The 57449-nt window shown below is 53.5% G+C and carries 57 protein-coding genes (1 of these 57 only partly in view); 41 read left to right on the forward strand and 16 right to left on the reverse strand.

Annotation, left to right across the window (positions count from 1 at the left end; genetic code table 11):
• Positions 1-355, reverse strand: partial view of a dipeptidase gene (locus OEZ10_01230; protein MDH5631596.1) — the start only. It extends 809 nt beyond the left edge of the window; 355 of the gene's 1164 nt are visible here — the first part of the coding sequence; its start codon is at positions 353-355; its stop codon lies off the left edge, out of view.
• Positions 356-554: 199 nt separating this feature from the next.
• Between OEZ10_01230 and OEZ10_01235 the strand changes: the two genes are divergently transcribed.
• The 4 genes from OEZ10_01235 to OEZ10_01250 are packed head-to-tail and all read left to right on the forward strand — an operon-like array spanning position 555 to position 4848.
• Complete coding sequence (locus OEZ10_01235) at positions 555-1034, forward strand: (2Fe-2S)-binding protein (protein ID MDH5631597.1); 480 nt, start codon at positions 555-557, stop codon at positions 1032-1034.
• Positions 1031-3238 carry a molybdopterin-dependent oxidoreductase gene (locus OEZ10_01240; GenBank protein ID MDH5631598.1) on the forward strand — a complete coding sequence of 736 codons (2208 nt, stop codon included), beginning with the start codon at positions 1031-1033 and terminating at the stop codon, positions 3236-3238. Before OEZ10_01235 ends, OEZ10_01240 begins: the two co-directional genes overlap by 4 nt.
• A 30-nt stretch (positions 3239-3268) precedes the next feature.
• Entirely contained in the window at positions 3269-4243 is a 975-nt protein-coding gene (locus OEZ10_01245; GenBank protein MDH5631599.1) for an XdhC family protein, read from the forward strand.
• On the forward strand, positions 4240-4848 hold the full coding sequence (locus tag OEZ10_01250) for a nucleotidyltransferase family protein (protein MDH5631600.1): 609 nt from the start codon (positions 4240-4242) through the stop codon (positions 4846-4848). The genes OEZ10_01245 and OEZ10_01250 overlap by 4 nt, the downstream gene beginning before the upstream one ends.
• On the opposite strand, the gene OEZ10_01255 is transcribed toward OEZ10_01250, so the two are convergent.
• Entirely contained in the window at positions 4830-6875 is a 2046-nt protein-coding gene (locus OEZ10_01255; GenBank protein MDH5631601.1) for a ferrous iron transporter B, read from the reverse strand. The two genes, OEZ10_01250 and OEZ10_01255, sit on opposite strands and share 19 nt — an antisense overlap.
• Before the next feature lie 449 nt (positions 6876-7324).
• On the opposite strand from OEZ10_01255, the gene putA reads away from it, so the two are divergent.
• From putA to OEZ10_01295, 8 genes are all read left to right on the forward strand, one after another.
• Entirely contained in the window at positions 7325-10435 is a 3111-nt protein-coding gene (gene putA / locus OEZ10_01260; protein ID MDH5631602.1) for a bifunctional proline dehydrogenase/L-glutamate gamma-semialdehyde dehydrogenase PutA, read from the forward strand.
• Positions 10436-10491: 56 nt separating this feature from the next.
• Positions 10492-11670, forward strand: coding sequence for a GGDEF domain-containing protein (locus OEZ10_01265; protein ID MDH5631603.1), 1179 nt, complete (start codon positions 10492-10494; stop codon positions 11668-11670).
• Positions 11671-11848: 178 nt separating this feature from the next.
• Positions 11849-13048, forward strand: coding sequence for a GGDEF domain-containing protein (locus OEZ10_01270; GenBank protein MDH5631604.1), 1200 nt, complete (start codon positions 11849-11851; stop codon positions 13046-13048).
• A 136-nt stretch (positions 13049-13184) separates the two neighbouring features.
• Positions 13185-13706 (forward strand): cytochrome P460 family protein, encoded by a 522-nt coding sequence (locus tag OEZ10_01275; protein MDH5631605.1) that lies wholly within the window; start codon positions 13185-13187, stop codon positions 13704-13706.
• Between the two features lie 51 nt (positions 13707-13757).
• Positions 13758-14264, forward strand: coding sequence for a sigma-70 family RNA polymerase sigma factor (locus OEZ10_01280; GenBank protein ID MDH5631606.1), 507 nt, complete (start codon positions 13758-13760; stop codon positions 14262-14264).
• A complete protein-coding gene (locus tag OEZ10_01285) occupies positions 14265-15035 on the forward strand; it encodes an anti-sigma factor (GenBank protein ID MDH5631607.1) in 771 nt (256 codons plus the stop codon). It abuts the gene before it with no gap.
• Positions 15036-15295: 260 nt separating this feature from the next.
• Entirely contained in the window at positions 15296-15637 is a 342-nt protein-coding gene (locus OEZ10_01290) for a hypothetical protein (protein MDH5631608.1), read from the forward strand.
• A gap of 214 nt (positions 15638-15851) precedes the next feature.
• On the forward strand, positions 15852-16400 hold the full coding sequence (locus tag OEZ10_01295) for a 2OG-Fe(II) oxygenase (GenBank protein MDH5631609.1): 549 nt from the start codon (positions 15852-15854) through the stop codon (positions 16398-16400).
• A gap of 13 nt (positions 16401-16413) precedes the next feature.
• Here the strand turns inward: OEZ10_01295 and OEZ10_01300 are convergent, their stop codons facing one another.
• Together OEZ10_01300 and OEZ10_01305 are read right to left on the reverse strand one after the other, a co-directional pair.
• Complete coding sequence (locus tag OEZ10_01300) at positions 16414-16842, reverse strand: hypothetical protein (protein ID MDH5631610.1); 429 nt, start codon at positions 16840-16842, stop codon at positions 16414-16416.
• A gap of 198 nt (positions 16843-17040) precedes the next feature.
• Positions 17041-17388 (reverse strand): hypothetical protein, encoded by a 348-nt coding sequence (locus OEZ10_01305; protein ID MDH5631611.1) that lies wholly within the window; start codon positions 17386-17388, stop codon positions 17041-17043.
• 241 nt (positions 17389-17629) lie between these two features.
• Here OEZ10_01305 and OEZ10_01310 point away from each other — a divergent pair, with 241 nt between their 5' ends.
• The 4 genes from OEZ10_01310 to OEZ10_01325 all read left to right on the forward strand — a co-directional run bounded on the left by OEZ10_01310 (position 17630) and on the right by OEZ10_01325 (position 23148).
• Positions 17630-18907: a diguanylate cyclase gene (locus OEZ10_01310; GenBank protein MDH5631612.1), complete on the forward strand. Its 1278-nt coding sequence runs from the start codon at positions 17630-17632 to the stop codon at positions 18905-18907.
• A 50-nt stretch (positions 18908-18957) separates the two neighbouring features.
• A complete protein-coding gene (locus OEZ10_01315) occupies positions 18958-19827 on the forward strand; it encodes a DMT family transporter (protein ID MDH5631613.1) in 870 nt (289 codons plus the stop codon).
• 277 nt (positions 19828-20104) lie between these two features.
• A complete protein-coding gene (locus OEZ10_01320) occupies positions 20105-22093 on the forward strand; it encodes an SLC13 family permease (protein ID MDH5631614.1) in 1989 nt (662 codons plus the stop codon).
• A 125-nt stretch (positions 22094-22218) separates the two neighbouring features.
• Positions 22219-23148 (forward strand): hypothetical protein, encoded by a 930-nt coding sequence (locus tag OEZ10_01325; GenBank protein ID MDH5631615.1) that lies wholly within the window; start codon positions 22219-22221, stop codon positions 23146-23148.
• A 63-nt stretch (positions 23149-23211) separates the two neighbouring features.
• Here the strand turns inward: OEZ10_01325 and OEZ10_01330 are convergent, their stop codons facing one another.
• Positions 23212-23970, reverse strand: coding sequence for a phosphatase PAP2 family protein (locus OEZ10_01330; GenBank protein ID MDH5631616.1), 759 nt, complete (start codon positions 23968-23970; stop codon positions 23212-23214).
• A gap of 126 nt (positions 23971-24096) precedes the next feature.
• Positions 24097-25137 carry a phage shock protein operon transcriptional activator gene (pspF, locus tag OEZ10_01335; protein MDH5631617.1) on the reverse strand — a complete coding sequence of 347 codons (1041 nt, stop codon included), beginning with the start codon at positions 25135-25137 and terminating at the stop codon, positions 24097-24099.
• A gap of 220 nt (positions 25138-25357) precedes the next feature.
• Between pspF and OEZ10_01340 the strand changes: the two genes are divergently transcribed.
• The 9 genes from OEZ10_01340 (at position 25358) to OEZ10_01380 (ending at position 33833) form a co-directional block, all read left to right on the forward strand.
• A complete protein-coding gene (locus OEZ10_01340; protein ID MDH5631618.1) occupies positions 25358-25657 on the forward strand; it encodes a hypothetical protein in 300 nt (99 codons plus the stop codon).
• A 30-nt stretch (positions 25658-25687) separates the two neighbouring features.
• The gene (gene pspA / locus OEZ10_01345; GenBank protein MDH5631619.1) at positions 25688-26347 is read left to right on the forward strand and encodes a phage shock protein PspA; all 660 of its coding nucleotides are present in this window, start codon (positions 25688-25690) and stop codon (positions 26345-26347) included.
• A 22-nt stretch (positions 26348-26369) separates the two neighbouring features.
• Positions 26370-26612: an envelope stress response membrane protein PspB gene (pspB, locus tag OEZ10_01350; protein ID MDH5631620.1), complete on the forward strand. Its 243-nt coding sequence runs from the start codon at positions 26370-26372 to the stop codon at positions 26610-26612.
• The gene (gene pspC / locus OEZ10_01355) at positions 26599-27003 is read left to right on the forward strand and encodes an envelope stress response membrane protein PspC (GenBank protein ID MDH5631621.1); all 405 of its coding nucleotides are present in this window, start codon (positions 26599-26601) and stop codon (positions 27001-27003) included. The genes pspB and pspC overlap by 14 nt, the downstream gene beginning before the upstream one ends.
• Positions 27004-27078: 75 nt before the next feature.
• The gene (locus OEZ10_01360; GenBank protein MDH5631622.1) at positions 27079-28272 is read left to right on the forward strand and encodes an NAD(P)/FAD-dependent oxidoreductase; all 1194 of its coding nucleotides are present in this window, start codon (positions 27079-27081) and stop codon (positions 28270-28272) included.
• Positions 28273-28407: 135 nt separating this feature from the next.
• The gene (gene pepF / locus OEZ10_01365) at positions 28408-30261 is read left to right on the forward strand and encodes an oligoendopeptidase F (GenBank protein ID MDH5631623.1); all 1854 of its coding nucleotides are present in this window, start codon (positions 28408-28410) and stop codon (positions 30259-30261) included.
• 53 nt (positions 30262-30314) lie between these two features.
• Positions 30315-32015, forward strand: a complete 1701-nt coding sequence (gene ggt, locus OEZ10_01370; protein MDH5631624.1) for a gamma-glutamyltransferase — start codon at positions 30315-30317, stop codon at positions 32013-32015.
• Positions 32016-32053: 38 nt separating this feature from the next.
• Positions 32054-32788, forward strand: coding sequence for a PepSY domain-containing protein (locus tag OEZ10_01375; protein ID MDH5631625.1), 735 nt, complete (start codon positions 32054-32056; stop codon positions 32786-32788).
• Entirely contained in the window at positions 32766-33833 is a 1068-nt protein-coding gene (locus OEZ10_01380; protein MDH5631626.1) for a low specificity L-threonine aldolase, read from the forward strand. The genes OEZ10_01375 and OEZ10_01380 overlap by 23 nt, the downstream gene beginning before the upstream one ends.
• A gap of 13 nt (positions 33834-33846) precedes the next feature.
• On the opposite strand, the gene OEZ10_01385 is transcribed toward OEZ10_01380, so the two are convergent.
• Both OEZ10_01385 and OEZ10_01390 read right to left on the reverse strand, forming a co-directional pair.
• Positions 33847-34164, reverse strand: coding sequence for a DUF3301 domain-containing protein (locus OEZ10_01385; protein MDH5631627.1), 318 nt, complete (start codon positions 34162-34164; stop codon positions 33847-33849).
• An 8-nt stretch (positions 34165-34172) separates the two neighbouring features.
• A complete protein-coding gene (locus OEZ10_01390; GenBank protein MDH5631628.1) occupies positions 34173-35063 on the reverse strand; it encodes an ABC transporter substrate-binding protein in 891 nt (296 codons plus the stop codon).
• A gap of 291 nt (positions 35064-35354) precedes the next feature.
• On the opposite strand from OEZ10_01390, the gene OEZ10_01395 reads away from it, so the two are divergent.
• The 6 genes from OEZ10_01395 to OEZ10_01420 all read left to right on the forward strand — a co-directional run bounded on the left by OEZ10_01395 (position 35355) and on the right by OEZ10_01420 (position 39876).
• Positions 35355-35897, forward strand: a complete 543-nt coding sequence (locus OEZ10_01395) for a DUF302 domain-containing protein (protein MDH5631629.1) — start codon at positions 35355-35357, stop codon at positions 35895-35897.
• A gap of 51 nt (positions 35898-35948) precedes the next feature.
• On the forward strand, positions 35949-37625 hold the full coding sequence (locus OEZ10_01400) for a tetrathionate reductase family octaheme c-type cytochrome (GenBank protein ID MDH5631630.1): 1677 nt from the start codon (positions 35949-35951) through the stop codon (positions 37623-37625).
• The gene (locus tag OEZ10_01405; GenBank protein ID MDH5631631.1) at positions 37625-38224 is read left to right on the forward strand and encodes a cytochrome b/b6 domain-containing protein; all 600 of its coding nucleotides are present in this window, start codon (positions 37625-37627) and stop codon (positions 38222-38224) included. Before OEZ10_01400 ends, OEZ10_01405 begins: the two co-directional genes overlap by 1 nt.
• A gap of 1 nt (position 38225) precedes the next feature.
• Entirely contained in the window at positions 38226-39140 is a 915-nt protein-coding gene (locus OEZ10_01410) for a TlpA family protein disulfide reductase (GenBank protein ID MDH5631632.1), read from the forward strand.
• A gap of 88 nt (positions 39141-39228) precedes the next feature.
• Positions 39229-39372 carry a hypothetical protein gene (locus OEZ10_01415; protein ID MDH5631633.1) on the forward strand — a complete coding sequence of 48 codons (144 nt, stop codon included), beginning with the start codon at positions 39229-39231 and terminating at the stop codon, positions 39370-39372.
• 153 nt (positions 39373-39525) lie between these two features.
• Entirely contained in the window at positions 39526-39876 is a 351-nt protein-coding gene (locus OEZ10_01420; protein MDH5631634.1) for a hypothetical protein, read from the forward strand.
• A 26-nt stretch (positions 39877-39902) separates the two neighbouring features.
• On the opposite strand, the gene sixA is transcribed toward OEZ10_01420, so the two are convergent.
• Together sixA and OEZ10_01430 are read right to left on the reverse strand one after the other, a co-directional pair.
• Positions 39903-40364, reverse strand: coding sequence for a phosphohistidine phosphatase SixA (gene sixA, locus OEZ10_01425; GenBank protein ID MDH5631635.1), 462 nt, complete (start codon positions 40362-40364; stop codon positions 39903-39905).
• On the reverse strand, positions 40361-41008 hold the full coding sequence (locus OEZ10_01430; GenBank protein ID MDH5631636.1) for a hypothetical protein: 648 nt from the start codon (positions 41006-41008) through the stop codon (positions 40361-40363). Before OEZ10_01430 ends, sixA begins: the two co-directional genes overlap by 4 nt.
• A gap of 514 nt (positions 41009-41522) precedes the next feature.
• Here OEZ10_01430 and OEZ10_01435 point away from each other — a divergent pair.
• A complete protein-coding gene (locus tag OEZ10_01435) occupies positions 41523-42410 on the forward strand; it encodes a YihY/virulence factor BrkB family protein (protein MDH5631637.1) in 888 nt (295 codons plus the stop codon).
• A 28-nt stretch (positions 42411-42438) separates the two neighbouring features.
• Here the strand turns inward: OEZ10_01435 and OEZ10_01440 are convergent, their stop codons facing one another.
• Positions 42439-42843 carry a flagellar basal body-associated FliL family protein gene (locus tag OEZ10_01440; GenBank protein ID MDH5631638.1) on the reverse strand — a complete coding sequence of 135 codons (405 nt, stop codon included), beginning with the start codon at positions 42841-42843 and terminating at the stop codon, positions 42439-42441.
• 63 nt (positions 42844-42906) lie between these two features.
• On the reverse strand, positions 42907-43548 hold the full coding sequence (locus OEZ10_01445) for a DUF2621 family protein (protein ID MDH5631639.1): 642 nt from the start codon (positions 43546-43548) through the stop codon (positions 42907-42909).
• A 282-nt stretch (positions 43549-43830) separates the two neighbouring features.
• Here OEZ10_01445 and OEZ10_01450 point away from each other — a divergent pair, with 282 nt between their 5' ends.
• The 8 genes from OEZ10_01450 to OEZ10_01485 all read left to right on the forward strand — a co-directional run bounded on the left by OEZ10_01450 (position 43831) and on the right by OEZ10_01485 (position 54076).
• The gene (locus OEZ10_01450) at positions 43831-44766 is read left to right on the forward strand and encodes a hypothetical protein (protein ID MDH5631640.1); all 936 of its coding nucleotides are present in this window, start codon (positions 43831-43833) and stop codon (positions 44764-44766) included.
• 53 nt (positions 44767-44819) lie between these two features.
• The gene (locus OEZ10_01455) at positions 44820-45914 is read left to right on the forward strand and encodes a cytochrome c3 family protein (GenBank protein MDH5631641.1); all 1095 of its coding nucleotides are present in this window, start codon (positions 44820-44822) and stop codon (positions 45912-45914) included.
• A gap of 25 nt (positions 45915-45939) precedes the next feature.
• A complete protein-coding gene (locus OEZ10_01460; protein ID MDH5631642.1) occupies positions 45940-46875 on the forward strand; it encodes a hypothetical protein in 936 nt (311 codons plus the stop codon).
• Between the two features lie 129 nt (positions 46876-47004).
• Positions 47005-48060 (forward strand): multiheme c-type cytochrome, encoded by a 1056-nt coding sequence (locus OEZ10_01465; protein MDH5631643.1) that lies wholly within the window; start codon positions 47005-47007, stop codon positions 48058-48060.
• Positions 48038-49003, forward strand: coding sequence for an NHL repeat-containing protein (locus tag OEZ10_01470; protein ID MDH5631644.1), 966 nt, complete (start codon positions 48038-48040; stop codon positions 49001-49003). Before OEZ10_01465 ends, OEZ10_01470 begins: the two co-directional genes overlap by 23 nt.
• A 70-nt stretch (positions 49004-49073) precedes the next feature.
• The gene (locus OEZ10_01475; protein MDH5631645.1) at positions 49074-51377 is read left to right on the forward strand and encodes a hypothetical protein; all 2304 of its coding nucleotides are present in this window, start codon (positions 49074-49076) and stop codon (positions 51375-51377) included.
• A 122-nt stretch (positions 51378-51499) separates the two neighbouring features.
• The gene (locus tag OEZ10_01480; GenBank protein MDH5631646.1) at positions 51500-53104 is read left to right on the forward strand and encodes a metallophosphatase family protein; all 1605 of its coding nucleotides are present in this window, start codon (positions 51500-51502) and stop codon (positions 53102-53104) included.
• A 42-nt stretch (positions 53105-53146) separates the two neighbouring features.
• A complete protein-coding gene (locus tag OEZ10_01485) occupies positions 53147-54076 on the forward strand; it encodes a hypothetical protein (GenBank protein ID MDH5631647.1) in 930 nt (309 codons plus the stop codon).
• A gap of 96 nt (positions 54077-54172) precedes the next feature.
• Here OEZ10_01485 and OEZ10_01490 read toward each other — a convergent pair whose 3' ends face one another.
• From OEZ10_01490 to OEZ10_01505, 4 genes are all read right to left on the reverse strand, one after another.
• Complete coding sequence (locus OEZ10_01490; protein MDH5631648.1) at positions 54173-54574, reverse strand: hypothetical protein; 402 nt, start codon at positions 54572-54574, stop codon at positions 54173-54175.
• A gap of 94 nt (positions 54575-54668) precedes the next feature.
• Positions 54669-55226 (reverse strand): ATP/GTP-binding protein, encoded by a 558-nt coding sequence (locus OEZ10_01495; protein ID MDH5631649.1) that lies wholly within the window; start codon positions 55224-55226, stop codon positions 54669-54671.
• Positions 55227-55240: 14 nt separating this feature from the next.
• Positions 55241-55663 (reverse strand): roadblock/LC7 domain-containing protein, encoded by a 423-nt coding sequence (locus OEZ10_01500; protein MDH5631650.1) that lies wholly within the window; start codon positions 55661-55663, stop codon positions 55241-55243.
• A 631-nt stretch (positions 55664-56294) separates the two neighbouring features.
• Positions 56295-56615, reverse strand: coding sequence for a hypothetical protein (locus OEZ10_01505; GenBank protein MDH5631651.1), 321 nt, complete (start codon positions 56613-56615; stop codon positions 56295-56297).
• A 258-nt stretch (positions 56616-56873) separates the two neighbouring features.
• Here OEZ10_01505 and OEZ10_01510 point away from each other — a divergent pair, with 258 nt between their 5' ends.
• Positions 56874-57449 carry a LemA family protein gene (locus OEZ10_01510; GenBank protein MDH5631652.1) on the forward strand — a complete coding sequence of 192 codons (576 nt, stop codon included), beginning with the start codon at positions 56874-56876 and terminating at the stop codon, positions 57447-57449.

Below are 57449 nucleotides of genomic sequence, written 5' to 3' on the forward strand. Positions count from 1 at the left end.
GCGTCAGCAGGCTTATGCTGTCCAATCGGTCTTGATTGTCACGAATGCGGAACGGTAGTGGAGCACCGGTGACAACACCAAACAGCTGCACAGCAATGTTGCCTTGTTGAAGCCGTGGCAGGTCTGCGTGACCACGGTTGTTGCGAACCAGCAGGTCGCGATTCCATAACAATGTATCGGCATGCAGGTCGACAATGCGCAGCGATTGATGGAAGGTCAAGGCGTCATCGTTGGCCTGGTAGGGCGGCGAAACAGTGACCGTGTTTTTCCGGTCATCAATGGCGCCACTGCATCCAGTCAATGCAATGGTCAATACAGCCGCAAGCGTGTGGGCGGGACAGTGGAAACTTCGCATAGGCATCCTGTGTCGGTATCGGTGTAGCCCGGGTGTTCAAATATTAGAATATTGTAATTTGCCACCACGTATTGTGCCGCCAGCATACGAGCTGATACCCGGTCACGGGATTTATGTCTCGAGTATGGCTCACGCCGGTTTTCTTTGAGTTGTCCACGAAGCAGCGCTAGACTGTGATGATAGTTCGGGAGGACAAACCATGGCCACAATAAAAATCAACGGCAAAAAAGTTTCAGTGGATGCGGATGGTGATACGCCACTGCTGTGGGTGTTGCGCGAGCAGCTTGAGCTTACCGGTACCAAGTATGGTTGCGGTATCGGGACGTGTGGCGCTTGCACTGTACATATTAATGGTAAAGCGGTGCGTTCCTGCACCCTGCCTTTGTCATCAGTCAGTGAAGATCAGGATGTCGTCACGATTGAAGGACTTTCCGGTGACAGCAGTCACCCGGTACAGCAAGCCTGGAAAGAACTCGATGTGCCGCAGTGCGGTTATTGCCAGTCGGGCATGATTATGTCGGCGGCGGCGTTATTGAAAAACAAGCCCGATCCCAGTAATGCTGACATCGATGCCAACATCACCAATATCTGTCGTTGTGGCACGTTTAACCGGGTGCGCAAGGGCATACACCTGGCGGCTAAAATCAGCAGGCAGCCCGGCAAGGGCGGGAGGTCATGATGAAAAAGGAAATCATCAACGTATCCCGTCGGGAGTTCATGGTTACCGGCACCCGCCTGGGTACCGGCTTTTCTCTGGGACTTTGCCTGCCACTGGGCGCCGTCGCTTCAGCAGCAGAAACACCATCGGCAGACCAGGCCGTACCGGAGATCAATGCCTGGGTAGTTATCGAGCCTGATGACACCGTTATTATTCGTATCGCCCGGTCAGAAATGGGGCAGGGTACGCTTACCGGCCTGGCGCAAATGGTGGCAGAAGAGCTGGAGTGTGACTGGAGCAGGGTCGTAACCGAGTACCCGACACCCGGCCAGAATCATGCCCGCGACCGCATCTGGGGCAGTTTTTCTACCGGCGGCAGCCAGGGTATTCGTGGCAGTCATCAGTACGTGCGCAAGGGTGGCGCGGTGGCGCGCCACATGTTGATTGATGCCGCCGCCGAGACGTGGGATGTGCCCATGGAGGAATGTCGTGCCGCCAACAGTGTGATCACCCATGTGCCCAGTGGTCGCAGCACAACCTATGGCAAGGTGGCGGCCAAAGCGGCAGACATGATTCCGCCTGGCATGGTGGAGCTGAAAGACCCGAAAGACTGGAAGCTGATCGGCAAGCCGGTCAAGCGTATTGATACGGATGACAAGCTTAACGGCAAGCAGGTTTATGGTACTGACCTGAAGTTACCGGGTATGCTCAATGCCGCTATCAGGCAGTGCCCGGTATTTGGCGGCACGCTCAAGTCTTTTGATGATCGCAAGGTCAAAAAGATGAAAGGTGTGCGCAAGGTTGTGGCCGTTGATAACAATGCCGTGGCCGTGGTGGCGGACACGTGGTGGCATGCCAGGACCGCACTGGATGCCTTGCCTGTCACATGGAACGAAGGTGCCAATGCCAATGTCAGCAGCGCCTCTATTTCAGCGATGCTGGATGAAGGCCTGACGGCAGCTCAAGCTCATGTTGGTAACGAGAATGGCAATGCCGGCGCGGCATTGAAGCGCGCAGCCAGGGTGGTAGAAGCGACCTACAGTTATCCGTTCCAGAACCATGCCACCATGGAGCCCATGAATGCCACGGCCTTGTGGACCAGGGAGCGCTGCGAGGTCTGGTGCCCGACGCAAAATGGCGAGGCCGCGCTCCAGGCCGCGGTGAAAGCATCCGGCTTGCCCATAGAGAAATGTGATGTACACAAGCTTCATCTTGGCGGCGGTTTCGGCAGGCGCGGTGCGTTCCATGATTTTGTCAGCCAGGCGGTAGCTATTGCCAGGCAGTTGCCCGGTACACCGGTGAAGCTGTTATGGAGTCGCGAAGAAGATATGCAGCATGGCCATTATCATCCCATCACCAGGTGCAGGATGCGAGGCGGGCTCGACAGCAAGGGTAACCTGGTTGCCTTGCATGTGCGCATATCAGGGCAATCCATCCTGGCCGCTGTTCGACCCGACGCGTTAAAGAATGGCAGTGACCCGTTTGTATTCCAGGGCATGCTTCCCGGGGGTGATCACAGCATCAGTTATACTGTTCCGGATTTGCTGATTGATCATGCCATGCGCAACCCGCCGGTTCCGCCCGGTTTCTGGCGTGGTGTCAATATCAACCAGAACGCCATCTACATGGAATGTTTTATTGATGAGCTGGCCCATGCTGCCGGCAAGGACCCGCTGGAATTCCGGCGCCGGTTGATGTCAAAACATCCACAAAGTCTCGCCGTGCTCAACGCCGTGGCCAAGAAGGCTGGCTGGGGCAAGCGTACACGCAAGGGCACCGCGCGCGGTCTTGCCGTGTGCAAGGCGTTTGGCAGTTATGTTGCGGCCTGCGCCGAAGTATCCGTTGATGATAATAGTGGTCTCGAGATTCATCGTATTGTCGCTGCCACCGACCCGGGTTACGCGGTGAACCCGCAACAGATTGAAGCGCAGGTGGAAGGTTCGTTTGTCTACGGCCTGTCCGCATTATTGTACGGCGAATGCACAATCAAGGGTGGTGCCGTGGAGCAATCCAATTTCCATGACTATCCGTCCATGATGATCAAGGCCATGCCGAAGGTGGATGTGATCATCATGCCATCCGGCGGTTTCTGGGGCGGCATTGGCGAGCCGACCATTGCTGTGGCGGCACCGGCTGTACTCAATGCCATTTACGCGGCAACCGGCAAGCGTATTCGCGAGTTTCCGCTGAAACATGCCGATCTGCGTCCGGCCCCGAAGGCCTGACCCGGGTATACTATATAATACAGGTTAGTTATGCCCGATTCCGATATTGAAATCCTGGAAACCGCCCGGCAATGGCTGCAACAGGGGCATGAGCTTGCCCTGGTTACCGTGCTGAAGACCTGGGGCTCGTCGCCGAGGCCGCCCGGCTCGCTGCTGGTTATGCGTCGTGATGGCGTGCATTTCGGATCGGTCTCCGGTGGTTGCGTTGAAGAAGATCTGTTGCAGCGCTATCAAAAGCACCAGTTGAGTACGACATTCCCGGTACGGATCGATTACGGCGTCAACCGGGATGACGCGGCGCGCTTTGGCTTGCCCTGCGGTGGACGGCTGGAGTTGTTGGTCGAGACACTCGCTGATGCGGATCATTTGCAGCAGTTTCTGGATGCCATGACGGAACATCGACCGATGTTGCGTCGTGTGAACCTGGTTTCCGGTGAAGTATCGGTAACTGCCGCGTCTGTGGAACAGGAATTTGAATGCAGCGATACGCATGCATCAAGAGTGTTCGGTTCGCAATGGACCATGTTACTCATTGGTGCCGGCCAGCTATCGCTCTATGTTTCGCGCATTGCGCTGATGCTGGGTTACCGTGTTGTTGTCTGTGATCCGCGCGAACAATATACCAGTGATTGGAATGAGCCCGGTACCGAGATTACGCGGCTAATGCCGGATGACGCCGTGCACCAGTTTGCACAACATGCCCGCAGCATCGTGATTGCCCTGACCCATGATCCCAAGCTGGACGATATGGCGCTGGTGGATGCGCTGGCGCTGCCGACATTTTATGTTGGTGCCATTGGCTCGAAACGAAACTGCCAGTTGCGTTACACCCGTCTCAGGCAAATGGGTGTTAATGACCAGCAATTGCAGCGCCTGCATGCACCGGTGGGGCTCGATATCGGTAGTCATACACCGGCCGAAATTGCTGTATCCATACTCGCCGGCATTACCAAACAGCGTAACAGTGTTGTCACGCCCAAATCACACGCCGCGTGTATCCAGTGAACGGGTCGTTGGCTGGCATACTGCTGGCAGCCGGGCAGGGCCGACGGTTTGGCGGCAACAAGCTGTTGCATCGTCTGAATGATTCGGACACCGTGTTATCTGCGGCAGTCAACAACCTGGCGAATGTGTTGCCGGATACGGTAGTGGTTATCAGCCCGGAAATGGTCGGGCAGTCAGCAGGCCTGGAAAGCCTTGGTGCGCGTGTTGTTGTCAATGACCTGGCGTGCCAGGGCATGGCCGGGAGTATTGTTCGTGGCGTACAGGCGAGTGCCGATGCATCCGGATGGCTTGTTGCGCTGGCGGACATGCCCTGGATTCAATCACAGACCATCGCGTTGCTGGTCGACCGGTTCGAATCGGTTGATGATATTGTCGCGCCGGTTTATGAACAGCAGCGGGGACACCCGGTTGTTTTTGGAAGCGGCTATCGTGACGAGTTACTTGTGTTGACCGGTGATGCAGGAGCGAAGCCTGTCCTGGACCGGCATGCGCAGCATCTAAAGCTGGTACCGGTCAATGATCGTGGAGTCTTGCTGGATATTGATTACCGGGAAGATCTTGGTGCGGTTACGGGCGCTGACCGGAATCATCCAGCCAGTGCCTGAAATACCTCCAGCACCAGGCGTACGATGGCGCTGACAGCCAGCGCTGTAGCAACCGATATGCTGACAGAAATCAGTGCCGATCGACGACCAATGGTTTTCAGCATAACCGCGAATGTTGATACGCAGGGAAAATAAAACGTCAGGAAAACCAGGAATACGCTGAGCTGTATCCAGTCCATGTATAGCCCGACATCAAATGTACCCAGCGCCTGGTAGATCATCAGTAGCGACAGCTCCTTGCGCAGGATACCAAACAGGATAGGCACGCCGAGTACAACAGGCAGGCCGAGCCACCAGTGTGTGATGGGCGTGAACACGGTATTGATAACATCATCGGCGCCAATGTGTCCCAGCAGTGCCAGGATCACGCTGCCACCGACAAGCAAAGGCGTGACTATAGTGAGTATGTCACTGGTGCGAGTCCACGTTGTGCGTAGCATGCTGCCGAAGCGCGGCAAGGCGTAGGCCGGGATGTCCTGCACCTGGCCGGGTCCGTGCGCATGACGAAAGTTTCGTTTGAACACCTGGCCCATGATGGCGATGACCAGCAGTGTTACCATGAAGATGGCAAAGATACCAAGACCGCCAAGGTACTTGCCGGCCAGTGCCAGGATAACAGCTGATCGTGCCGAACATGGCATGAACGTAATCAGGATGCTGGCGATCACGCGTTCCCGGCCGGTTGTTGTCACTGCTGCTGCCGACAGTGCCGGCACGTTGCATCCGAGCCCGAGCAGGAATGGTACGGCAACACCACCGTGCAGGCCCAGGTGATGGAACCATCGGTCCACGACAAAGGCGATGCGATGCATGATGCCACTTTCTTCCAGTGCCACCAGCAGCATCACCAGCGGAATCATGTAGGGAATGACGATGCCGATCAGGCCGATGAGACCATCCACTACCGCCCGGCCAATGATGCCCGTGGTAGTGGTTGGCTTCCAGGTATCGGCCATGTCGATGAGTCGTGCGGCAGTGATTGAATCAAGCCAGGCGCTTACCTCGAACACTACGAACAGCACAGCAGCAAAAGTAATCAGGCTGCCAATCAGGCCCCAGCGGGGATGCAGGAACAGTTCGTCCAGCCAGTAACGCCAGCCGCGAACGCCGCGCGGGTCGCCCAGGCGTGAAACCGCTTCGAACAGGGTGGCGGCCCGATGGTGTCGGTCGGCATGAATTTCCTCGGTCAAGCTGCGCGGCAAATACTGCCGTGCCTGTTCCCTGAGCTGCACCATGTCTGCGTATTGATCGGGAAAGTGTTGCTGTAACTCCTCGAGGAAGTAGGTGTCACCGGCGGCCACCTGCATAAGCAGGAACGGTTGAGGAACGCCGAACGCCTGCTGGATGTCCGGTTGTCTGAGCGCAGCGTTTAGCGGTACCAGGGCATCACGAATATGTCCGCTCGCGGGCTGTGGCACCGGGCACAGGCCTTCGCGCACAGCCTTGACCGCAGTGTCGAACAGTTCGGCTATGCCCTGGCCCATGAGCGCTGTTGTTGGCACAACCGGCATGCCCAGCTGACTGGCCAGGTACTTGTGGTTGATGTGCATGCCCTTGTTCTGCGCCTGATCAATCATGTTCAGCGCGATAACCACCGGTCGTCCCAGCTGGCTCAGCTCCAGGCTCAGCTCCAGGTGGCGGTCCAGCGAGGTCGCATCGATCACCTGGATAATGACATCAGGTGGTGAAAACGGCGCCGGTGGGCCACTGGCCTCGTGGGCCGAAATGGGCGCGGGTTGATCACCCCAGAGCAGGTACTTGAGTGTCGCCCGATCGTCGTCAGCCTGTTGCAGTAATGAATGGATGCTGGGTAAATCGATCAGGTCAGCCTGATCCAGGCCGACCTGAACGCGGCATTCACCGTAAAGTTTGTGCGTTCCGGTGAGTTCGCCTTTTTGTACTGCTGTACTGGCAACGGCGTTAAACAGCGTGGATTTGCCACTGTTTGGCATGCCAACAAGGGCGATACGCAGGGTACGTGAACCGCGGAACAGGGAATCAGACACGGGGATAATACTTTCGGTCATGCCCAATCCTACCATGTAAACCGGGAAAATTAGCAGGTTCTATTTCAGAGCCCGGCTATACAGCCGGAATGTTGCTGCCCGCCAGCGCGGAACAATTGCAGAGCGATGCTGCGAAGCTGTACGGACAGGCTCAGGAAGGGTTGCTGGTACAACTTGCCCTTGGCTTGCATGCCTGTACTGACCAATTTTTTTCGGGGCCGGGCACGCAACAGACGGAGCGATTCTTTGTCGGTTATCCGGGTGCCTGTGCCCCAAGTTTATCAATCAACGTCTCCCTGCCGGCCTGATCCTGAAAGAATATCGTTGGCTGGCAGTCGGGAAATTGTCCGGCTGCGGTCCAGGTGACCGGGTAATCGTTATCTCTATTGATATGTTCTTTGTCTTGTAAATTTCAGTCTATACTGTGACCAGGTTCTGTTCCTGAAACAAGCGAGTGGATTCATTCGGTTATGATGTCTGATTCTCAGGTTTTTCGGGATGCCGTTCTCGACGCGTACCTGGCCGACGAGGCCGACTGCGTTAACGCCTTGCTATCTGCCGGCCGTGTTGACGATGCTGAGTTGGACCGTATTGCCGGGCTGGCCAGAAAGCTCATAACCATGACGCGCGAATCTGTCCACGATGTCGGTGGCATTGAAGCGTTCATGCGCGAGTACGACCTGTCTACCTATGAAGGTATCAGCCTTATGTGCCTGGCCGAGGCGTTGTTGCGTATTCCCGATGCCGATACCGCTGATCGGTTAATCAACGAGAGGCTGACTACCGCTGACTGGGAAAAGCACCTGGGTCAAAGCCAGTCATTGTTTGTCAATGCATCAACCTGGGGGTTAATGCTTACCGGCAGGTTGATTGGCATGCGACACAGTGATATTCGAAGTGTTATCAACGGCATGATATCCAGATCAAGTGAACCGGTTATTCGATTGGCAATCCGTGAAGCCATGAAGATTATCGGCAAGCAGTTTGTCATGGGGCAATCCATTGAAGCAGCACTGGAGCGCAGCCAGGAGGCAGGCAACAGGCGCTATTCCTATTCATATGACATGCTGGGTGAATCCGCGCTGACGCGGGATGATGCCGGCCTGTACCAGGCAAGATACATGTCCGCCATTGATGCGCTGGCCGGCCATGTAGACAAGGATAAGGACGATGACCCGGCCTCCAGGCCGGGAATCTCGATAAAGCTATCGGCGTTGCATCCGCGATTTGAATACGCCCGGCATGGCCAGGTAATGCGCGAACTGGTGCCTGCCTGTGTTGAGTTGTTTGACCGGGCCGCGTCCGCAGGGATATCAGTCACTATTGATGCGGAAGAGGCGAATCGCCTGGCTGTCACTCTCGACGTGCTCGAGAACGTGTTGGCCAGTGATGTATCCAGATCATGGCAGGGCGTCGGCATTGCTGTACAAGCCTATCAAAAGCGCGCATTGCCGTTGCTTGACTGGCTGGAACAGCTGGTGCTCAGGCACAAGCGCAGGCTGTATGTCCGCCTGGTCAAGGGCGCGTACTGGGATACGGAAATAAAGCTCGCCCAGCAAATGGGCTATCAGGATTACCCGGTGTTTACCAGGAAGAGTTCAACGGATCTGTCTTACCAGGCCTGTGTCAAAAAGCTGTTCTCCAATGCTGATGCGTTTTACCCGCAGTTTGCCACACACAATGCCTATACGGCGGCGACCATCCTGGAGCTGGCGCCGGCCGGGTACGACTACGAGTTTCAGCGTCTGCACGGTATGGGTCGTTTGCTGTATGACCAGTTGCACAAGATAAACCCTGCAGCCGGGTGCCGGGTGTATGCGCCGGTAGGCAGTCACAAAGATTTGTTGCCGTACCTTGTTCGCCGCCTGCTGGAAAACGGCGCCAATACCTCGTTTGTCAATCGCATGGAAAATGATGCCCTGCCTGTTGATGAGCTGGTGGTGAATCCGCTTGTCAGCACCGCGCAGCTTGAGCTGTTGCGACACCCGGGAATACCAAAACCGGAAGACATGTATCAGCCTGGCTGGCAAAACTCGCGCGGTGTCAATCTTGATGACTGCAGGGTGATCCGGAAAATGGAAGCGGAATTTGCCCGGTACGGTACAACCCCGTGGATTGCCCGACCGTTATTGACAGATATAGATGATGTTGTTGACTTCCGCTTGGCCCATTCACCGGTTGATGACGAGATTATTGGCCAGGTCGCTGAAGCCGGGGTGAGCGATGTGGCGGCAGCACTGGACGGCTGTTATCGATTTGTTGATAGCTGGCGATCGACAGATGTGGCAAGCCGGGCGGATATGCTGGACAAGGCTGCCAAATTATTTGAACAGCACCTGGGTGAGCTGGTGTTCCTGTGTATTCGCGAGGGCGGGCGGTGTTTGCGTGATGCCATCGCCGAGGTACGCGAAGCCATAGACAGTTGTCGCTATTATGCGTACCAGGCGCGCGAAATACTTGCCGCCAGGGCCTTGCCTGGTCCGACGGGTGAATCCAACACCTTGTTGTTGCATGGTCGAGGAGTGGTTGCCTGTATCAGTCCATGGAACTTTCCTTTGGCCATTTTCACAGGCCAGGTAGTGGCGGCACTGGTGGCCGGTAACACCGTTATTGCCAAGCCCGCCAGGCAAACATCATTAACCGCAATGCGTGTTGTGGAACTGCTGTACAAGGCAGGAGTACCGACCGGGGCACTGGCCTTGCTTCCCGGAAGCAGTGCGAATATCGGCAGCCCGTTGCTTGAAGACCGGCGTCTGTCTGGTGTTGTGTTTACCGGGTCTACGCAATCTGCCAGGAAGATCAATCAGCTGTTGGCTCGCCGTCCAGGTGCGATTGTGCCCTTGATTGCTGAAACCGGCGGCATTAACGCCATGATTGTCGACAGCTCGGCATTGCCTGAGCAGGTCGCACGGGACGTGGTTACGTCCGCGTTTAATAGTGCTGGCCAGCGGTGTTCGGCGTTACGCGTGTTGTTTGTCCAGTCGGATATTGCAGACCGTGTCATCAGGATGATAAAGGGCGCCATGGCTGAAATGATTATCGGTGATCCCGCGAGAATTGAAACCGATTCAGGACCAATGATAGACATGCAGCAGGCGGACATGATCCGCCAGTACCTGGCCGATTTGCGAACATCCGGGCTTGACGTGTTTCAGGCGTATGCGTTTCTGGACGGCAACTATGTTGCACCGGCACTGGTTGAGATAACCGGTATGGCACAACTTTCCGGTGAAATATTCGGCCCGGTCCTGCATGTCATTCGCTACTCGTCAGCGGCTCTTGATTCGGTTCTCGGGCAGATTCGCGACAGCGGTTTTGGCCTGACGCTGGGTGTACACAGCAGGATTGACAGGAATATCCAGTATATTGTCGAACGTGCGCGAGTTGGAAATATCTATGTGAACCGGGATATGATAGGCGCAGTGGTAGGTGTTCAACCTTTTGGCGGTGACAATCTTTCGGGAACCGGGCCCAAGGCCGGTGGTCCGAATTATCTTGTGCGACTGGTAAGTGAACAAACTATTACAATGAACACTGCAGCGGTAGGCGGTAACGCAAGCCTGTTGAACCTCGAATCCTGAATAGTGATTGCCTGGCAGGGGCGTTCTGTTCAGGACCACACTTCTGGAATCCGGTGATGGATGTCAAGTCGCTTTATATCATTCTGTTTGTTGTGCTGATGGTCCAGGCACTGGCCCTGTATCAGACCTGGCGTGTGAATCGCGAAGAAGTCGGCATACGCGACTGGTCCAGCGCCGCGGCATTGCTGTGCCTGGCCATGATAATGGCTACGTTGATATATAACCCGGACAGGCCCTATCCGACAGACCCCGCAACTGTTCTGTTTATCAGTCTGGCAAATGCCGCATCGGCTACCGGTTACCTGTTGATCTGGGTTGGAGTACGAAAGTTCTTTCGTCAGCCTGCCCCGGGCTACGTTGGCCTGGTTGGTTGGTACGTATTGTGTTATGTGCTCAGTAACCTGGAATTGATCTTGCCGGTGCCGGAGTACTGGCGCCTGAAGCTGATGCCGCTGATTGTAATAATAATTCTGGCGATGACATTTTGGGAGTTTTTCCGTTCCGGTCGCTACGTGAATCCGACGATCAAGCTGATTCTGGCCGTGCTCTCAGTCATGTTGTTATCCATAAGCGGACGTTGGATTGCTCTTCTCGCGGGATATCAGCTCCAGGAAGGATTCAGCCTGGCAATGAGTGTTGCATTCAGCTATGCCTCCATTATGAGCAGCGTTATTCTGACGCCGGCTATTATCCTGATGACCAACGAACGAATAAACCGAAGGCTCAAGGATATGGCACTAAAGGACCCTCTCACCGGCGCATTGAACAGGAGGGCATTTTTTGAATCGGCTGATGCCATGATTGCCGATCTAAAGCGTCATAATGGTTGCCTGGCGGTCTGCCTGATCGATATTGATCATTTCAAGCGTATTAATGATATCCATGGCCACGCCGTGGGTGATCGTGTATTGAGCCAGTTTGCTGATATCGCCCGTAACGTTATCCGTGAAACCGATGTTTTTGCCCGCTATGGCGGTGAGGAGTTTGTGGTGCTGATGCCAGGCAGTAGTGCGGTGCAGGCGGCCGGCACTATGGATCGGTTAAAACAACAATGTGGAAGACCGGGATTGTTTCCCGGGAATGCCGGTATCAGCTTCAGCGCCGGGGTCGTCGAGGCAGATGATTCAGGCCAATACAGCAGCATGGACAAGTTGCTGGAATCAGCTGACCGGGTGCTGTACCAGGCCAAGCATGAGGGCAGGAACCGGGTGGTTCTGAATGCCAGCCCGGCCTGATTGGGCACATGATTCCGGATTAAACCTAAATATTAATCGACAGTTTCCGGGTATGCACCGGATTCCTTGTTCAGGGGCCGGGCCCAGGCAGTTTTTTCTGGTGCGCCGGGCTGTTGCCATGTAACAATCAGTTTCGTATTGGTATGCAGAAGGCGTCTTTCAATATAGTTAATTTGTCATGGACATCCTGACCTTATACTTGGTGCTGTTCGGTGTATTGTTTGTACAGGCAATTACACTGTACCGTGCTGCCAGTCTGAATCGTGAAGAGACCGGCATCAATGACTGGGCATTGTCGGCACTGATGTTTGGCATCAGCATGGCAATGATTGCATTGATTATTGCGTTGCCACACATCTTTGACCGGAAGATTCTGCGCGACCTGTTTGTCGGCATGAGCAACTCGGTATCCATGGCAGGTTACATACTTTTGTGGACAGGGTTACGCCGTTTTTACAAAAAGACCGTGATCAGCTATTCAGTGCTGTTGCAACTGGCACTGTTGTTCTTTCTGGTCACAAGCATGGCGACAGCCACGCCTTACGCGCCCGACTGGCGTGTCATCAGCTCCACTATCGCGATTGTCATCGTGATTGGCTTGATCGTGTCAGAACTGCTGGGCGGATCGTCTACCGGGAATCCCGCGGTACGCATGATTATCGGGGCGCTGGCAGTCCTGTTTCTCGCTATCCTTTCCAGGCCGTTGCTGATGTATGGCGGATCACTCAATTTTGTTGAAGCCAATACCCTGGCAAGCAAGATTCTGTCAGCTTCTTCGATCCTGGTCTGTATCGTGCTGACACCGTCCATAATTCTCCTGACCAATGAGCGTATCAGCGAGCGTCTTCGCGAACTGGCGATCAAGGATTCTCTGACCGGTATCCTGAATCGCCGGGCGTTTTTCGAGTACGCCGAACGTTATATAGCCGATCTGAATCGTCACGCGGTGACCATGGCCGTGTGTCTTATTGATCTCGACCATTTCAAGCAGGTCAATGACAATCATGGCCACGCAATGGGTGATCAGATATTGAGCCGGTTTGCCGACCTGGCCCGCAGCTTTATCCGCGAAACTGACCTGTTTGGCCGGTATGGTGGCGAGGAGTTTGCATTTATTTTCCGAAATAGCACCAAGGAACAGGCTGCGGAAATAATCGAGCGATTGCGGTTCGCCTGTAACCGGATTCAGCCCGGAGCCGGATCGGGCGGAATAGAATTCAGTGCCGGTTTGTGTGATGTCTCCGGGCCTGATCCGGAAGCCAGGATAGACCGATTGCTCGACCTGGCTGACCAGGCCCTGTACCAGGCAAAGCGCGACGGCCGTAACCGCGTAGTGCTGGCCGAGCCGCTGCCGGTTTCCTCGATGTCGTTAACCTGATGCCGGGCAGGATACCGGCTCCTGCAGCCTGGCCCCGTTTTTTTCTGCCTCGAATTTTTCCGGAATAAACCCGCTTCTGGCTTGTTAACAGGGTGGGCATGTGCCCGATAACTGTTATGTGGAAAAGGGAGTTTTTATGGGAACGAAATCAGGTTTGGCAATGTTGGTTGTAACGACACTTGTGGCGGGGCTGGCCACAGCCGATCATCACAAGGTAAAACCATCGCCGAACGGTATTGCTTTTCCGGCCGGGTACCAGAACTGGCAGGTGATTTCCATGTCGCATCGTACGGATAACAACACGGTGCGCGTGATTTATGGTAATGACAAGGCAATCCGGGCGGCCCGCGGTGGCAAGACCAACCCCTGGCCCGATGGCGCAGTCATTGGCAAGGTGGTCTGGAAACAAAAAGAGGCGGCCGACTGGAAAGCGGCCATTGTTCCGGACAAGTTTGTTCACGCCGAATTCATGTTCAAGGATGCCCGCAAGTACGCATCAACCGGTGGTTGGGGTTGGGCGCGCTGGAAAGGCATGGACCAGGTGCCGCATGGCGCGGACGCCAACGTTGCCCAGGAATGTGTTGCCTGTCATACGCCGGTCAAGAACAAGGACTGGGTATTTACCGAGCCGGCCATGCTGCCGATGGTTGAGAAATGACTGGTGGATCAACCGGTGGCATATGTCACCGGTTGATCGGTTAAGGCGATCATGAAGCCCATTGAGCTCCAGATATCCGACTATATTCCGCATTTGCGTCGCTATGCTCGAGTGTTGTTGCGACGTGATATAGCCGCTGCTGATGATCTTGTGCAGGACTGTGTCGAGCGCGCATTACAGCGCTCGATGTTATGGCAGCGTGGCACCAATCTTCGTGCCTGGCTTTTTACTATTATGCACAACCTTTATGTGAACCAGGTTCGTCGAGGGGTCAATGGCCCCGAGTTTGTGGCGATGGACGAGCATTACAGCGACAGCCGGCAAAGTGCCGAGAGCAGCGCGGTATTGGGCGATATTGAGCGGGCGCTGGACAGGTTGTCAGCTGATCAGCGTGAAATTATTCTGTTTGTATCCATCGAGGGCATGAAGTACCACGAGGTAGCGGGCATTCTCGATATTCCGGAAGGTACGGTTATGTCGAGACTGGCGCGGGCGCGCCAACAGCTGCGCGACAGTCTTGCAATTGACAAACTTCAGACATTGCGTCGGGTGAAATAAATGTCATATGAAACACCGGTTACCGAAGCGGATTTGCACGCCTTTATGGATGGGCAGTTAAGCGAAAGTCGGCGAGCTGTCGTCGCGTCCTGGTTAAAGGAACACCCGGACAAGCTGCGGGAACTGGCAGATTACCAGGTTATTGATCGGGAGCTGCACAAGATGCTTGATCCCATGCTTGATGAGCCGGTGCCTGCCGGTTTGCGCACCGCTCCGGGCCGACGCCTGGTTCGGCGCATTGCTGCGGTCGTGGCTTTCCTGTGTGTCGGCGGTTTTGCCGGCTGGCAGGCAAACAGCGTTTATCACGGCGGTGTCCGCATTGAACAGTTCACCGGGCTTGAGCAGCACCTGATCAAACCGGCGGCGTTTGCCCATGTTGTTTATACTGGCGAGCAGAAACACCCGGTAGAGGTGGGCGCAGACCAGGAACAACATCTTGTAAGCTGGCTGTCGAAACGGTTGCGCGCCCGCATTATGGCGCCGGATCTCAGGCGATATGGCTATGAGCTTGTCGGCGGCCGGTTGTTGCCATCAACCAACCGGATGGCTGCACAGTTTATGTACCAGGAATCCGGTGGCGAGCGTATCACGCTTTATGTGCGACGCCTGACCGGGGCACAGGCCGGAGCCATGTTCCAGTTTTCCAGCAACAATGACATCAATACATTTTACTGGATAGAGGGTGAACTGGGTTATGCGTTAAGTGGCGGACTGCCACGTGATCAGCTGATGACCCTTGCCACTGCAAGCTACCGGCAATTGCAGATGTAGATTGGCACCGGGACTATGTCCGGTCCCGGTATCCCCGCGAGCTTCGTTGAGAATCCTTGTCGGTGCTGTATCGAGCATGGCCAATACCTGGCTCCATTTGCCATGCAGTCGCTGTCCAGGCAAAACAGCATTCATTGCTTGCCAGATGAAAAATCCTGTCTATCTTCAATAGCGGGTACGATAGATATATCCGACACGGCAGCCGGATGCGGCCTGACCGAAAAAATAACCAGAAGACTGACAAGGTTCGAGGATTGGTTGTGGGTAGTACAGCAAAGTTGGCCACGCTTGTTGTCGCGAGCTGCCTGGCTATATCTGTCAATTCAGCAGTTGCCGAGCAAGGCGTAGCCGGTACGCCTTATGAAAAGGCAGACTATGCCTTGATGCGTGGCGAGTTTGATGAGGCGCGCAAGGGATTCGAGGACCTGGCGTCCAGGGGGCATATTGATGCGGCCTACCGCCTGGGCCTGATATACCAGCAGGGCATGGGAGTGCCCCTGAGTTATGAAAAAGCCCGCAACTGGTTTCGGATGGCAGCGGATGGTGGCCACAAAAAGGCGGCAACCCAGTTAAAGGTGACCGAGCGCATGGTGAAGAACTAGAACGGAAAGCTGCGCCGGAGATTGCCTGGGAAACACCCGCAGTTTTTTGTTTTCATGTGACCCGTCCTGGATTATAAACACGGTTTCCCTGCCGTGAGATTCCAGCTTGACTGCTCTCTTTTCTTCCCGGGGTCCTGAAAGTGGCGACATTTTTGACCAGATCGCCAGCGCGCTGCGTCAGGCTGGCTATATTGTCCTGAATAACGTGTTTCCCGTGACCCAACTTCAAACCATGCTGCTGGATATCAAGGCAATGGATTCCGCTGACTTTCACCAGGCAGGGGTTGGTCGGGAACGAGACCACCGGGTAAACCGTTTCGTTCGGCGGGACAGGATATTCTGGTTGCCGCAAGGGCATGGGCCGGCCGTGGCGTATCTTGACTGGATGGAACAGTTACGTCTGCGATTAAACCGGGAGCTGTTCCTGGGATTGTTTGATTACGAATGTCACTACGCCCATTATCCAAAAGGGGCTTTTTACAAGAAGCACTACGATTCGTTTCGTGGCGACTCCAACCGGCGCCTGACCACGATCCTGTATCTGAACCCGGTCTGGAATCATGATGATGGCGGTGAACTGGTAATATACTCGGACAGCGACGATATTATTGAACAACTGTTGCCAACTTTAGGCACTCTGGTGATTTTCCTCAGTGAAGAGTTTCCCCATGAGGTGTTGGTTTCAAATCGGTCCCGCTACAGTCTGACCGGCTGGTTCCGCCTTAATGGCTCGAGCAGCGTAAACCTGGATCCGCCAGCCTGATCCGGAACGGCCGTCAGTTTTCTGCGTACCCGCTTCTGACGAATTCAATGCCCGGCAACAATGCCATGCGCCAGGCAGTGGCCAGTTCTTCATCAAACTCCGGATCGCACTCACTTATGGCGCGCAGCAGGCTGTCCAGCCAGTAGTCATACAGGCGAGGGTGAACATTTAGGTTTTTCTGACCGTGACTGATGCGAATGGATGACAGCACATCACGGGCAACCTCGTCGTCAGGGTTGGCAATATAGCGAAGCATCATGCTCAAGCCATGACTTAATGCCTGGGCCTGCCGGGCAAGATGGGTTTTCTTGAAAAGTACCGGGATTAATTCATGGCGTTCCATGAATATCTTGTAGAACCTCAACAGGAAGCTGGAATTGCGCAGGCAACGATTATAGCTCTCATTAACCAGGTTAACGATATATGGGTCAGCAGGTCTCATCGCGGCTTTTCATGGTTATCGTGTTATTCGGGTTTTGTGAACCCTGATTCTTGATTTTCTGACATCAATTTAGCAGAAAAAACCCAAAAAGCCATTGGCTATCGAGTCAAAAATGCCAGGGAAAGCAAGTCATAACCGACGGAATTGCGCGGTATCGGGCAGAATTCTGAAAAATGCGGTCGGAAACACGGGTTGATTCTATCGGGGCTGGGGAGAATGTTTTTCCAGGGTCGATCGCGCACGGCGATACCATTGGCACACCGAGCAGGAGCAATGGTCAATCTTGTGGTCCCACCTGATAATCGCGGCGTGAATATAGGTATGGGCAAAATCCAGTGCCTTGACTAGGTCGTCGGTCTGGTGTTTGTCCAGCGACGCAAATTCATCATTGCGACACAGCCAGTAACATTCCGGACCTTGTGGGCAGTCAACACAGGTGTGGTCGCGCAAGTCAAAGAACCCGTTGTGCGGACAGTTCTCGACATCCAGTTCGCCATGAACCAGCTTCCGTGGCAGCTCCAGTAATTCAAGCAACTCGGTCTTCATAAAATTTATTCTGCGCCCCAGTTTCCAGGCAGTCAAGAAAGCCCGGTATAGCCAAGTAAATCAGTGGGTTTCCGGCCGGGCCCGAATTTCCCTGACAGGGCCATGATTTTGCAATTCTTTGCATGAAAAACCTGATGCCGAATTCTCTCATATTCTATTATGTTGGAATGTCTTTCGCGCTGGCGGAAATCCTGTGACCTGACGTTGATCTGCGTGACTCGTTATTTGAGATGAAACAGCTATGAGAAAAGTATTGATTGTTGATGATTCGAGAACCATGACCAGCATTCTGGCTGAGTTGATTGGCCTGAAAACTTCGCTGTCACCTGTTTCTGCCGGCAGTTTCGCCGAAGCCAGGGAGATCCTGCAAAACTCAAGGGATTTTGTGGCCGCAGTAGTGGATTATAACCTGCCCGATGCACCGGATGGGGAGTGTATAAACTATATTTCGGAAGTCGGCATTCCGGTGATAGTGCTGACAGGAAAATACGACAAGCAGACGCGTGACAAGGTGATCGCGGGCAGGGTTGTCGATTACATTGTCAAGCGACATGGCGGGAACCTCGGGTACGCGGTCAAGCTGGTGCATCGCCTGCAGATGAATCCAGGTATTAATATCCTGGTGGTAGATGATTCACAGGCATACTTGTCCTATCTGCAGGCATTGCTTGAAAATCATCGGTACCAGGTGACAACGGCCACTTCCGGTGAGGAAGCATTACAGATACTCGACAAAAATCCCGAGATCAAGTTACTGATTACAGATTTCCAGATGCCCGGGATGAATGGAATGCAGTTAATCAGCAAGATTCGCGAAACCCGGGATATGGATTCCCTGATCATTATCGGGTTGTCCGCGGTCGGCGACGGACAGTTGTCGGCGGAACTGTTAAAGAGCGGGGCCAATGATTTCCTGGCCAAGCCATTTCCGGAAGAGGAGTTCTACTGCCGGGTCAGTCAGAATATCGAGCTAATTGAGCACATAGAAAGATTGCGCGACATATCCATCAGGGATCCGCTTACCGGCCTGCATAATCGACGTTATCTCTATAGTGCCGGCGATGCGCTTTACCAGAATGCTGCACGTGGAGCGATTGGCCTGACAGCTGCCATGATTGATATCGATTTCTTCAAGAAGGTGAACGATGTTTACGGTCACCAGGCGGGTGACAAGGTCATATGCGCGGTTGCCGACACGCTGAGTAACTCGGTTCGAAAGTCTGACGTTGTCGTAAGATATGGTGGCGAGGAGTTCTGTGTCTTGTTGAGCAATATGGATCCGGCCAATGTCGGTAAATTCTTCGATTCGATTCGCGAGAGCGTAAACGCCGTGCCAGTAGATTTTGAAGGCCAGGCAATTAATGTGAGCGTGAGTATCGGTGTTTCCACGCTGCTTGGCGAGAACCTGGAGGCCATGCTGGAGCAAGCGGATCAGAATCTTTACCTGGCCAAGAGTTCCGGGCGCAACTGTGTGATGATAGACGAAACCCAGAAGCAGAATTCGGCTGCCGCCATGTGATATGATCCGGGCCACCTGGCAAGCAAGCTCGCCTTCCGGCCCGGAGTTGTGTGACCGATATCGTTAATAACAAAAACAATCTTGCGCTGACCGCATTGTTATCGGGTGCGGTATTGATCGGATTTTCACCAATACTTGTGCGACTGAGCGATACCAGTCCGCTGGCCAGCGCCTTTTTTCGCGTGTTTCTCTCGTTGCCGCTGCTATGGCTGGCAGCTCGTGTCTATGCGCCAACAAAGTCAGCCACGGAGTTCTCGCCGAGACTGTTGTTGCCCGGTATTTTTTTTGCCGGCGACCTGGCCTTGTGGCATATGTCTATCGAGCATACGCTGGTTGCCAACGCCACCCTGCTCGCCAATGCCGCTCCGGTGTTCGTTGTTTTCGGGTCCTGGCTGGTACTCAAGGAAACCATTAACCGGCAGTTCCTGGCGGGTCTTGCCATAGTTGCTACCGGCGTGTTGCTGCTCATGGGGCAGAGCATGAAGCTGGGTGTCGACAACGTGGTGGGCGATTTGCTCGGAATCGGGACAGCAGTTTTTTACGCCGGCTATATTCTGAGCATGCGTTACCTTCGAGCCTGGTACCCGACGGTGACCCTGATGTGGTGGAGCAGCCTGGTGACATCCATCTGCCTGTTTCCCCTGGCGCTTGTCGGCAGTGAGAATTTTGTTCCCGGTGGCTGGCAGGGCTGGGCCGTGCTGCTGGCACTTGCTTGGTTTGCTCATGCAGGCGGGCAGGGGCTGATAACTTTTGCGTTGGCACACCTGCCAGCGGCGTTCTCGTCAGTAACCCTGCTGGTTCAGCCTATTTTTGCCGGTTTGCTGGCATGGGTAATTTTCAGCGAGCAGCTGAACGCGGTGCAGCTGGCGGGAATGGCTATTGCCCTGGTCGGCATTTATTTCTGCAAAAGGGCCGGCTAGGCGGGCTTCTCCTGTCTGCAGCCTGGTCGGCTGGCTCGGGATTTCGTCTGCGGAGTGCGTCACTTTGCTATTGCCCGCATCACCCCCTATAATCGCTCGCCCTGACCGGTGACCTGTAGCGGTCGTCGGTACTTCCAAAACCCCAGAATATCATGGCTCATTGCTTGCAATGGCAGCCTTGGTCATTTTCCGGACATAAGCCTGGAAGCCCGCTGAGCAGCGGCTGATTGTGTGTATCCCGGGGCATCGGCAAAAGCGCTAGACGAAGAGAGAAAACATGACTACACCCGCAGTTGAAGACCAGCCGTCAACCGACACAGGATTTTTGACCAGGAAGCAGATGATCGCCGGGACGATCTTCTTGCTGCTTTCAGTTCTCCTGGCTTACCTGGCACCGACCATCGAAGTTGCCTGGGTCAGCGCCATCCTGATGTTGACTGTCTACCTGTTTGCGTTTGAAGTGCTGACGGTGGACGTGGCCGCGGCGACGGTCATGGTGATGCTGGGCCTGACGTCATTGTTGGCGCCGTGGATGGGTCTGGAGCGAGGACTGGTGGACAACAAGCACCTGTTCGATGGTTTTTCTTCCAATGCCGTGATCTCCATTATCGCGGTTATGATTATCGGTGCCGGGTTGGACAAAACCGGTATCATGACCAGGGTAGCAGCATTTATTCTGAAAATAGGTGGCACTACTGAAGCGCGTATTATACCTGTTATATCCGCGACAGTGGGGTTCATATCATCGTTTATGCAAAACGTGGGTGCTGCGGCGTTATTCCTGCCGGTGGTATCACGTATATCCGCCCGTTCCGGGTTGCCTATGTCGCGGTTATTGATGCCGATGGGTTTTACCGCCATTCTTGGTGGCACCATGACCATGGTCGGTTCAAGTCCGCTGATCCTTCTGAATGATCTGATTATCACTTCAAACAAGGCCCTGCCTGCCGACAGGCAAATGGATACCTGGGGGCTGTTTTCGGTCACACCTATTGGTGTTGCGCTGATACTGACCGGTATTGCCTACTTTGTCCTGGCCGGCCGATTTGTGCTGCCCAGGACAAAAAATGAGAGCAGCATAAGTGGTGCTGATCCCATGCAGTATTTTCATGATGTATACGGTGTCGATTACGCGCTTCACGAAGTAGTCGTCACTGATGACAGCAGCCTGATTGGCAAACGTTTTGACGAGGTAGAAAGTGCCAACAGGATTCGTATTATTGCCACCAAGTTGCCCGGCGAGGAAAACCGGGTAGGCCCGGGTGCACTGGCCCGTGATGTGGACATCCGTGCGGGCATGGTACTGGGTGTAATAGCGGCACCTTATTACCTCGACAGTTTTGTTGAGTCCTATGGCCTGAAAAAGCGCAACGTGTTGCGTACGTTTGTTGATTCATTGTCTCCAACCAAGGCCGGTGTGGCTGAAGTTGTCATTCCTCCGCGCTCACGCCTGATTGGCAAGAGCGCGCGCGATGTGTGGATGCGTAAAACCTATGGCATTGCCATGATCGGTTTGCATCGTGGTGGCGAAACTCTTCGCGAAGGTGATGATATTCGTAACATGCCGCTGCAAGCGGGCGATACCCTGGTCATACATACTCCCTGGAGCGCCCTGGAGCGAATCGAAGGTAACCGTGATTTTGTTGTGATTACGACAGAGTACCCCCACGAAGAAGATTTTCGTCCAAACAAGATCTGGCCGGCTGCCGGCTTTTTTGCCATTGCCTTGTTCATGGTGTTGTTCACTGATATCAGGTTGTCAGTGGCATTATTGACCGGCGCCATGGGCATGATCCTGGCCGGTGTTCTGAGCGCCGAGGAAGCGTATGATGCAGTCAGCTGGAAGACGGTATTCCTGTTGGCTTCGTTGATACCGTTGGGGCTCGCCGTTGAAACTACCGGTACTGCCAAGTGGATTGCCGAGCAAGTCCTGTCCGTTGTTGGCCACATGCCCATATGGGTGATCCAGGCCTCGGTTGCCATGCTGGCGACATTTTTCACCCTGGTAATGTCCAATGTCGGCGCGACTGTTCTGCTGGTACCGCTGGCAGTGAATATCGCCATGGGTGTCGGCGCCAACCCGGCTGTTTTCGCGCTGACAGTGGCTATTGCCACGTCCAATTCCTTCCTGATCCCGACTCACCAGGTGAACGCCCTGATTATGGGGCCGGCGGGCTATCGCGTGCCGGACTTCATCAAGGCTGGAGGTGTTATGACTGTGCTGTTCCTGGTGGTAATGCTAACGGTAATGAATATCATTTTTTGACGATCGTTTCCGTGCGCAGGAACCGGGCGACCTAACTCTTGTCGAGCGCCCGGAGATGCGCTTATTATGGTCAGTCTGAAACGCTGCTTTTTGACTCGATCAGAAAAACAAGGGAAGGAACGATTATGAAAAAATGGTTTGCCGTAGCCGCCGTCGTGGCTGCATCGCTATTGCCTTTTCAGATGATCCAGGCCAGCCTGGTCAAGCCCGTGGAAAAGGTGGAACTTTACGCAGAAGGTGATGGCAAGTTGCCAGCCGCGGATGTCGAGGCCATTGTAGACGCATCATTAAAGCAGGCCAGCGTCGGCAATGTTCTGTGGAAGCGTCTTGGAAGCAATGGCGGCGTAATTGAAATACAGGGAGGCAAGGAAAGCAGTTATGCCATTTTCAATATTGTCCATGACGGCAAAAGCATGATCCTTGAGTACAAGGACAGTCGCGGGCTGAAGTACCGCAAGGATCGAAATGGCAGGACATCAGTGCATCCGGCCTATAACGCGTGGGTCAAGGTTTTTGTCAAGGCATTGACTGATAACGCCAGCTCGCTGAAACAGGTCAAGCTGATTACCGGCAAGCAGAAACATATCAAGGATAGCCGGGCGCAAGGCGCAGCGCTGGTGGTCATCGCCGCCGAAGCCGACCCGGGTCACGAAGGCAACAAGCGCATGAACAATGCACGTTGGTCAACTCTTATTATGGAAAAGACCGCCAGGGCCATCAATGAAGACTATGCCGGCAAGCTCGTTGCCAAGCCGCTGGAATGGAACAAGCAGACCATTCGTATCGCCAGGAAGGGTTACAAGGCAGGCTACAACAAGCTTGCCTGTGACGATGGTGCCGACCGTGTTGTTACCGTAAAGATAGACTTCAACTACGATGATAATACCTGGCAGACATTCCGTGATGCGCGCTATAACTATTACGATTGCAAGTCAGGCAGGCTGTTCAGCAAAATCATGAAGCTGACCCGTAACAGTGACGACAGCTTCCCGTATGAGGGCGCGTTCCATGCAACTGTACTGAAGTTTCTCAAGGACAACGGTGTTTATGATTGATCCCGGGTCAAGGGCATCAAATCAAGGGCGGCTACTGGCCGCCCTTGTCTTTTGAATCTTGTCTTATCTCCAGCTCAGGGAATACTGTATGCCGGTGGGTGTGACTGAAAGTCCGGGTCTGCCGTCTGTTGATAGCGGGTTGCGGTTGTTAACATATATTGCTGTACTGGTGCCGATCGCAGCACCGATAATGGTGTCCGACAACCAGTGTTTCTGGTCGTACATGCGCGCATAGGCGGTAGTGGCCGCCAGTGAATAAAAGAATAACCTGCGGTACCAGGAAGGGTTGCCACCAGCTTCGGCAAACGTGGTAGACAGCACAAATGCGGCAGTCACGTGGCCTGAAGGAAATGACCGACCACCCTGGAAAAAATCATCTGCTGATTCCGTCTGGTTGGGTCGTTTCCGGTCAAAGACACGTTTCAGCAGGGATGTAGTGGTGCACGCCAGAATCAGTGATTCAACGGCATTGTTGCCGGTCTGCACGAGGTCCTTGTTACCGGTGATCCAGCCGACACTGTACACACCGAGGATGGATGCGCCTGACAATCCGATTACTTCACCCCAGGAGTTTCCCAGGTGCGCTGCACGATCACCGCGATCGGACTGCCGCGTATCAAAACGATAGCGAACGGCTTCATCATTATGCTGGGCAATCGCCGCCAGGCCGGCAACGCCGGTAAATAACAACCACTGGTTGCTGTTCCACTCGGTTGGCGACAGGAAGTAGCCGGTTGTGTCATCTATCCAGTCGTCTGCCGGAAGAAATTGTGAATACAAAACCATCGCGGCCATGAGCCAGTATCTGGCTGCACGTCTCATTGGTGTGACTCCTCTATCCGCAGTATCCGGTGTTGGCAGTCCCTGGCCCGGCCCGGTTATATTTTTTGTAAGTGCAAGGTCAGTATAGAGGCCACGTATCCGGATTTCCAATGTTTGCCGTTGCAGTCAGTCCCGGTTATCGGCCGTCAATCGGTTTTGGTATTTACGGAAGTAGGAGCGAAACTGGTTGTAGCTCAATCCGAGAAAGCGCGCAGTATTTCGGTGATGGTAGCGATTGATCTCCAGCGCCTGTCGCAGGCGGGAAATTTCTTCATTTTCAATATACTGCCTGAAGTCGTATGGCGACGTGGTTGGTGACGCCAAGGCAGCAATCTTTTCAGCGGGCTGATGTTTATTCGCCGGGTCGAATCCATCGTGATGTAATCGGTAGGGCGAGTCGAAAGGATTGAAGCTGATGGTTCGAACGACGTCCCCGGGCTCGGTTCGGTAGACAGCACGCTCAACCACGTTTTTCAGCTCACGCACATTGCCGGGCCAGGTGTAGGCCTGTAACTGGATGATGGCCTCATCAGAAAAGCCGGGAAAGTAGTCGCGACGCAATTCCTTGACCATGCCCATGGCAAAGTGTTCTGCCAACAGGGGAATATCATCAATGCGGGCGCGCAGTGGCGGCAGTGTAATAACATCGAATGACAACCGATCCAGCAAGTCTTCACGAAACTGTCCTTTGGCTGCCAGCGATGGCAAGTCGGCATTGGCCGCCCCGATCAGCCTGACGTCAGAATAGATAGCCTGTGTGCCACCGATACGCTCAAACTCACCGTACTCCAGTACCCGAAGCAGTTTTTCCTGCAATCGCATCGACATGCTCGCCAGTTCATCGAGAAACAGGCTGCCACCGTTGGCGCGCTCAAATCGTCCCTTGTGGGTCCTGGTGGCGCCGGTGAATGCCCCGGCTTCGTGCCCAAACAGTTCGGTTTCCAGTAGTGATTCCGGAAGCGCGGCGCAGTTCAGTTTGAGTTGCAGCTGTTGCCAGCGGGACGACAGGTAATGCAGTCGTGAGGCGACGAGCTCCTTGCCGGTACCGCGTTCACCGATGACCAGCACCGGTTTGGACAGCGGCGCAACCCGGGATACATGATCCATGACCTGCTGAAAACTTTCAGACTGACCAATCACCGAGTCGATAGGGCGACGTGATTCCATGTGGTGAATAGTCACTCAGACAGGAGAAAAAATCCACTATTTGGATAAGAAAACATGATTGTATTTGCTTCTCCGCTCTTGTCTCAAAAAAAATAGTTTATAAACAATAGCTTAAAGAAAATATAAAAGTGGCACGGAACCTGCTTTAGTAAAAGCGAAGTGCAATGACAACGGTGTATGAAAACTGACCCGAAGCCAAAGGGCTCAAGGAGAAGAAGAAATGAAACAGGTTATGATTTCAGGTGTGCGTCGCAGTTTAGTCGCCGGAATCGTCATCTTGGCAGGATTGGGCGTTTCCGCGCAGGCCAGTGAACTGCGTACCGGTCCGAATGTATCAGAAATGACCGCAGGAATAGTTGAGCAGGGACAGCAGGCTTTGTCCCGGCTGATCGAGGAGCAGAAACACCAGCAGGCTTGGCAGGCGTGTGAGGTTGCCCGGTCTCTCGGCTTTATCGACGACGGCAGGTGCGAAATTCGCCTGGGCACCAAGCCCAATGATCGCCGCAGTCACAACGGTTAACCAGAATCAGGCAGTATCAGGAGAGATCTAATGGGTATCTTTAACAGGCTTAACGACATTATCAATTCCAATATCAACTCGTTGCTGGATAGCGCCGAGAACCCGGAAAAAATCATTCGCCTGGTGATCCAGGAAATGGAAGACACGCTGATCGAGTTGCGCACCAATGCCGCGCGCACCATAGCCGAGCAGAAGAAATTGAACCGCCGCCTGGGCCAGTTGCAGGAAGAGGCTGCGGACTGGGAAGCCAAGGCCGAGTTGGCGCTGTCCAGGGACAGGGAAGATCTGGCTCGCGCAGCGCTGGCCGAAAAACGTGCGGTAACTGATGCGGTAGCCGGTTTTTCCGCTGATCTCGAAAGTCTCGATGCCCATCTTGCACAGCTGGATGAGGATATGTCGAGACTGCAGACCAAGCTTGATGAAGCCAAGCTAAGGCAGAAGTCCGTTGTTGCCCGTCACGATGCCGTGTCCAGCCGTCTCAAGGCGCGTGTCACCCTGAGCGATGATCGCATCAATGATGCCCTGGCCAAGTTTGAGCATCTTGAAAGAAAGATGGATGATATGGAAGGCAAGGCTGAGTCGTATGATATCGGCAAGTCCAGGACCCTGCGCGATGAGTTTGCCGAGCTTGAAGCCAGCGACAAGGTCGACGAGGATCTGCAGGCGCTGAAGAAAAAAATGAAGAAATAATCTGACTGACAGGTGATTGACTATGGGTATTATGGAAGGAATGACAGCACTTGGAGTGGTCTTCATGGTCGTTGTTTTACCGGTGTGGCTGTTTTTCCATTACCTGGCAAAAATGAAAACCAACCGCGGGCTGACTGCCGAGGACGAAAAGATGCTGGTTGAACTGTGGGAGACAGCCAGGAAGATGGAACAGCGCATTGAATCGCTGGAAACCATTTTGACGGAAAAGGTGCCTGACTGGAGAGAATCCTATGAAAAGAAATAGGCTTTATGACGAAAACCCGAGCCCGAACCGGTTCTATCGAGATAAGGACCACGCCCTGATTTCCGGTGTGTGCGCCGGTATCGCCGACTATTTTGGTCTGGAGCGCTGGGTTGTGCGCATGCTTACTGTCGTTATATTTATATTCTACAGTTTGCCGGTGTTCCTGTTTTATCTTATCGCCTCCTTTGTCGTGGAAGCCAGGCCGCAGCAGCTATACAAGGATGAAAACTACGAAACCTTCTGGCGCGAAGTGCGGAAGTCGCCTCGTGATACCTTCGGCAACACGCGGTTCAAGTTTCGCGAGCTGGACAAGCGATTGCAGGAAATCGAGCGTTACCTGACATCAAGAAAGTTCAAGCTCAACCGCGAGTTTGACGATTTGCTGAAGTAAACATGCCTTCCCTGCTTGAATCACTGGTGTGATTGAATGACACTCCGGTCTGGATTCTGACCGGAGCATCCGTGCTTGGCGGCTGACAATAATCGAAATGTTGATGTGGCAGTTATCGGCGCTGGTGCTGCCGGGCTGATGTGTGCCATAGAAGCCGGCAAACGCGGTCGCCGGGTGGTGGTGCTGGATCACGCCAACAAGCCCGGCAAAAAGATTCTCATGTCCGGCGGTGGTCGCTGCAACTTCACCAACCTGTCCATCAGTCATGACAACTATATCTCCTCGAACCGGCATTTTTGCAAATCCGCCCTGAGCCGGTTTACGCAGCAGGATTTTATTGATCTTGTAAACAGTCATGGCATTGCCTGGCATGAAAAAGAGCATGGGCAACTGTTCTGTGACAACAGTTCGCGAGATATTCTCGATATGCTGTTGACTGAATGCCGACAGCATGATGTGGCGATACGTCTAGATTGCGAAATTGGCCAGGTAGGTCGCACCGAATCCGGTTTTGTTGTTACCACGGCCTCGGAGGAAATCCGCAGCCAGTCCTTGGTTGTCGCCAGCGGCGGACTATCGATCCCAAAAATGTGCGCCAGTCCTATCGGTTATCGAATCGCCGAGCAGTTCGGGTTGTCGATTCAGCCGACTCGCGCCGGCCTGGTTCCGTTTACCTTGCACCCGGAAGACAAGCAGCGACTGGCATCGTTATCCGGAATTGCGGTGGATGTGAATGTGTATAACGACCGAGCCAGTTTTCGTGGCAGTTTGCTGTTTACCCATCGCGGCATTAGTGGTCCGGCGATACTGCAAATATCATCGTATTGGAAACCGGGGGAGCATATCGTCGTCGATATTACGCCTGGTCTTGATGTGTCCGCCTTGCTGCGGAGCGCAAGGCAGGAACAGCCAAGACTCTGTTTGAAAAACCTGCTGGCGCGATACCTGCCGCGTCGGGTAGTTACCGTGCTGGTTCAACCGGAACTGGCCGACTGCCAGCTCGCCGAATTATCCAACCGGGACATCAGCCAGGTGCGGGACCAGCTGCAACAATGGCAGTTGCGCCCCAACAATACCGAGGGATATCGAACCGCGGAGGTGACCTTGGGCGGTGTTCATTGTGATGAGGTCTCGTCGAGAACTTTCGAGTCGAAAAAAGTCGCAGGCCTGTATTTTATAGGTGAAGTGCTCGACGTAACCGGTCACCTCGGCGGCTATAATTTTCAATGGGCCTGGTCGTCTGGCTGGTGTGCTGGCCAGGGAGTCTAGAAGTAAACGTAATGCCAACAGTTTGAAAATCAGGGGAAATGGGCTACATTGAATGAGACCCGTTGTCGGGTGCAATGAGTTATCAGCAGCATCAGCCTAGGTGCGACGAAATTGGATTGACCAGGAAGCAGTGGAATGATTATGAAGTTGAAATGTTTGTTTTTGGTGACAGCGTTCTGCTTTTCACCCGTAATTTTCGCCAAGTCTGACTACGATCGATGGGATTTGTCTGTCATCTACAAGGATGCAAAGGCCTGGGGTCAGGCTGCCGACAGGTTTGAAAAGGACCTGGTGGTGCTCGAAAAGTGCAAGGGTAAACTGGGAAGCAGTGCTGCAACACTGAAACGGTGCCTTGGTACCATGGAAAATCTTGCCAAGGAAAACGCCCGGCTGAACTCATACGCCTCAATGCTGTATGACGAGAATACCAGGGAGCCGGTATCGCTGGAGCTGGATCAGCGCGGCAAGTTGTTGGCGACAAAATTCGGGCAGCATTCAAGTTTTGTGCGACCGGAACTGCTGTCTGTGGGCAAGCAAAAGCTTGACCGACTTGTCCGCCAGGACAAGGGTCTCGCCGTATACAAGCACATGATAGACAGCATTCTCCTGGCTGCGCCGCACACGCTTGGAAAGAAAGAGGAAGCTTTGCTGGCCGATACCGGCCTGTTGTCCGGCGCGCCGCGCAATATGTACAGCGTCTTTGCCAATGCGGATATGCAGTGGCCAACCGTAAAGCTTGAAGACGGCAGCAGTGCAAGACTGGACCAGGCCGGTTATGGCCGTTATCGCGGCGCACTGAATCGCGATGATCGAAAGAAGGTATTCAACAGCTTCTGGAGCAAGTGGAAGGAATACGAGCGCACGTTTGGTATGTCGTATTACTCGCAGGTTCAGCGTGATTACTTCTACAGCAAGGTTCGTAACTATCCCAATTCGCTGGCCTCGGCCATCGGCGCCAACAATATTCCGGAAGCGGTTTATCGAACACTGGTGAAGGAGGTTAATGCCAACCTGGATACGTTGCATCGTTACTTCCGTTTACGCGCGCGCATGCTCGGCATAGACAAGATGCACTACTACGACATCTATCCGCCGATGGTGAAGAGTGACAAGCGTTTTGGTATCGAGGAAGGCAAACAACTGGTACTCAAGTCACTGGCGCCACTGGGTGATGAAGTGGTCGATGTCGTGCGTACCGGTTTCGAAAACCGCTGGATGGATGTTTACCCGCAACCGGGCAAGCGCTCGGGCGCCTACATGAACGGACGCGTGTATGACCTGCATCCTTTCGTTCTGATGAACTACAACGAGGATTATGACGCGGTTTCCACGCTTGCGCACGAGTGGGGTCATGCCATCCACTCCTACCTGTCCAATAGCAACCAGTCCTTTATCAATTCACGATACGCCATTTTCAATGCCGAAGTGGCATCGACCCTCAACGAAGCACTGTTGCTCGATTACATGCTCAAGAACACGACTTCAGATGAAGACAGGTTGTTCTACCTGGGTTCGGCGCTGGAGCAGTTGCGTGGTACTTTCTTCAGGCAAACCATGTTCGCCGAGTTCGAGCTGAAAGCGCACGAAGTGGTGGAGAACGGCGAGCCCTTGTCCGGAAAGCGCCTGACACAGATCTATGGTGATCTGCTCAAGCGCTATCACGGTCATGACAAGGGTGTGGTGCATATCGACGATCTGTACACGGTAGAGTGGGCTTATATCCCCCACTTCTATATGAATTTCTATGTCTACCAGTACGCTACCTCGATTTCGGCATCTTCGCTGATCGCCGACGATATCATGGCCGGCAAGCCGGGAGTCCTGGATCGTTACATGACGCTGCTGAAAGCGGGCGGGTCAGATTATCCGTACGAATTGCTTAAGACGGCGGGAGTCGACCTGGCATCGCCGGAACCATACCGTGCGCTAATCAAGCGAATGAATGATATCATGGACCAGATTGAGGCAATTCTGAAGAAGCGGGAATAACCCGCCATAACAACAATCAGGGCGCTGGCCCGCATAAAGCTAGGAGAGATGTCATGACAGGACATGACTGGATACGTTTGTCCGTATTGGCGTTGTCAGTATCACTGCCTGCAGTGGCGGATGCTGCCGACCGCGTTACCGGCAAGATGTTCGCCACCCGCTCCGAAGTCGTTGCCCGTCATGGCATGGCGGCAACTGCCCAGCCCCTGGCTACTGACGCGGCACTTGATATTCTCAAGCGTGGCGGCAATGCCATTGATGCCGCCATTGCTGCCAACGCTGTATTGGCGGTAGTTGAGCCGGTAGGTTGCGGAATTGGCGGTGACCTGTTTGCCCTGGTCTGGAGTGCCGACGACAAGCGGCTGCACGGGCTGAATGCCAGTGGCCGTTCACCCAGGAGCCTGACGCTGGAAGAATTCAAAAACCGCAAACTCGACAAGATTCCCTCGTTCGGTCCCTTGCCGGTATCGGTTCCCGGTACCGTGGATGGCTGGTTCGAGCTGCACAAGAAGTTTGGCAAATTGCCGATGACCGATATCCTGGCGCCGGCAATATTTCATGCGCGCAACGGGTTTCCTGTAACCGAGCTGATCGCCTACTACTGGGAGCGAAACGCAAAATTCCTCGAGAGCTGGCCTGGGTTCAGGGACTTGTACATGCCCGGCGGACAGGCACCGAAGAAGGGCGAGATATTCCGTAACCGCAACCTGGCGACAACGCTGGAAATTATCGGTGAGAAAGGGCGCGATGTATTTTACAAGGGACCGATGGCCCGGATCATCGCTGACTACATGAAAGAAAATGGTGGCTACCTTTCCTATGAGGACATGGCTTCGCACACTTCCGAATGGGTGACGCCGCAGTCAACTGATTATCGTGGCTATACAGTCTGGGAGTTGCCGCCCAATGGCCAGGGTATTGCTGCATTGCAGATGCTCAACATTCTTGAGCGTTATGATATTGCTTCCATGGGTTTTGGCAGCGCCGATTACCTGCATACCCTGATCGAGGCCAAGAAGCTGGTGTTTGAGGATCGCGCCCGGTTTTATTCTGACATGGCATTTAACCAGCTTCCCGTAAAACAACTGATTTCAAAATCCTACGCGAACGAACGTAAAAAACTCATTAACCCCGGGCGCGCGGCGAAAACCTACGATGCCGGGATTAATCATGGTGATACCACGTACCTGACCGTTGCCGATCGCCAGGGCAACATGGTGTCGCTGATACAGAGTAACTACCGGGGCATGGGATCCGGTATGACGCCGACCGGTCTCGGTTTTGTGCTGCAGAATCGTGGCGAGCTGTTTGCCTTGCAGGAAGGACACAACAATGTTTACGAACCGGGCAAGCGACCATTCCATACCATTATACCGGCGTTTGTGACGCGCAAGGGCAAGCCGTACATGAGCTTTGGCGTGATGGGCGGCAGCATGCAACCACAGGGCCATGTACAGATACTGGTGAACATGATTGATTTCGGCATGAACCTGCAGGAAGCCGGCGACGCGCCGCGCATGCGTCATGACGGTTCTTCGCAGCCGACCGGTGAGCAGATGAAAGACGGCGGCACTGTTTTCCTGGAGTCAGGCATTCCCCAGGAGACAGTTCGCGAACTGCTGAGCCGCGGTCATCGTATTAGCGAAGGCAAGGGCGGGTTTGGCGGCTACCAGGCGATCATGTTCGACGATCGTAACAAGGTGTATTTTGGTGCTTCCGAATCTCGCAAGGATGGCGCTGCCGCCGGTTACTAGTTTCTGCTTGGTACAGATCCAGGGATCAGGAGGCGGCGATGCCCAGTCAACGACAATTGGCAATGGCCTTGCGAATCTGGCACCGGCGCCTGGGCATTGTAGTTGGTGTCCAGTTCCTGCTGTGGACTATTGGCGGTATCTATTTTTCCTGGACCGATATCAATAACATTCGCGGCCTGGACGAAAAGCGCGCCGAACAAGTCGAAGCGCTGGAGTTGTCCCGTCCCGACCTGAAATCGCTGGACAGCATAATTTCCGCAAACCCGTCTCCGCCGGTCAAAGCCGTGATGGCTTATGTCGTTGCCGGATCGCCGGTATACCGCGTCTCCCGCGTAACCGGTGCCGTTGAGCTTTACGATGCCGTGAATGGATCAAGAATTTCTCCCATCACCCGTGATATGGCGCAAGCTATTGCCAGGCAGGATTTCGGTCTGGAGTACCCCATTGTGCAAACGTTGTGGGTGGAAAAGGCCGGTGGCGAGTACAAGGGCCCGGTGCCGGCATGGCGCATGGATTTTGACAACTGGAAACAGAGCCATATCTACGTAGATGCATCCAGTGGCACGGTAACGGCAAGGCGTAACAGGTTGTGGCGAATATTTGATTTTCTGTGGATGTTGCATATTCTTGATTTCGAGGATCGCTCTGATATAAACAACTGGCTTTTGAGGCTTATGTCCATCGCCGGTCTGATCACGCTATCCAGTGGTTACTTGCTTTGGTATCTCACCTACAGAATCAGGAAAAGTCATGCTGCAAAGATACAAGATTAAACGTCCCGGCCCGTTCAAGACCCGTCAGTTTGCCAGTGATAACTGCTCGGGAATCTGCCCCGAGGCCTTTGTTGCCATGGAACAGGCTAATACCGGTCATGCCGCCGCCTATGGTGAGGACGAATGGACGGCACAAGCGGCGGACATGCTGCGTGATTTTTTTGATACCGATTGTGAAGTTTTTTTTACCTTTAACGGTACGTCCGCCAATGCCATCACCTTGTCCAGCATGTGTCGTTCCTATCACGCAGTGCTGACTTCCGATGTGTCACATATCGAATCCAATGAGTGTGGTGCGCCCGAATTTTTCAGTCATGGTTCCAAGTTATTGCTGATCGACAGTCGCCAGGGCAAGGTGACGCCGGACGGAATCCATGCCTATGCCGGCCGACCGGAGAACATTCACTTTCCGAAGCCGCATGTGGTCAGCCTGACCCAGCCTACCGAGTTTGGCACCATCTACACGGTGGATGAGCTCAAGGCGATCAATGATGTTTGTGAGCAATACCAGCTGAAGACACACATGGATGGCGCACGTTTTGCCAATGCCCTGGTTGCTCTGGATACGCATCCCGCCGAGATTACCTGGAAGGCGGGCGTTGATGTGCTGTGCTTCGGTGGTACCAAGAACGGGCTCGCGGTTGGGGAAGCCATCGTTTTTTTCAATATGGAACTGGCCCGGGAATTTGATTACCACTGCAAGCAGGCGGGTGAACTGGCATCGAAGATGCGTTTTATCACCGCACCCTGGATAGGCATGCTGCAGGACAATGCCATGCATCGTTACGCGGCCCATGCCAACGAAATGGCCCGCTACTTGGCTGACAGATTGACCGCGATTCCGGGCGTCGAGTTGCTGTTCCCGGTGGAAACCAATGCCGTCTATATTGCACTGAGCCAGGAACAGGAAAAAGCCATGCACGAGCATGGCTGGCACTTCCATATCTTTGACAAGGCTGGCGCCAGGTTTATGTGCTCCTGGGATACCGGGCACGAAGAAATCGATGCTTTTGCCGCTGATCTTGCCGAGGTATTGGGTCGGTGAGCCCTGGCAAGCGTCAGGAATTCAGGGTCGGCCACAACGATGCGTGGGTGACCTGCTGACCGAGCATAACCACCTCGCCCTGGCGCCGGTCGTGCCGGTCCTGGCTGTAATCGAACCGGTAGCGTCGATAAAGACGAAAACCGCTGCCCCTGCTCTTGCGGGCACGCAATGTTTCCAGCACGGCAGTGCCATCCAGAAATTGCATACCGGATTGCTTGCACAGGTCCACGGCAGTTTTGACAGCGATTTCCTTGGCTTTCAGGGCATCAAGAAAAAACGCAACCGCCAGGATTGAAATCACTACAAGCAGGAACTCACCGGGGCTGATCATGGGTCAGTTTACGCCGGCAACTTCATGATGGCCGATTCATAGGCATGGCGCCTGCTGATCACGCCCGATGCCAGAAACACGTCCAGCAAGGTTTCGTATTCATCCCGGCCTATATCGGCATTGCCGTCCCAGGTGCCCATGGCCTGGTAGGCGGAAATGGTGCTGGATAATACGGCGCTATCCGTATCGGTGAAAAACCCGCTCGCCTGAAGTTGCCGCGCCAGTTCGGCTGAATCCGTGGCAACCGTGTATTCACGCGCCCGGGTGTAGGCATGTAGAAACGCCCTGGCCATGTCTGTCTCCAGCCATTGCCGGGTGGCGCAAATGCTGCTGAAGGCGACCGGGCCGACCGCCGCGCCGACACTGGCGACCACGTGGGCAAGACCCTCAAATTCCAGTTGCTGGGGCATTGGACCCTGCATGTGCACGAATTCTCCTCGACCATCCCGGAACGTTTTTTCAATGGCGCCGACGTCACCGGCGTCTATTACTTCCAGTTCATCAAGGCTGATGCCCTGTTTTTGCAGGGCGTAGCGCAACATGGCCAGTGGCTGAAAGAAGTGATCCACGAGGACTTTCCGGCCTTTGAGCTTGGCCCATTGAAAATCCGGGTCGGCTTGCCGACTGGCGATGAAAAACCCGTCACGACTGTTAATACGGGCAAAGTGGATGATATCCAGCGATTTCCCGGCTTCCAGGTCGGCAAAGCTGGTGGCCACTGCTGACTGGCCCACGTTCCAGGTGCCGTCCCTGAGTCCGTCATTGAGCGGTTTGTCCGGGGTTGCGGGCGCGTAGTGTGGTTCAAGTCCTTCTTTTGCCAGAAAACCCCCGGCGATCGCCATTAAAAATGGGGAATAAAACGCGGAATGGCGCAGTGCGCTGATTTTTATGGGTGTCATTGATGTGAATACTCCAGAGATACGAACATGTGCCGATTAGGGTAAGCGACGACGACTAAATCACCATTTTAAGCTGGTTTGGCGGGTGTGCAAGGCCATGCCAGTCAGATGTCGGACTGAATTTCTGGTGCTGACCCGAGCGATGTGGTCCAATCCGCGCGTTTTGTCGGTATGCCAGAGCCAATCTGCAAGCAATTTAGAATGAATTTGATCTTAAGCAAAGAAGTATATTATAAAATACTAATATATTTTGGTCGAAGACAGATCACTTAATTACTGGAGGATGTACAAATGGTCAAATATATCGTGGGTTTTTTAGCGGCGACGGCGCTATTTGCCATTATCGCGGTGAACTACGCCGGCGATCTGATGCTGAGAGAAGTGCCCAGCCCTTATGGCGTCGAAGAAACCGCTGCCCGTATCCAGCGCAATATCCAGGGGCTGGCCAGCAATGGCTGGAAGCTGTCCGGATTACGTAATCCGGCAGCGGCCGTGGCGGCTGATGGCACCAATGTTGCGCCCGTGTTGCTGATCGAGGCGTGCAGCACCAAGTATTCCGCGCCAATGCTAAAGGATGACACTACCCGGATCCTGTCAATTCTCATGCCTTGCACCATTACCGTATACAAGAAAGACGATGGCAAGACTTATATCGGTCTGATGAATTCAGGCCTGATGGGCCGCATGTTCGGTGCCAAGGTGGGCGCAATTATGGCGGAAGTCGCAAAAGACCAGGCCAAGTTCGTCACATTTGATGCCAGCAAACCGGCACCGGCACTGATCAAGGTTCAGCCTGGTGGTGGCAAGGGCGGCCCCGCAGCCGGTGGCTGCTAGGGTAATGTCGGTAAAAGGACAGCACTCCAGAATTATCGATTGGAGAACAAGATGAAACTATTACATACACAATTTACGGCCTGGGTGATGGCGATTGCCCTGGCGGGACTGGTCGGTCCACAGGCGTGGGCCAGCAGCAAGCCGGTCGAGGCAGCAGCACAGCCGGCAGCTACGAAACCAGCCGAGAAACCGGTTGCCGATGCCAAGGCTGAGGCAAAAAAGGACAGCAAGTCGACCGCTGACCATTCAAAGTTCAAGGAACTGAAGAAGAGCTTCAAAGATGGGCCGGAAGTCACCAAGGCTTGTATCAGCTGTCATACCGAAGCCGCCAAGCAGGTACACGCAACCAAGCACTGGAACTGGGAATTCATTAATCCCCAGACCAAACAAAAGCTGGGCAAGAAGCATGTAATCAACAACTTCTGTACATCAGTAAAAACCAACCAGACATTCTGCAGCGCCTGTCATGTTGGTTATGGCTGGAAGGACGACAGCTTCAATTTCGCCAAGCAGGAGAATGTAGACTGCCTGGTATGTCACGATACCACCGGCAGCTACAAGAAGATTCCCGGCCTGGCCGGCCATCCAAATTACAAGCGCATGGAGTGGCCACCGCATTCAGGCAAGTTCCGCGATGCAGTTGACTTGAAGAAGGTCGCACAGAATGTTGGCAAGACCAGCCGCGATACCTGTGGTGCCTGCCACTTCTACGGTGGTGGCGGCAATGGCGTCAAGCACGGTGATCTCGATAGCACGCTGTCCGAGCCATCAAAGTCTCTTGATGTTCACATGGACAAGGATGGCTTGAACTTCACTTGCGGCAAGTGCCACCTGAGTGATGCACACGAGGTATCCGGTAGCCGTTACGCACCCACCGCTGCAGATGACAAGGGTTTCCTGAAACGTGGCGCCAAGGATGATCGTAATCCGACCACTTGCCAGGCCTGTCACGGTACGGAGCCTCATGATGGCGTGGAGCCAAAACTGAATGACCATACTGATCGTATCGCCTGCCAGACCTGCCATATTCCGGCATTTGCTCGTGGCGCATTGCACACCAAGATGAGCTGGGACTGGTCAACAGCCGGCAAGCTCGGCAAGAACGGCGAGCGCATCCAGATCAAGGGCGCGGAAGGTCGTGACCTGTATGACAGCAAAAAAGGTCATTTCACCTACGAGCGCTATGTAATCCCGGAATACAAGTGGTTCAACGGCGACGTCAAGTACACCCTGTTTGGTGACAAGGTTGATGGTTCAAAGAAAGTGAAAATCAGCGAGTTCATGGGTAGTGCCGACGATCCAGCATCGCGCATCTGGCCGGTGAAGGTGTTTACCGGAAAGCAGCCGTTTGATGTTGGCAACCAGACTCTTGCCGTGTTCCATACTGCAGGCAAGGACGAGGCGGCATTCTGGGGTAACTATGACTGGAAAAAATCACTGGAAGCCGGCATGGCGGCAACAGGTATTCCATTCAGCGGCAAATATGATTTCGTTGAAACCGAATCGGTGTGGCCAATAACACATATGGTAGCACCAAAGGATGACGCGCTGACATGTGCCCAATGCCACAAGAAAAATGGAAGACTGGAAGCGGTAACCGGAATCTACATTCCCGGACGTGATAGCAACGCTGTAATCGACTTCATTGGCTGGAGCCTGGCGCTGTTGACCCTGATCGGGGTACTGATTCACGGCGGCATCCGCATCATCATGAGCAGAAAGGGGTAATGACCATGGAACGCATTTATATATTCAAACGTTTCGAACGCTTCTGGCACTGGACCCAGGCCCTGCTGATCATGACCATGATGATGACGGGCTTCGAGATTCACGGTACTTATAATGTGCTTGGTTTCCAGTCGGCAGTAAACTTGCACACCACTGCGGCATGGGCGTTGATTACGCTGTGGGTGTTTGCGATCTTCTGGCATTTCACTACGGGTGAATGGAAGCAGTACATTCCAACAATGGAGAAGGTGGAAGCGATGATGCGGTACTATGTTACCGGTATCTTTACCCACGCGCCGCATCCGTTCCGCCAGACCATGCTGACCAAGCACAACCCTTTACAGCGACTGGCTTATCTGTTCGTCAAGCTGATCATCAACCCGTTGATCTGGCTGACCGGCCTGTTGTACCTGTTCTACAGTTCATGGAATGACTGGGGTCTGGGCTGGTTGTCTCTAGGCTGGGTTGCAACGTTCCACGTAATCGGGGCATTCATGATGTTGGTATTCTTTATCGCGCATATATACCTCGCAACAGCCGGCCATACGCCAACCGCCCATATCAAGGCGATGATTACCGGTTGGGAAGAAGTTGATTGATATGAAAATCGAGACCGGAAAACTGCGTTATTTAATGGCAGTCAAACGGCTCAGGGCGACACCCCTTTTCGGGGGTGTCGTATCCGTTTTGCTGTTCGCACTGCTAAGCGTGCCGACCATGGCACTGGATCAAACAGATGCAGTCAACCTGCCGCATGTCAACGACGATGCCCGGGACAATTTCAATAACTATATCTATTCACCGAAAAACAGGGCGTTTGCCATTGGTCCCGGGGGTTACTGGGCCTGGTCCAACGGTGTAGCGACTCCGGAGGCGGCGGCGAAACAGGCTGTTGCTGATTGTGAAAAGGCCAGCGCCGGCTATCCATGCATAGTCTATGCGCTGAATGACGAGATTGTGTTTGACGAGCCGGCCTGGAATACCTTGTGGCGTCCGTATTCAACGCGCAAGGGTGCACAGGCAGCAAAGGAAGGAACCGGTCGCGGCATGCGATTTTATGATCTGCGTTTCAGAACGGAAAAAGGCGCAGTGCGGAAATTGTCTGATTACCGGGGCAAGGTGAAGATCGTGCATTTCTGGGGGTCCTGGTGCCCGCCATGCATGCGGGAACTGCCTGACTTGCAAGCTTTCTACCAGTCCATGGACAAGAGCATGAGGCAAAACGTGGAGTTGGTTATGTTGCAGGTGCGTGAGCCGTTGTCTCAATCCGCGAAATGGCTCAACCATAACGAACTCAAGGGCTTGCCCTTGTTCGACAGTGGCATGAAATCGGCGCTGGATACGGAGTTCCAGCTGGCAAACGGCCAAAAACTTCCGGATCGGGACATTGCCTTTGTGTTTCCAACGACATACATCCTGGACAAGAATGGCGTGGTGTTATTTCGCCGATTTGGCCCGATTCGCGACTGGAGTGAGTATCGTGGACTGATCGCGGATGCTGCCGGCCTGAAGTAGGAGCCGACTACAAGTGCAGGCTGCCGACGACATCATGACCGGTCGGCGCTATACTGCTCGCTCTTGTATTTGATCTGGAGCCGAGTCCATGAAGATCTGGCCCTATGCAGTGGGTGCGTGGTTTGTTTTGTACGGGCTGAACAATCTGGTTCAGCTTAGTTTCCGTTATGAGCACACCGTAATGGGGGTGTTGGCGTTGATTGCCGGGATTCTTGTTATTATTCGCCAGTAGCCGTATTTCGCCATTTTGGGGTCTGTGTCGTTTACCGTGAACCAGGTCACGTTTTGCCAGGCATTGACCGCCTAGTCTTTATACTGAACCAGGGAGCCAGGCTTTGCTCCCGCAAACTATCGGCGAAGACTGAACATGAAAAGGGTGACGAATATGGCTGCAAAAGGTTTTGCCGCGCAAATCCGCCATGGCGCGGTTTTGGCAATGGCTTTGTTTGCGCTCCTGGCCGGGTCCGGGGGCGCCATGGCAGCAGAAGACGCCAGCCGTATTGATTCCCTGGAAGCCAGGATAGCGCAATTGAATGCTGACATGCGCAAGATCAGTCATGGGATAGGCCAGATTGATCAGCGCATGGATCGTCTCGATGACATGGAAATTCGTCTGGTACGCATGGCTAGAGATCTGCGAGAACTGCGCAGAGAGGTGCAACTGGCAGGCGATCGTGCGGAGCGTAACGTCACACGCGTATCACCCAGGCCGATGTTATTGCCATCGAGCTGGTAAGAGTCAATGCGCAGATTGGCCACTGGTCAGGGCGATTCTGACCAGCTCAGCTTCCAGTCCCGCTCCTGCTTATCACCCGCTTTTTCAATACAGACAATAGTGCCCGGTACAAAATTGATCCGCATCGAGGCGCTGCCGACACCCGGAATAATCGCCAGCAAACCGGGGACCAGTGGCAGGTGACTTACCGCCAGTGTGTCAGATGACCAGCTTGCCATTTCATCCATCACGATTTGCGGATCATCATTGGGACTAAGGCCCGCCCGCAACGATACGTCTGCATTTGGTGAAACACCCCGCATCATTAACTCGGCAGTTTGTTTTGCGCGAGTCTTGTTGCTATGAAAGATGCGGCTGAACTGGATTCCCCGGGAAGCCAGGCGTTCGGCCAGCCGCGAGATCTCATCCCTTCCGAGGGCTGAAAGCCCTTGTTCAGGATCGATATCCGGACCCGCTGCCGTGCCGTGGCGCATGAGATAAATTTTCAACCCTTGTTACCTGTGGCCAGTCTGTTGGCGCGAGATATCAGGACTGCCTGATGCCGATTATCTCCAGATGCCATGTTAGCGACTACCGCCGGAATTTGATCCGGAAGATTCGCCGGATTCATTCGTGGTAGAACTGCGACCGTCATTTTCGTCCTCTGTGCGGCGATTTTTCTTGTCCCGTTGCTTCTTGTTTCTTTGTTCGGCTTCACGGCGACGTTGATCACCTCCGCTGCGTTCGTTCTTTGGGGTCGGTCGGCCTGACGATTGTCGACGTTCCTGGTTGTCCTGTTCACGCCGGTCATGACGGCCCTGATCTCGTTGTTCGTGACGGCGATCCGTTTCGCCGCGTCTATTCCGGTTAGAAGATCCGTGATCGTCATCGTTTCGCCGATGATCCTCCCGACCGTCGTGATTCCGGCGATCCGTTTCGCCGCGTCTATTCCGGTTAGAAGATCCGTGATCGTCATCGTTTCGACGACGATCCTCCCGACCGTCGTGATGCCGGCCACTGTCTTCTGGTCGGCGTCCCCGTGCGCGGCCGTCTTCCCTGTCATCGCGCTCATATTGGCGCGCGCGGTTGTCGCCGCGAGTTTCGTGCCTGGCTTCGTGATACCGCTTCCAGTGGCGCCTATTTTGATTTTCACTGCGCCGATACTTGCCTGAGGGATAGCGGGTCTGGTGCGTGTGGTACTGGGCATATGGCCGGCTTTCCGGCATGCGCAATTCAACATGCCTGCCAAGTTGCCGGTGCAAATGCGACGGCAATATACGAACTTCCGCCCAGCGCCCCCGGTCCTGATAAAAATACAGTTCGCGCCGGCTGTCGTAATAGACGCCTGCGGCCGGGTAGAACCAGTACGAGAAAACATCTTGTACGGCCGGAGCATGACGCGGGCTGCCTTGCTGGTGTGAACTGCGCGGCACGACAACACAGGCAGACAAGACCAAACCGAGGCAGGCGATCAGAACCAGCCTCGTGTTCGACATAAGTTTTGCTGAAATCATGGGAAATTCCTCTGGCTAATCAAATCAGTATACGCGAGAAACAACGAATTGTGGCGTCCCGCCGGGTTAGTAGCCGTGTTTTACCTGAAAAACAGCGGTAACATGAAGGGCGATGCAAGAGCGGCGCCTTTGAAAACAATCGGGAGCACGACAGTGTTTGGCCAATTGATAGATCGTCTGCGGAATTTGCCGGCGCCCATCCAGTTCGCGGGCCGGGTTGTCACTGCATTTGTCGACAACCAGGGCTTTCTGTTGGCGTCAGCTATTGCCTACCATATGTTGCTGGCCATTGTACCGTTTGTAGTCCTGGTTGTGATTGGCCTCTCCCATTTTGTGCCCGTGGAAATGCTTATTTCCTATATCCACAATTTAATGACCGGTCTGGGCGAAAATGCCGCCCGGTTTGTCGTTGACCAGGTCAGTACCGTATATGCCATGCGCCAGGCCATAGGTATTACTGGCCTCGTGGGATTGTTTGTATTTTCGGTGACGGCGTTCAGAAGTGTGCAGAGTGCCCTGAACCATGTTTTTTCGCTGGCAGGTGCACCTTTTCAACAACGGCTGTGGTTCCGGCTGTTGCTGCCATATCTATATGCCTTTTTGCTGGCATTGGGATTGGTGGCCGTAACCCTGATGATTGCCTTGGTAGACACCCTCCGTGGAGAGTCGGTTACGTTACTTGGTGAGCAGTGGTCGTTGTCACTCGCTGCCGGCCTGGTTCTCGCGGCAACCGGATTCGTGTCGGAACTGGTGGTGTTCGTACTGGTATACCGGGTAGTTCCGGCCAGCCCGGTCAAATGGAGACATGCCCTTGTAGGTGGAATGGTGGCGGCAGTGAGTTGGGAACTGGCGAGAAGAGTGGTTATCTGGATCACCGCCAACCTGTCCATGACCGGGATGTTATATGGAAGTTTCGCCGTATTGATTACATTGCTGATCACCCTGGAAGTCGCTGCAGTCATTCTGCTGTTGGGGGCGCAAACCATCGCGCTGTACGCCCGGCGCAACAGCGATAGCGTATTTGAGACCGGACGGCCATAAACCCCGACGTCGTCAGCCAGGGATCGAGCTACTGGATAATAAACCCGGTCATTAACACCTGGTCCACCCCAGGTTTACCACTAAGCCGGGTCAACGAGTCGCGCACGGACTGGGTAATGTCCTTGAGCAGAGCTTCCTTGCCTTCCAGTGTTTGCAGGGTATCCAGATCTTGCCGGCTTAGCAGCATTAGAATTTCGTGACGAACCGCCGGCATGTGCAATTCCAGCGCAGGGGCCGAGAGCGGCTCCTTATCTACAAGTGCCTGGAGTTTGACTTGCAAAAAGCGCATACGTTTGCCGTCATTCAGATTGACGATGAAAGGCGGCTCAAGTGACTTGTACGGAGACGGTGTGCTGCTGGACTGGGCCGCGTGGACTGGTAACTGGACCGGAAACAGCAGGACAAACAGGACAATATGCAAGATTCGAATCATTGGCGCTCCTTTCGCCATGATTGATCGACACTCCTGGCGCCCGACTTGAGTCAATGCGTGGTTTTAGTCGGACTCGAAAATATCCTTATAGTCATCCGGGTTAATCCCTTCCCGATTAAGGGGGTCGCGCAGATTGTGGCGCATGAATTTTGGGCTGGCGAGAATATAGCCGCGTATCACCTGGTCGCGCCCTATAACCGTGTTTTCCAGTGTGCCCAGTTCCTCGATGGTGCGAGTGCAGCGCTTCCTGGCTGTTGCGCGAAACAGTGCAGGGACATGAGTGAGTAATTGCTTCAGCAGTATTTCAGCCTCTGTCTGCCACTGCGATTCAGTTGGAAGATCCGGTACAAAATCGTATTCGTCTTCCGTCAGGTCACGCCAGACCAGTACGGTATGGCCATCGGGGTCTTTGACCGCGGCGACAAGTTCCAGGTCTGGCGTTTGAACCGGTTCGTGCAGCGGTCGCGTACCCGCTGCGATGAGTGCGTCATAGGCAGCCTGGATATCGCCGGCATTGATTCGAATCGTGGTGGTTGAAGTAATGTTGGCGCTTTGAACCAGGCGTAGTTTGACGCTGCCGGAATCGACATCTACAAAGCCTTCGCCTTTTTTGGTTTCCGTAAGCCCAAGGGTATCGCACCAGAAGCGGGTAGCGCGCTCAAGATCGCCAACCTGTATGTCAATATGTGTCGCGCCATAGAACATGAGCGTTTTCCGCAGTCGTTGATAGTTTGCACGTGCGATAAGTATAGCAACAGACCGGGCATTGGCCGCAGTTTTCCCGACGAAGGTTTCCCGCCCAACTGCTTTGTGATGTAATGAAGATACCGGTCAAAAAGACAGTTTTTTGATCGGGGTCAACGACAGGATTTGCCTCAAGGCACATGGTTCAACAGCAGCACAAAATAAGAATCTGAATAATTGCGACTCAGAAATAAAACCGGGCGACCCTGACCCGGCCCGCAAAGAGCCGCAGGAGAACCGGGGATGTCAGGTTGGATTACCGTACTGGTGGGATTGCTCGCAATCAGCCTGTTGCTTGAGCCGGGTGAACTTGTTTTCGCCTCGCCAGCGCGTGCGCCTGATTCGTCCAATCCGCATTGGCAAAAAAACGGGTGTCTGTCCTGCCACAAGGGCAAGCCGTCGAAGAAATCCCATCGCCTGAAAACCAAGAATATCAACACGTTGTGCAACAGCTGCCACGAGGCGATATCCGCGCACAGCTATATTCACCCGGTTGGCGTGACCCCGGACAAATCCATGTACCGGAGGATGTCCCCGCAAGTGAGAAAATCGGTAGATCAGGCTGGCGGCAAGTTGAGTTGTGCCAGTTGTCACGACATGAAGCTTGCCTGTACCGGCCCGGTTCAAAAAAATCATGATCTGAACCCGTTGTTTTTGCGCGATGGCGCCATCCGGAGCAAGCGCGACGATCGTTGTTTCGGCTGCCACGACTCAAGTGATTACCGTAGCCGGAATCCTCACGACCAGATTGATGCCAAAGGTAAAATAAACCAGACCAGCTGCCTCGTTTGTCATGACAAGGTACCGGAAGCATCGTCATCTTCGGGCGGCCAGGTACCGGGGTTCATACTGAAATCCAACCTGGCCAATATGTGTACCGGCTGTCATAAGCGAAAGAATCATCCAGGACGTCAATTTACACAGTTTAGCGGGCGCAACAAGGAAGGCCCGAATCACCTGGTCAAGATGCCGGAAGCCATGGCTAAAAGGTTTCGCAAAAAGACACAGGAACTGGCAATACGTATGCCGTTGGAGCCGGAAACGGGTAACGTGTATTGTGGTACTTGCCACAACGCACACGAAAGGGGAGTGATCAATAATCTTCCCGGGGTCACGGGCGCGGACAGCGAACACAGATTGCGTCATCCCGCAATGTGCCCGGTTTGTCACGAAAAATAGTCAATATAAGGTCTTGTGCTATGGGATTAGTTGGCAACAGCAGAATAAAGTGGATGGTGATTGCACCATTATGGCTGCTCCTGGGTATGGTTACCGGTACAGCGCTGGCTTTTGAGGACGATGAAGCCTGCCTGATGTGCCACAAGTATCCGTTAATGGGGCGAGTTACTGATGACGGGGTGCTTCGATCCTATTATGTGATGCCGCATGTGTTCAAGCGAACGGTGCATCGAAACGTACCATGCCGTGACTGTCATACAGACATCAAGGAACTGCCGCACAAGCCATCGGAAACCGGTGTAACCTGTAACGCCGAATGTCATTCAATCAAGAACCCGGCGACCGGCGAGCGTTTCAGTCACAAGGAAATCTACAAGTCCTACATCAAGAGCACTCATGGCCGGGAAAAGCACGAAAAGGGGACGGATGCTGACAAGCCTTATTGTATAAGCTGTCATACCAACCCGCTCTATAACCCGAAAGAGGACGCGCCTCCGACGGCGATCATCAATCGTTGCGTGGTCTGCCATGAAAAACGTGAATTTGCCGAGCGCTGGTATAACCACACCAGCAGGCGAATCAGGGAGGTTCGCAGGTCCCCGCAGGAGATCGTTGAACTTTGCTTGTCGTGCCATGGCGACAAGGAACTGGTGGACAAGCGAATGGATCTGGCCAAGCAGGAAGATCGGAAACTTGGCAAAAAGTTCCCTTTTGCCGCGGAATCCTACCTTGAGAGTTTCCATGGAAAAATGAGCCGGTACGGCTTTAACAAGGCTGCGAATTGCCTGGATTGCCACGCCCGTGAAGGAGATTACTACCGCAGTGTTCACGAGATTCGTCCATCACGTGACCCGGTGTCGCCGACGCACAAGGATAACAAGGTCGAGACCTGCAAGCGTTGCCATATCCATGCAGACGAAAACTACGCTGAGCTGGACCCACATCCGACCAGTCATCAGCAAGATAATGTTTTCCGTTACTATGCGGAGCTGATTTATAACATTGTCGGGGACATTGTAATTGTCCTGCTTGTCGGTATATCGCTGTTTGAAACCTGGGGGCGCAGGCGTGATGGAGCCGCCTGGTGCATGAAGATGGGTACGTCCTGGTGCCGCAAGAGCAAGCGCGGTCGTGACAGGATCATATGATTGATGAATAAAGGGTAACCATAAAATGAAACTATCGGACCATGCGCGCGATGTGCTTGAAACATGCATGAGGCAGAACAAGACCGGCGACAGGGAGCGCAGCAAGATTGAAGCCGTTATCGCCAATATGCCTGATGACCGGGTTCTTCTTTACAAGAATGTTGTGTCGAACCCTGTTGGTGATATCTATCGGTACTCCATACATATACGAATTCAGCACATGATGACATTTGTCACATTCCTGACTTTGGCGTTCACGGGCTTGCCGATTCATTTTATTGATTCTTTCTGGGCTCAACCGTTGAATGATTTTCTGGGTGGCGTCAGCATCACCAGGATTGTTCATCGAACCCTGGCGGCAATGATGATATTTTCCATGGTCTACCATATTTTCACCATTACTGCGGGCAGTATCGTGCGGATAATGGAAGGAAAGTTTGATGTTCGGCGAACCATGGTTCCGCTTTGGAAGGATGCGAGAGACTTTGTAGATGACATGCTTTATTTCGCGGGCAAGCGCGACCAGCGTCCGGAAATGGACAAGTTCATGTACAAGCAGAAGATTCATTACTTTGCCGCAGCCTTCGGTAATACGGTTATGATTGTTTCGGGCAGCTCGTTCCTGTTCCCGGAAATATGGGCCAGTATATTGCCGACGTCGATCGCATCACATTTCCAGGAATTAATGCGTTTGTCGCATCCTCACGAAGCCCTGTTGGCCCTGCTGGTGATCGCATTCTGGCACTGGTACAACGTGCACCTGGCACCGGGGCGGTTTCCGATGCAGTGGACATTCCTTACCGGGAAGATTACTCGTGAGCATCAAATCGAGGAGCACTTCCTGGAGTATTTGCGCAACCTCGTAGAGAACCCGGAAGAACGGGAATACCTGCAAGATCTTCTCGATAGTCGCGAGCTTTCCACGGCTGACCTGGAGCAGACCGCTACGGAGACGCCATGATCAGGCCGATGACGCGGGTTCAGAAGTTGATAGCGTATTCGTCATTGGTATTTGTTTTATGCTGGACGGTATGGGGGGTGTACGCCATTTGGCTGATGCTCCTGCATCCGGAACACTAGGGGTGAATGTATGCATGATATAGGCACTCAGGGAACGGTGATCGTTGTAGCCGCAGTCCTGTTGTTCTTTCTGCTTGGTATTGCCATTATTGTAATCATCGATCACAAGGCGCGAATCAAGGGCGGATTTACAAGCAACCCGTTCAGTATTATCGGGTTGCGGCGGGATCACCCGTTTCTGGGATTCATGACTGCATTGATCCTGCTGTCAATTATTCTGGCCTTGCTCCTGGAAATCTCCGTGGCGCTGGCGAGCCTGATCATCCCGGAAAAAACAACCACCAGTTCGATAATGGGTTCGCTGAAAGAACAGCGCAGTGCCGAAAAGCTTCGCAGGTTTCATAATTCACCGGAACAATTGAAGTCGTTATTTGGCAAGAAGAATATTTGCCTGTCCTGTCATGGTGATTTTCCGCATTCCAAGAAAGTCATGATTCGTTCATTGCTCAATATGCATACCCAGTTTGTCGGTTGCGTTACCTGTCACGCAGATCCGGAAGCAATAAGTGAAAGCAATATCAAGCTGCGCTGGCTGAATTTTTCCGGCTTTGAGGTAACCGGGCCGCCGTTCGGAACCGATGTGAACCCGAAAACCGGGGAGCTGGTGGAAACTGATGACTATTATTCAAGAATTGTTGCCTACCGGACGGATGGCGGCAAGGAAGAGCTGATGGAGATCACTGCAGATGATCCACGCATGCAGGACTATGAGAAAATCAAGGGCACACTGTCTGACCGGGATCGTGAGGCTGTGAAAAAGCGGTTCCACAAGGGCATCAAGGACAAGGGCAGAAGCTGCAGTCGTTGCCATACTGATGAAGACAAGAGCTTTATCCCGTTCCGCGAACTCGGGTTCTCCGATAATCGTATCCAGGATCTGACCAACCTGAATATCATCGGGCTGGTCGAGAAATACAAGGATTTCTACATGCCCAGTTTGCTCGGTTCCGATTCGGAAGGAAAAGGCGGTGCCGCGACTGACGGGAAGAATGCCGGTACCGGCCAGATGAAGCGGGACCCGCGCTCGTGGTGGAAGCAGATGTATGACAGTCCAGGCAAAAAATAATTCGTCCGGAACCCTGGCAAGGAAAATAATTGCAGTATTTGTTCTGGCTATTTCCGGCCCGGCGATGTCAGGTATTGCCTGGTCGAGCGAAGCCGGCATCCCGTTGGCGAACTCCAGGCACCTGTTTGATGCCGAGGCGGCCAAACCGGCACTAAATCTTCCGACAGATATCGCCGTCAACAGTGCGTACGAGATTATTGTCGTAGACAGCGGCAATGATCGTGTCGTCATATTTGACAGCACCGGCAACGTGAAAACCAGTTTTGGAAAGCCCGGCACGAAGGATGGTCAATTCAGGTCCCCGGTTGGCGTCGGGATTGATGGAAAAGACAACATCTATATCGCCGACAAGGGTAATGCCCGTATCCAGGTGTTTGATCGCAACGGGAAATTCATTCGTGGCTTTGCAGCCGGCACATCACAAAAACCAGTTGTGCCGGTGGATGTTGCACCCAGTGCCGACGGCAAACGGCTTTATGTTACGGATAACAAAAATCATCGCGTGGCCGTATACAGCAGCGAGGGGCGGGCTATTGGTTATTACGGTGGAGAGGGTGTGGACAAGGCGAGATTCCGGTATCCGGCGACATTGACCATTGCCCCGACAGGAAATATTTATGTTGTTGACGTAATGAACTCGCGAGTCCAGATGCTTGATGCAGAAGGCGGTCATGTCATTGATGTGGGCACCTGGGGTGTTCAGCCTGGTCAACTTTTCCGGCCAAAGGGCGTGAGCATCGATGATAGCGGTAATGTTTATGTGAGTGACAGCTATATGGAGCTGGTCCAGGTATTTGATGCCCAGCATCGTTTTCGTCATGTTGTTGGCAGCGGTAACAGGATCCGCCGCTTTGAGGCACCTACGGGAATTGTCGTTCGTCATGACAGGCTGTATGTAAACGAAATGCTAGGCAACAAGATATCCGTGTACGATTTGAGATAATGTCATGACTTGGTGTGCGAACAGGAACAATGGAAGATTGACCGGGTTTGTCCCGGTGGTTCTGTTTGCAATGGCATCAGTCCTGTTTGCTGCAGGAGCGGCGCATGCTGCCCGCGACGTGGGTTCGCAACGGGAATGCGCCACCTGCCATGTCAGTTGGCTCAAGGTGTTCAAGCAGGAGTCCATGCCGACCCTTATTCCCTATGAGAAGAAAATAGTTACCTCGACAGGCAAACAGGATTCGTCCAGTACAAACAAGATGTGTTTTTCCTGTCATGACGGATTTGTCCTCGACTCCAGGCAGGTCTGGCAAGGAAAGGGACACAGTCATCCGGTTGGTGTAGCGCCGCCACCTGGGATGCGAATCCCGACCTCAAACGGAAAAGAGGTCTTCCCGATGAATGATGATGGCAAGATGTATTGTGGAACCTGTCATACTGCTCACGGCGTCAATTGGTCAGAGAAAGAGTCACCCTTATTCATGCGGGTCAAGAATGTAGAATCCAGTTTGTGCCTGGCATGTCACCTGGACAGGAGTACCGGGCCGGTTGAAGGCAATCACCCGATTTTCGAGTCATTGAAAGACGTGCCAGCCGACCTGGTCGCGGCCGGCGCCAAATTCGGACCCGGAAAAAGTGTGATCTGCGAGTCCTGCCACATTGCCCATGTCGCGGATAATCCGAAGATGCTGGCGATTACGGCAAACAAGGCAGAGCTGTGCGGCAACTGCCATGCCGACAAGAAGACTGTTGTCGGTACCAAGCATGACATGGAAATCATGTCACCAACCCTGGTTAACATAAAAGGCAACACAGTCAAGCAAAGTGGAACATGTGTCGCCTGCCATACACCTCATAATGCCAAGGGCCCGGCATTATGGGCGCGTGAGCGCGTTGTTGGCGTTGATCCAAGCGCTGCCAGTTGCCTCGGCTGTCATAATGACGAATCAGTCGCACACAAGAAATCCATAAAGGGTCATAGCCACCCCGTTGGCAAGGACGTTGAAAAACTTGGCATCAAGGTCACCAGGGATGGCTGGAGTCACAACGGCAAGATCATTGTCGAAGGCAAACAGCTGTACAACTTGCCATTGTATGACCGTCATGGACAACGTTCACCCGGTGGCGGCTCGGTTGGTTGTGGAAGCTGCCATGACCCGCATGTATGGTCGGCAGCTCCGGGGGCCGAGGCGTCGAAGAAAAAATCTGATCCGAAGCGGGTCGAAGGCGACCTGACGTCGAGCTTTCTGCGTATAGCCGATGTGACTGGCAGCGAATTATGCATGAATTGTCACGTGGACAAGCGCTCCATACGCGGTACACGTCATGATGTCCGGCATTTCAAGGCCGAGGCACTGAAGCTCCGGAAACCTAAGAATAAGGATGCCAGGCTGCTTGAGCCGGAGCGTGGCGGTATCTGTACCCAGTGTCACCAGCCGCATGACGCCAAGGCGTTGCGCATCTGGGCCCGCGACACCGGACCTGGAGAAATGCCGGTGGAACAGCTGTGCCGGAGTTGTCACCAGGAGCAGGGACTGGCGTCCGACAAGTTGACTGGAGAGCACAGCCATCCGCTAGGAAAGATACAGAAGTCAAAAACCTCATTTCCCCTGTTTCCGGGCATGAAAGATCATACCGAGGACAAGATCGATTGTGCCAGTTGCCATAACCTGCACCAGTGGTCAGCGGCTGACCCGGGAGACAAGGGTGGGGCTATCAGCAAGGAAGGTGATGCCACGAATAGCTTCCTGCGCAAGCGGGCCGACGATGCCGGCTTGTGCCTGGATTGCCACCAGGACAAGGCGTCGGTGAAATCAACCGAGCACGACATGAATGTCACCGCGACCAAGGCGGTCAACGCGAAAAACCAGACTGTCAACGAATCCGGCATTTGTGGCCAATGTCACAGTGTTCATCATGCCAGCAACCGGATGTATATCTGGGCTCGTGATGTAAATGAGGCTGACGGTGTTAACGGTCTGTGCCTCAGTTGCCACGCCGACGGGAAACTGGCCGCGGACAAGCAGCCAGTGTATGCCCAACACCCTGCTTCCACCATGATCTGGAGTCCGCAGTTGCGCGCCCACTTTGAAAAAAGCCCGAGTGAAGCGCTACCGGTATTCGGAGAGTTCGGCAAAACTGACGCTATGGGTGTCATGACCTGTGCCACCTGTCATGATGCCCATCAGTGGAGTCCGGATCATGGCAAGAAAGGCCCCGGGAAGAACCTGGAAGGCGATGTGCGTTCCAGTTTCCTGCGGGTAAAAGACAGCAAGAATATTGTCTGTGCCGAATGTCATGGCGAAGATGCCATCTACCGCTACAAGTATTTTCACAGCAAGGATCAGCAGCGTAAGTACCCATTATTCCACTGAGGCCGGTCTGGATAATTCACTTACAGAACGTCCGGTTTGCAGTCACCGGCTGGGTTTGTATAGTTAAGCGAATAATGACACGCCGAGTGTCCTCATCGAGCCCTAAATAAACAAGAATATTCATGAATTCAGATTCCCGTGACCCGGTATGGGCTATCAAGCATGCTGCGCAGGTTGATGACGCCCTGCAATCAGTCGTGATCCAGGGCCTGCAAAGCGGGGAAGAGCTCAAGCTGTCGTCGGCCGGAAATGATTTCCGCGGGCGATGTACCACGCGCCTGCTTCGCCACGGTGGCTACATCATCAAGCTTCGCCTGGACGAATCGGGTGCGACCATTGATCCTGAAGCGATAACAACCATTCGGGCGCGTGAGCAGGCGCTGGGCGTATTTCATCCGGACAAAGGCTGGTTTGTGGCCAACGATGGCGCTGTCGACTATCTCGGCAACATTTGCCCGGAGCTGCAACCGCTAAACCAGTTATTTGAGCCGGAAAAGCTGGGGGACTTCACGACATTCCAGGGTTACGTCGGTGAAATGCTCCTTCGCGGATTGCGTGTACTTGCTCGTCATGCCACCTATCTTGATATTTCCATGTCCAATTTTGGTCGAGATCCAGGTAGCGGCCAACTCTATTATCTGGACGACGATCTTTATCCCGCGGGCGAGCATGATTTTGGCGCGTTGTCAGAAAGTATCGCCATCCTGTTCCGGGCTTATACTGAGACGCCCGTGGCCATGTGGGATGAGATTGGCGGGCAATTGAGAGAGTGCCTGGATACTGAACTGGGCCCTGCGGTGGTCGGCAAACTGGCCAATGCTATAGGTGATCCACCCTTGATGCGCCCGGAAGCAATCGATCGGCGAAATGCCTTGCTCAAGGGGCTGATCAGAAAACCGGTACCGCGCGATGTTGTGGCCCGCCCCAGTTCGTCACCGGAGCCGTCAAACCGTCGTATTGGACCCAAGGCTGACGGCCCGCCGCTGGTCGCATTATTGTCCGATATTCATGCCAACGTCGCCGCGCTGGATGCCGTGTTGGCACAGCTGGAGACGCGCAATATCGTGCGTATTATCGTTACCGGTGATGTTGTCGGATACGGGCCGGATCCTGGCGCCTGCGTCGATCGATTGATGAGCCTGGATAATCCCGTGGTTGTTCAGGGGAATCATGACCATGGTGCGGCTGTCATGAAACCGGAAGAAGTGATTGATAACTTCAACGGTGTGCCGCGTGATGTATTGTTATGGACGCAAAACGTATTGTCAGATGAGCAGAAAGCCTGGTTGGCGGCCTTGCCCAGAGAAGTGAAGCTGGACGATTGCTGGGCCATGCATGGCAGCCCGAAAGATCCGAGAAAAATGTATGGCTACGTCTACGTTATGACCTACCAGGACAACCTTGATGTGATCGAGACAGCCAATATAAATCGCTGTTTTTACGGACATACACATGTACCAGGAGTGTACAGGCGCCGTGGCAAGCAGGATGAATTGATCAACCGGGACAAGATTGTTCTGAAACCTGAAGATTTCGCGTTGATCAATCCGGGTTCCGTAGGCCAGCCTCGAGGCGGAAGACCCGGCGCTGAGTTTGCGTTGTTGTCGGAAGATCTGAACACCCTGGAGTTTTTCCGGATTGATTATCCCAAAGAAGGCTTGTTCAAGCGTATGCGTGAATCCGGATTGCCCGCCGGACTTGAAGAACGTATTCTCACCGGAAGGTAGTGTGAAGCAAGAAACTGGATTACCCGAATACCGGACAGGACAATGAGCAGAAAGAACCGATCCTATATTGCTCTTAGCGCAAGCCTGGATGACGTATTCAATTATGTCATTTCGGTCGCCTATGACGGCTGCATATCCCTGATCAATCGTGATGGCGAGGAAGCATTGTTATGTTTTCGCGACAAGCAGCTTTATAGTGCCGCATATGTCGGTCATGTCGGCGAAACGGCAATCGCAGCCATGAAGGCGCAAGCCTGGCGTTTTTGTTTCAGCAGCGATATTCCTGATTCCGGTTCGGGCCTGTCACTGGATTACAAGAGTTTCTGTGCAATTGAAGTGGCCGGCGGCCCTGAGTCGCCTGTACCCGGAAACGCAGAACCCGCTGAAGCGGAGCTGGCAACGGAACAGGTCGACGAACCAGATAGCGAGCAGGTTGTTCCGGAATCGGCTGAAGTCGCTATTCCACAGGAATCCGGGCAACAAGTTGCCAGTGCGGCTGACGATACGGAAACCAGTGAGCAGCCTGGTGGAATTGCCCCGGGCTTTGACAGGGCATCTTCATCCGATATTACCGAGCAGCAGTTGCTGGAATTGCAGACACGGTTTACCGGACATTTTTCCAAGGATGATGATGTTATTTACGCCACCCTGATACTGGATGACATGCGTCTTGATACGCTCGGCGGCAATCACACCCGCTTGCCAGACGCTGACCTGATCGCAGCCTGGGGTGACTGGATAGAGGATTGCGTGGTGTTGATGGAGCGTGCGGCCAATGGGGCAGGAACGGAAGATTCACGAAACGCGGTCAAGCAAGCGATTATCACCGGCAACGATGAGAGAGTCATCGTCATGTATATCAGTGACCCGGGTTACCATGTCGGTGCAATCATGCCAGCTAACGTGAGCCCGGCATTCATGATTGCGGATATGGACGATTTTGTCGGCAAGACCCGAAACCTGTTCGGGTAAAAGAACTTGAGGCGGAAAATCATGCCCATGCCAGCGTATCGTAGCTGCCAAGGGGATGCGGTCCCGCCCGATACAGCAGCAGGACCGCGTTCCTGGTCAGGCGGAGGCAACGTCTTTCAATGCAGCGCGCAGCCCGGACCAACCCATGCCAAGGTTGGTGGATTTTTGGGTGATCAGCACCATAAGCGTGCTTTCCTTGCCCGGGACAATGGACATGAAATGAAAGGTGTTGTCCGTGGTCATCTGTACTTCCTTGACCAGGTGCTTGGTATCGTCACCACGCTGCTTGGACAGCAGGTCTTCAACACGGCTGACGGTTTTGCCCCGGAACATATCTACCGCAGCGGCAGCAACCGCGTCCAGGTAAGTCTGAGTAAAATAGGGAACAGTGTGATGTGACCCGGTCAGCATGCCGGTATCCAGGTCTACAAGCGCTGTAGCCAGCGCGCCATCCACATCCGAAACAACTCTTTGACAAATTTCATCCAGCTTGCTCATTCTAGGTATTCTCCATAGGTGGTTAGTGTTGAATAAAATATTCGTGCGCGAGGTGATTCACCAACTGGTTAAAGTCCGCACGAATAATTCGGTATCATCCTGCCTTCATCAGGTCCGGCTGGATCAAAAACATCAGACTTAAGACAATCTCCTTGACCTTGGCTTTGTCCCGGGTGTCGAGCTCAAACACGGGATATTCCAGTCCTTCGTCTTCAAGGTATTTGTAAATCTTGTCTAGATGGGTTTCTTTCGCGAGGTCCATCTTGGTAAGACCAATGACGATCGGAGCATCCTTGACAATTTTCCTGAACTCTCCAAGAAAGAATTTCAGTTCCGCCAACGGGCTGGGTCGTGACTGGTCAACCAGGAGAACGACACCGGCGCTGCCTTTACCCAGTATGTCCCACATGTAGGAAAATCGTTCCTGGCCAGGCGTGGCATAAAGATGAATCTTGACACCACTTTCCAGTTGCAGTGTGCCGTAATCCATCGCAACTGTTGTTGTCGATTTCCCAATATCCTCGTTGCTCTGGACTTCAGTGCCAACCGGTTTGTCATCACTGATGGTATAAAGAGACGTGGTTTTTCCTGAGCCAACAGGGCCGGAAAAAACAATTTTTACCTGCCGGGCATCGGTGATTGCGTTAGACATAGACTGTATCCTGGTTAAATGACAGCGGCATTTGGTGCCGCGGTGAGCAAAGAGATGATGTCCTGGGCGGTTCGTCTTGCTTCAATGAAAATCATGCCGAGGTTGACTGATTTTTCGGCGACGATCGAAAGCACTGCATTGTTTCCGGCTTCTACCGTCAGGATGTAGCCGTTCTCGCCTTCGATCAAGACCTGTTTCAGTTTTCCCTGGGATAATTCCGTCGAAGCGGTTTGTGACAGAGACAATAATGATGATGCAATGGCACCAAGCCGGTCAGCACTTATCTTGTCGTCCAGAACGAAACTGATCGGAATACCATCCCTGGTGATAGCGGCACAGGCATGAATATGCTGTGAAGAATTGTTCAGCTCGATCAGTACGGGACGCAACCTGGAATCCAGGATGGTTCTTGTCAGAGCTGGTGCAGCATTCATCATGCGTAATCTCCAATGGTGACGCAATCGCCGGGTTATCGTGGAGCGCTGTCCACTGCGAGTAATCCTATTTAGTCTCTTATAGTTTATTGATTCTCAATATTCAAAATGATTGCAGCCAAAGATCTGTGAAAAACAGGATTGATCAAGTAAGAATTAGGTTACCTATGTTGTCATTAGTCCATATAAAATATACTAGTACTCTAGGCATGGTTATATCGCATCTATGGCAAGTGTTTGATTTAAATACTCTATTTAAGGGTTTGTTTTTGGTGATAGTGACTGGTATTGAATTAGGCCGCCGAAAAAATACGTGTATAGGGCCATTTGACGAATATCAATATGATTAATGTGTTTTTAACGATTATCACCTGTTGAATGTGAATATTTGTAAACCGCAGGCGTTTGCCAAATGGCGCCATGCCGTGTCATCAGGGCCCCGTGCCCGCTTCTCCAGATGAATACCGGGGGCATGGGCGGACATGTTTTTGAATCGGGCGGTTAGTATCGAAATTTCAACTGAAACAATGGTGCTCAACGGGAGCGCCTTCGGATGTTAAGTAGAAATGCGACTGATCGTGAAATCGTGAATGTGAATATATAACCATGTTAGCTAAACATCGCCAGTATAAAATCAATGATGTGCTAACTGGCAAAGCGGAAAGTCATCATCTGCGCCGTCGTCGTTGGCCGGGCACACGTTGGCCACGCGTGCGTTGGGATGAATCCGGTATCGAGGCATGGAAGGCATCCAGACAACCCTGGGCTGAGTAAGTTCTCTTTCGGATATCAGGACGATGCGAAACCCGAGTGCGGGTCGGTCATCAGTAGTGTTAAGCCAGGGGCATTCGACAAGCAGTTGTTTCAGGTGGTGTTGATTGAGATAAACCAGTTGCGGTCGTTGACCGTGGCGCGCTTCAAAAGCGTTAATCAGGCCAAGAATATAGGACAGCATGAAACTTCTCCTTTCTGCCGGGGTGATCCGCCTGCTCAGGCAGGATTCCCGCCATAATCGTGCCAAAACCGCCGTAAAGCAGTCTTTGATATACCTCAAATTATAGGCCCCTCAGGGGTTGTTTCTAGGAAACAACAGCAAAATTTTGTAGACTGTAACCATTATTGACATCCGGGCGGGGCTACCCGGAAGGATGGATTGACCCCGGGGTCATGAAGACGGTCAAACAATAATCAGGTCGGTGGATGGAGAAGAATTATGCAGGTAGCAACTTTTGTGTTTGTTGGGTTTTTCGCAGGCTTGTTTCTGTACGCGGTCCTGATTTACAACAACCTGGTCAGGCTCAAGCATAATGTCGATATGGCTTGGTCAAATATCGACGTGCTGCTGAAACAACGCCATGATGAATTGCCCAAGCTGATTGAAACCTGCAAGCAATACATGAAACACGAACGCGAAGTGCTTGAGAACGTCGTCAAGGCCAGGGCTTCTGTTGCCAGCGCCCGGGAACAGGGCGATGTTGCCGCTTTGGGTGCCGCAGAAACCCAGATGCGACTCGGCCTGGGCAACCTGTTTGCAGTAGCGGAGAATTACCCGGAACTGCGCGCCAACGAGAATTTCCTGCATCTGCAAAACCGCATTTCCCAGCTTGAGGCGCAGATCGCGGATCGCCGTGAATTTTATAACGACAGCGTAAATGCCAATAATGTGCGAATTGACCAGTTCCCCGACCTGGTGGTGGCCAGGATTCTGCGCTTCGAAGCCAGGAAATTGCTAAAGTTCAGTAACTCTGAAATCCGGGACGTCGATGTCAAATCACTGTTTGGCAGTTAG

Source organism: Gammaproteobacteria bacterium, from assembly GCA_029880545.1.
GTDB lineage: Bacteria > Pseudomonadota > Gammaproteobacteria > Acidiferrobacterales > SZUA-150 > JAOUOD01.

Bases quoted from the DNA above. Each gene is read 5' to 3' on its own strand.
- OEZ10_01385 (MDH5631627.1), bottom strand. From the start codon at position 34,164: ATGATCAGCCCCGGTGAGTTCCTGCTTGTAGTGATTTCAATCCTGGCG.
- OEZ10_01305 (MDH5631611.1), bottom strand. From the start codon at position 17,388: ATGAAGACCGAGTTGCTTGAATTACTGGAGCTGCCACGGAAGCTGGTT.
- OEZ10_01285 (MDH5631607.1), top strand. From the start codon at position 14,265: ATGTCATATGAAACACCGGTTACCGAAGCGGATTTGCACGCCTTTATG.
- OEZ10_01505 (MDH5631651.1), bottom strand. From the start codon at position 56,615: ATGCTGTCCTATATTCTTGGCCTGATTAACGCTTTTGAAGCGCGCCAC.
- OEZ10_01410 (MDH5631632.1), top strand. From the start codon at position 38,226: ATGAAAATCGAGACCGGAAAACTGCGTTATTTAATGGCAGTCAAACGG.
- OEZ10_01310 (MDH5631612.1), top strand. From the start codon at position 17,630: ATGAGAAAAGTATTGATTGTTGATGATTCGAGAACCATGACCAGCATT.
- OEZ10_01395 (MDH5631629.1), top strand. From the start codon at position 35,355: ATGGTCAAATATATCGTGGGTTTTTTAGCGGCGACGGCGCTATTTGCC.
- OEZ10_01500 (MDH5631650.1), bottom strand. From the start codon at position 55,663: ATGATGAATGCTGCACCAGCTCTGACAAGAACCATCCTGGATTCCAGG.
- OEZ10_01375 (MDH5631625.1), top strand. From the start codon at position 32,054: ATGCCCAGTCAACGACAATTGGCAATGGCCTTGCGAATCTGGCACCGG.
- OEZ10_01470 (MDH5631644.1), top strand. From the start codon at position 48,038: ATGACAGTCCAGGCAAAAAATAATTCGTCCGGAACCCTGGCAAGGAAA.
- pspB (MDH5631620.1), top strand. From the start codon at position 26,370: ATGGGTATTATGGAAGGAATGACAGCACTTGGAGTGGTCTTCATGGTC.
- OEZ10_01490 (MDH5631648.1), bottom strand. From the start codon at position 54,574: ATGAGCAAGCTGGATGAAATTTGTCAAAGAGTTGTTTCGGATGTGGAT.
- OEZ10_01415 (MDH5631633.1), top strand. From the start codon at position 39,229: ATGAAGATCTGGCCCTATGCAGTGGGTGCGTGGTTTGTTTTGTACGGG.
- OEZ10_01240 (MDH5631598.1), top strand. From the start codon at position 1,031: ATGATGAAAAAGGAAATCATCAACGTATCCCGTCGGGAGTTCATGGTT.
- OEZ10_01445 (MDH5631639.1), bottom strand. From the start codon at position 43,548: ATGTTCTATGGCGCGACACATATTGACATACAGGTTGGCGATCTTGAG.
- OEZ10_01420 (MDH5631634.1), top strand. From the start codon at position 39,526: ATGGCTGCAAAAGGTTTTGCCGCGCAAATCCGCCATGGCGCGGTTTTG.
- OEZ10_01480 (MDH5631646.1), top strand. From the start codon at position 51,500: ATGAATTCAGATTCCCGTGACCCGGTATGGGCTATCAAGCATGCTGCG.
- OEZ10_01245 (MDH5631599.1), top strand. From the start codon at position 3,269: ATGCCCGATTCCGATATTGAAATCCTGGAAACCGCCCGGCAATGGCTG.
- OEZ10_01300 (MDH5631610.1), bottom strand. From the start codon at position 16,842: ATGAGACCTGCTGACCCATATATCGTTAACCTGGTTAATGAGAGCTAT.
- OEZ10_01495 (MDH5631649.1), bottom strand. From the start codon at position 55,226: ATGTCTAACGCAATCACCGATGCCCGGCAGGTAAAAATTGTTTTTTCC.
- OEZ10_01320 (MDH5631614.1), top strand. From the start codon at position 20,105: ATGACTACACCCGCAGTTGAAGACCAGCCGTCAACCGACACAGGATTT.
- OEZ10_01465 (MDH5631643.1), top strand. From the start codon at position 47,005: ATGCATGATATAGGCACTCAGGGAACGGTGATCGTTGTAGCCGCAGTC.
- OEZ10_01485 (MDH5631647.1), top strand. From the start codon at position 53,147: ATGAGCAGAAAGAACCGATCCTATATTGCTCTTAGCGCAAGCCTGGAT.
- pspC (MDH5631621.1), top strand. From the start codon at position 26,599: ATGAAAAGAAATAGGCTTTATGACGAAAACCCGAGCCCGAACCGGTTC.
- OEZ10_01440 (MDH5631638.1), bottom strand. From the start codon at position 42,843: ATGATTCGAATCTTGCATATTGTCCTGTTTGTCCTGCTGTTTCCGGTC.
- OEZ10_01330 (MDH5631616.1), bottom strand. From the start codon at position 23,970: ATGAGACGTGCAGCCAGATACTGGCTCATGGCCGCGATGGTTTTGTAT.
- OEZ10_01460 (MDH5631642.1), top strand. From the start codon at position 45,940: ATGAAACTATCGGACCATGCGCGCGATGTGCTTGAAACATGCATGAGG.
- OEZ10_01265 (MDH5631603.1), top strand. From the start codon at position 10,492: ATGGATGTCAAGTCGCTTTATATCATTCTGTTTGTTGTGCTGATGGTC.
- OEZ10_01510 (MDH5631652.1), top strand. From the start codon at position 56,874: ATGCAGGTAGCAACTTTTGTGTTTGTTGGGTTTTTCGCAGGCTTGTTT.
- OEZ10_01405 (MDH5631631.1), top strand. From the start codon at position 37,625: ATGACCATGGAACGCATTTATATATTCAAACGTTTCGAACGCTTCTGG.
- OEZ10_01475 (MDH5631645.1), top strand. From the start codon at position 49,074: ATGGCATCAGTCCTGTTTGCTGCAGGAGCGGCGCATGCTGCCCGCGAC.
- OEZ10_01270 (MDH5631604.1), top strand. From the start codon at position 11,849: ATGGACATCCTGACCTTATACTTGGTGCTGTTCGGTGTATTGTTTGTA.
- OEZ10_01280 (MDH5631606.1), top strand. From the start codon at position 13,758: ATGAAGCCCATTGAGCTCCAGATATCCGACTATATTCCGCATTTGCGT.
- ggt (MDH5631624.1), top strand. From the start codon at position 30,315: ATGACAGGACATGACTGGATACGTTTGTCCGTATTGGCGTTGTCAGTA.
- OEZ10_01400 (MDH5631630.1), top strand. From the start codon at position 35,949: ATGAAACTATTACATACACAATTTACGGCCTGGGTGATGGCGATTGCC.
- pspA (MDH5631619.1), top strand. From the start codon at position 25,688: ATGGGTATCTTTAACAGGCTTAACGACATTATCAATTCCAATATCAAC.
- putA (MDH5631602.1), top strand. From the start codon at position 7,325: ATGATGTCTGATTCTCAGGTTTTTCGGGATGCCGTTCTCGACGCGTAC.
- OEZ10_01390 (MDH5631628.1), bottom strand. From the start codon at position 35,063: ATGACACCCATAAAAATCAGCGCACTGCGCCATTCCGCGTTTTATTCC.
- pepF (MDH5631623.1), top strand. From the start codon at position 28,408: ATGATTATGAAGTTGAAATGTTTGTTTTTGGTGACAGCGTTCTGCTTT.
- OEZ10_01235 (MDH5631597.1), top strand. From the start codon at position 555: ATGGCCACAATAAAAATCAACGGCAAAAAAGTTTCAGTGGATGCGGAT.
- OEZ10_01380 (MDH5631626.1), top strand. From the start codon at position 32,766: ATGCTGCAAAGATACAAGATTAAACGTCCCGGCCCGTTCAAGACCCGT.
- OEZ10_01450 (MDH5631640.1), top strand. From the start codon at position 43,831: ATGTCAGGTTGGATTACCGTACTGGTGGGATTGCTCGCAATCAGCCTG.
- OEZ10_01340 (MDH5631618.1), top strand. From the start codon at position 25,358: ATGAAACAGGTTATGATTTCAGGTGTGCGTCGCAGTTTAGTCGCCGGA.
- OEZ10_01455 (MDH5631641.1), top strand. From the start codon at position 44,820: ATGGTGATTGCACCATTATGGCTGCTCCTGGGTATGGTTACCGGTACA.
- OEZ10_01255 (MDH5631601.1), bottom strand. From the start codon at position 6,875: ATGACCGAAAGTATTATCCCCGTGTCTGATTCCCTGTTCCGCGGTTCA.
- OEZ10_01325 (MDH5631615.1), top strand. From the start codon at position 22,219: ATGAAAAAATGGTTTGCCGTAGCCGCCGTCGTGGCTGCATCGCTATTG.
- pspF (MDH5631617.1), bottom strand. From the start codon at position 25,137: ATGGAATCACGTCGCCCTATCGACTCGGTGATTGGTCAGTCTGAAAGT.
- OEZ10_01275 (MDH5631605.1), top strand. From the start codon at position 13,185: ATGGGAACGAAATCAGGTTTGGCAATGTTGGTTGTAACGACACTTGTG.